This is a genomic window from Bradyrhizobium sp. CCGUVB23, assembly GCF_024199885.1.
Classification (GTDB): Bacteria; Pseudomonadota; Alphaproteobacteria; order Rhizobiales; family Xanthobacteraceae; genus Bradyrhizobium.
Map to the genome: position 1 here is coordinate 7099692 of NZ_JANADQ010000001.1, position 57359 is coordinate 7157050.

Here is a 57359-nt window from a genome sequence, read left to right on the forward strand (position 1 = left end):
ATTGAAGAGTGCAGTTTTGTGCGGGGTAGCGCACAGCAGTCGCCTTCGGTCCGCCAGTGCACCCGCAGCGCGGCCTCGCTGTCCCACCTGTTTACGTGGATGAGCAGACGAGCCGCCGCTTGCTCTTCCGGCGCGTCGAGCCCATTCTGGTCGCATCCTGGGCCCATTCGGTCGGGCCTGCTGATCGCGCCATCGTGGCTTCCGCGAGGTCTTGGGCTACGAAAAGGTCTTGGGCCATGAAGTGCTCGGGTTGCGAGTACGAGGTTCAGAGCGGCTTTGCCTTCTGCCCGAAGTGCGGCACGAAGCAGCCGATCGCGTGCCCTGGCTGCGGCTTTCCATGCGCGCCGGATTTCGCATACTGCCCGAAATGCGGCATTCCCGTCTGTGAGGCTTCCAAAGGCGGCGGGCAGGCATCGGTTCGGACGACCCCGACGACAATCCCGATCAGGTCCTCCTCGCCGCCGCTCGCGCCGATGGTCGAGGCTCAACACGCGTCTCGACCGCAGTCGGACAAAATCGATGGCGAGGCAAACCGTCGTACCATCACCGTGCTGTTTGCCGACCTCAGCGGCTTCACCACGATGACCGAGCGGCTCGACCCCGAGGTCATGCAGACGCTTCAGAACGAACTATTCGAGGAGCTGACGGCCGCCGTGCAGGGCTTTGGCGGCTTCGTGGACAAATTCATCGGCGATGCGCTGCTTGCTCTTTTTGGTGCGCCGGCCGCGCACGAGGACGACCCGGAGCGGGCGATCCGCGCCGCCCTGGACATGATCAGCCGGACGGCGCGCCTCAGCGAACGCGCGAAGGCGTATGCCGGTTCACCGCTGCTGCTCCATGTCGGCATCAACACCGGGCACGTCGTTGCGGGAGGGCTGGGTGTGGGTGTTGCCAAATCTTATTCGGTGACCGGCGACACGGTAAATACCGCACAGCGATTGCAGTCGATGGCTCCTCCGGGCGAGGTCCTGGTCGGGCCGTTGACCCACCGGCTGACGCGGCATGCTTTCTCCTATGACTCGCTTGGCGAGGTCTCGCTCAAGGGCAAGATGGGCAGCGTCCTGGTCCATCGTTTGAAGGGGGCGCTCGAAACGCCCCGTGCGGCGAGAGGCCTCGACACGCTGGGCCTCAGCGCGCCCCTGATCGGGCGCGACGCCGAGCTTGCCCGCGTGATCGGCAGCCTTGATCGTGCGTGCGGCGGCGCGGCTCAACTGGTGCGGCTGGTCGGCGAAGCCGGAATCGGGAAAACGCGCCTGGTGAACGAATTCGTCGCCCGTATCCGCGATGAGGATCGCTTCGCAGATGTGGCGATCCGGCAGGCTGTCTGCTCGCCATTGGGTGAACAATCCTACGGCACGCTCGCGGCGGTGCTGCGCAGCGCCTATGGCATCGCGCAGAAGGCCAGCGCCGCGGAGACCGAGGCCAGGCTGGCTGCCGCGCTGTCGGAGCTTGGCCTTGCGACTGATGAGGCAGAGCGATTGATGCCGCTCTATTTCCACGTTCTCGGCCTCGGCGACCCCGACGCCGTGTTGCAGCACGTCGAGCCCGAACAGCTCCGGCGGCAGATATTCTTTGCGATTCGCACCGTCTTCGAACGGCGTCTGGCCTTGTCGCCGCTTCTGATCATTGTTGAAGATCTGCACTGGGCCGATGCCGTGTCTCTCGAAGCGCTGCGGTTCCTGATGGACCGGCTGGAGCGCACGCGCCTGATGCTGTTGTTCACGCATCGGCCAATGCTGGAGCTGGATCAGTTCGGTTCGGGTCGAATCAGCCACACGACCCTTCGGCTGCCTCCGCTTGGTGACGCCGACGGACAAAAGCTGCTCGCGGCCTATTTCAGTCAGGGTTGGCGCGAACCGCCGGGGCGTCTGTTCAGTCGAATCCTCGAGCGTGCGAGCGGCAATCCACTCTTCTTTGAGGAGATCATCCGCGGTCTCATTGAAGCCGGTGCCCTGGAGCGTGACGGCTCGCAGTGGCGGATCAAGTCGGATGAAGCCGCCGCCGATATTCCGGCAAACATTCAGGCGCTGTTGCTGGCGCGCCTGGACCGGCTGCCGCATGAGGTGCGCCGGCTGGCCCAGGAGGCCGCGGTGATCGGCCCGCGCTTCGATGCGGCTCTCCTCGGTGCGACGGCGACCGATCGGGCAAAGGTAGAGGTGGGGCTCGAGCTTCTGTGCGACGCCGAGATCGTCGAGGAGGTCGCAGGCTCGAACTCCATTTCGCTGCGATCCTACCGCTTCACGCAAACCATGCTTCAGGACGTGATCTATCAGAACCTGCTCTTGCAGCGCCGGATCGAGCTCCACGGGCGGATTGGTGCCGCTCTGGAGCGTCTCTACGGCAACGAGCCAGAGCGGCTCGAAGACCTCGTCCTGCTCGGACACCACTTCAGCCTGAGCGCGAGCAAGCCGAAAGGTGCGCGCTATCTGCGGGCAGCCGGCGATCGCGCTCGCGCGACCTATGCCAATGACGATGCCATCCGTCTCTACCAGCAGGCCCTCGCCGTACTGTTGACCGGCGGCGAAGGCGAACCGGAACGCCTGGCCCTGTACGAGCGGATCGCGGACCTCTGTGGCGCAGCCGGCCGTCGAAACACCGCCGAGGAGCACTACCAGAGCGCGCTGGAAGGTCACCGGGCCGCAGGGGACCGCATCGGCGAAGCGCGCATTCTTCGCAAGCTTGGCCGGATGTTGTGGGACGCCGGCAAGCGGACCAAGGCAGAAACGCACTACGCAGAGGCGGCTGAACTGCTTGGAGGGACCGAGGCGCCAATCGAGTGGGCGCACCTCCTGCAGGAGCGCGGCCGTCTCGCGTTTCGCATGGGTGACCACGTAGCTGCCGCGAGATGGGCCGACGAGGCGCTTGGCTACGCCCGATCCGCGCCGGCGGACGCGGACAAGCAAGCCGAGGCAGCGCGGGCCATTGCCGAGGCTCTCAACACCAAGGGGGTTGCACTGGCGCGGCTTGGACGACACCAGGAGGCGGTGCGCGAGGTGGAGCAAAGTGTCGCAGCCGCCGAGGCCGCCGGCCATCTCAACGTGGCCTGTCGCAGCTACACTAATCTTGGCGTGCTCTACACCACTGTCGACCCGGCGCAAGCCATGGAGGTTTGCCGGCGCGGCCTCGATGTCGCGCGTCGCATCGGCGATCTCGGCTTCCAGGCGCGCCTGTTTGCCAATTATGCCGTCGCCTGTTGCACCTTCACGGACAAATGTTCCGAGGAGGGGGTGCCGGCTGCCGAGAAGGCGATCGAGATCGACCGTGCACTCGATCAGCGCGAGCATCTCCCGGTGCCCTTGATCGTGCTCGGGCAAATCCATCAGTGCCATTTCCGCCCCGACCTGGCTGCCCGCTGCTACAATGAGGCAATCGAGGTGGCGAGCGAGACCGGCGAGCCGCAGCAGCTCTTTCCGTGCTATGATGGTCTTGCGACACTGAACCTTGATCGAGGCGACATGCCCGAGGCCGAGCGGTATTTCGCGCTGGCCCAAGATGTCTGCGCCCGGCACGGGCTCGATCCCGCAGGGCTGATCGTACTGCCATTTCTGGACTAGCCAATGTGAGGGAGTTCAACCATGTCAGACCGCCATGTCGATGGACCACTTCAGCCCGGCGATCGCGCACCGAACGTCGTGTTGGACGCCATCACGCGCGAAGGAAAGGTCGCGCTCGAAGATTTCCGCGGGCATAGTCCGATCTTGGTCGGCCTGTTTCGAGGCCTGCACTGCCCGTTCTGCCGGCGCCATATCGCCGCACAGGCGCAGCTTGACGCAGCCCTGCGCGAGAAGGGCGTCGAAAGCCTCACGGTCGTCAATACGCCGATCGAACGCGCGCGGCTCTACTTCCGCTACCATCCGTTGCCCAACCTTCTTGCCGCGTCGGACCCCGAGCGGGTCTCGCACCGCGCGTTTGGCCTGCCCAATGTCGAGTTCACGCAGAACGAGACCGAGTGGCCGCGCAAGGTGGGCATGGACGTGGTTCTGAGCATGCCAGTCAATATGCCCGGCGAATTGCCCGGCCCGATGAACCGGCCGGCGGCCGCCGAGTACCTCAACAACAAGGACGGCTACGAGATGACCGAAGCCGATCAGCGCATGGCCGCGGCCGGCACGGGCCAGCTGTTCGGCCAGTTCCTGCTCGATCGACAGGGGATCGTGCGTTGGACGTTTACCGAGGTGCCTGACGGCGGCCAGCGCATGTTCGGAGCGCCGAACCCACAGGAGTTGATGTCGGCCGCCTCACAGGTGGCAGGCTAGGCGTCTGACGATTAACCCGTCACTTTCGACCGTTTCTCTGCGAGCGCCGCCGCCATCGCCGAGATCAGCGGGCGCATGAAATAGTGGTCTTCCACCGGCGCGACGTCGGTGCGCAAGCCGTGGGCCGCGAGCTCGCCGGAGACAGCCGGGCCCACCGACGCGATCAGCGTCCGCTCGAACCCTGCGCGCAGGCGCGCCTCGCTGCCATGCGCCTTCGCGGCTTCGATCAAGCGGCGGACCTGGCCAAGATTGGTGAGTGCGATGGCGTCGATCCGCCCTTCCGCCATCTCGTCGATCGCAGTGACGATATTCGCATCCGCCGCCTTTGGATCGTAGACGTAAGGCAACACGGTATCGACTTCAGCACCCTGCGCCTCGAGCGAGCCGATCAGCGCGCTGTGATCCTTGTCAGGATAGAGCTGCAGGCCGAGGCGATGCCGCCCGAGGTCGATCTTCGCCAGCATCTCGATCACGCCCTCGGTGGTCGGCTTCTCCGTGGTCTGCTGCGAATCCAGCCCAATCTCGCGCAGGGCACGTCCAGGCTTCGGTCCGCGAGTGAATTTTCGCGATTTGGCAAGCGCCTCGACAAGCGCCTGGTCGATCCCACGCTCGCGCGCGAGCTTCATCATCCGCCGCAGGCCTTCGCCGGTCATCAGCACGAGGTCGTCGAACGGCCTGTCGATACAGCGTCGGATCCAGGCCTCGACCGGCGCGGGATCCGGCGCATCGTGAATGGCGAACATCGGGCATTGCACGACATCGGCGCCCTGTTCGGCGAGAAGCTTGGAGAATTGGGCCTCCTCGCGCGTTTCCAGGATCAGGATGCGGTAGCCGTTCAGCCGGTCCATGGTCGGGCCTCAGTTTGGAATTGCAATGTTACGTTCATCCTGACTCCGGTCTTGGGATTGGCGCAAGGCCGGCTCCGGTGATAGAGCAGGACGCAAATCGGCCTGTTCCGCTTCATTTGCCCAAACCTTCATCAACGCTCATGCCCGACCAGCAATATGTTCTGACGCTCTCCTGTCCGGATCGCCCCGGCATCGTCTCGGCGGTGTCGACCTTCCTTGCCCATAACGGACAGAACATTCTCGATGCCCAGCAGTTCGACGACATCGAGACCAAGAATTTCTTCATGCGGGTGGTGTTCACGGCGGCCGATCTCGCCGTCGAGCTGTCGGCCTTGCAGACCGGTTTCGCCGCGATCGCGGAGCGCTTCGGCATGGAGTGGCAGATGCGCGACCGCGCCGCGCATCGCCGCGTGATGCTGCTGGTGTCGAAGTCCGACCACTGCCTGGTCGACATCCTCTATCGCTGGCGCACCGGCGAATTGCCGATGACGCTCGCAGCGATCGTCTCCAACCATCCGCGCGAGGTCTATGCCGGGCTCGATTTCGGCGGCATCCCGTTCCACCATCTGCCGATCACCAGGGAGACCAAGCGCGAGCAGGAGGCGCAGATCCTCGAACTCGTCGCCAAGACCGCGACCGATCTCGTGGTGCTCGCCCGCTACATGCAGATCCTGTCGGACGATCTCTCGGCAAAACTCTCCGGCCGCTGCATCAACATCCACCACTCGTTCCTGCCGGGTTTCAAGGGCGCGAAACCCTATCACCAGGCGCATGAGCGCGGCGTCAAGCTGATCGGCGCGACCGCGCATTACGTCACGCGCGACCTCGACGAGGGACCGATCATCGACCAGGACGTCGAGCGCATCAGTCATCGCGACACGCCCGAGGATCTCGTCCGCAAGGGCCGCGACATCGAAAGGCGCGTGCTTGCGCGCGCGATCCGCTACCATCTCGACGACCGCGTCATCCTCAACGGCCGCAAGACCGTTGTGTTCGTGGATTAGTCGGCCGTCGTTCCGGGGCGCGCGAAGCGCGAACCCGGAACCTCGAGATTCCGGGTTCGATGCTGACGCATCGCCCCGGAATGACGATTTGCGGCTCAATGCACCGCGTCGCTGGACGTGGAGCCCGTGGCGCCTTTCTGCGCCTGCTCTTCCTTTTCGCGATCCGCAGCCGGCATCATCCGCTTGCGTTCACGCTCCTTCATCCAGGCGTCGTATTGCGGCGTGCCAGGGCGCGGAGGTGCGTCGGCCGGCAGGCCGCCGGCCCAGTGCGGAACGTAGTCGCCCATCCCAGCGGAAAGCTTCTCGTTGACGGTGCCGCAGCCTGCAAGGCCGGAAGCCAGCAGGGCGGCTGCGGCAGCAATCGAAAGCGAGTGGAAACGCATGGGTATCTTCTAAGGCGATGCCGGATCAGGCGCGGTGACGGGACGCCGGATGGCGCCAGCGGCGGACTCTAGCGCTTCAACAGGTAAAATTGGCTTATTCGAAGACCTGTTTCATCTGTATACAGAAATGGTATTTTGGTACGATAATTCGGCTCTTGAAGCGTCCCTCCCAGCTGGTATGTATACATAGCGTATTCACTGAAGCTGAACGGTAAAGCGTATCGGCGTGTTCAAATTCTGCAAATGAAAGGCGCAATTCTCCATCCACGCCGCGGCGGGGCTTCTTAGAGTGTCGGCCCCAGTTCGCGACAAATTGGCTTCGCAGCGAAGGGGTTTTTCGTTGACAAGACCATTTTATTTGTACAAGCGTACAAATCGTCGAAAGACCAATAACGGGTAACAAATAACGTGGAAATCGGGCCGTGTTGTCCCGGGTCGCATCGTCCGGCTTGCGCCGAACGTTCGATTGACAACAGGGGCGCGAAAGACGCCTTGTGGCCCCCGCCACATGGTCCGGTCTGAGTTATGGTGAGGCAAGAGCCGGGTACTCGGTTCAGGGCGCAAGAGAAGGAAGAAGGGGAGGGACATTTTGATGTTCGGACGTCGCAGATTGTCATGGGTCGCCACGCTCGCGGCCGTCGCAGGCCTCGTGGCCGCCACGGCCGCCAGGGCTGAAGATACCGTGAAGGTCGGCCTGATCCTGCCGATGACCGGCGGCCAGGCCTCGACCGGCAAGCAGATCGAGAACGCGATCAAGCTCTACATGCAGCAGAAGGGCGACACCGTCGCCGGCAAGAAGGTCGAGATCGTCGTCAAGGACGACGCCGCGATTCCCGACAAGACCAAGACGGCCGCGCAGGAGCTGATCGTCAACGACAAGGTCAATTTCATCGCCGGTTTCGGCGTGACGCCGGCGGCGCTTGCCGCTGCGCCGCTCGCCACCCAGGCCAAGATTCCGGAAGTCGTGATGGCGGCCGGCACCTCGATCATCACCGAGCGCTCGCCCTACATCGTGCGCACCAGCTTCACGCTGGCGCAGTCCTCGACGATCATCGGCGACTGGGCGGTGAAGAACGGCATCAAGAAGGTGGCGACGCTGACCTCGGACTACGCGCCGGGCAATGACGCGCTCAACTTCTTCAAGGAGCACTTTGTCGCCGGCGGCGGCGAGGTGGTCGAAGAGGTCAAGGTGCCGCTCGCCAACCCCGACTTCGCGCCATTCCTCCAGCGCATGAAGGACGCAAAACCCGACGCGATCTTCGTGTTCGTGCCGGCCGGCCAGGGCGGCAACTTCATGAAGCAGTATGCCGAACGTGGACTCGACAAGGCCGGAATCAAGGTGATCGGGCCGGGCGACGTCACCGACGACGATCTCCTCAACAACATGGGCGATGCCGTGCTCGGCACCGTGACCGCGCATCTCTACTCTGCGGCGCATCCCTCGCAGATGAACAAGGATTTCGTCGCGGCCTACAAGAAGGCCTTCGGTACCCGCCCGGGCTTCATGGCGGTGAGCGGCTATGACGGCATCCATTTGATCTACGAGGCTCTGAAGAAGACGAATGGCGACACCGACGGCACCAAGCTGATCGAGGCCATGAAGGGTCAGAAGTGGGAGAGCCCGCGCGGTCCGATCTCGATCGATCCCGAGACCCGCGACATCGTGCAGAACATCTACATCCGGAAGGTCGAGAAGGTCGACGGCGAGCTTTACAACGTCGAATTCCAGACCTTCGAGGCCGTCAAGGATCTCGGCAAGACCAAGAAGTGACGCGCGAGGCGCGCGTCACCCCGGGGCGCGCCTTGGCGCGAACCTCAGATGCGCAATTGCGCATCGGGGGATCTCGAAGTTGTTGAAATCAGATTCCGGGTTCAGCGCTCACGCGCTGCCCCGGAATGACGAGCGTCTACCAGGATCAATCAACTTCCGATGACCGCAATCCTCACCAACCTGTTCGATGGCGTTGCCTACGGCATGCTGCTGTTCGTGCTCGCCTGCGGGCTCGCGGTCACGCTCGGCCTGATGAATTTCGTCAATCTCGCCCATGGCGCCTTTGCAATGGCAGGCGGTTACATCTGCGCCGTGCTGGTCAACCAGCAGGGCTGGCCGTTCTTCGCCGCACTGCCGCTCGCCTTCGTCTCCGCCGCGGCAATCGGCATCGTGCTGGAGCGAACGCTCTACCGCCACCTCTATACGCGCAGCCATCTCGACCAGGTGCTGTTCACCATTGGCCTTACGTTCATGTCGGTCGCGGCCGTCGACTACATCCAGGGCTCGTCGCGCGTCTTCATCAACCTGCCGGCCGCGTTGCAGGGCCAGTTCGACCTGTTCGGCGTTGGCATCGGCCGCTACCGCTTGATGATCATCATCATCTGCGGGCTCCTCACCATCGCGCTTCAGCTCGTGCTGGCCAAGACGCGTTTCGGCAGCCGTTTGCGCGCCGCCGTCGACGATCCGCGCGCGGCGAGCGGCCTCGGCATCAACGTGCCGCAGGTGTTCGCCTTCACCTTTGCGTTCGGCTGCGGCCTCGCCGGCCTCGGCGGCGCGCTGAGCGCGGAGATTCTCGGGCTTGATCCGTACTTCCCGCTGAAATTCATGATCTACTTCCTGATCGTGGTCACCGTCGGCGGCTCCTCCTCAATTACCGGTCCATTTCTGGCTTCGCTTCTGCTCGGCATTGGCGACGTCGCCGGCAAGTATTACGTGCCGAAGATGGGCCCCTTCGTGATCTACACCATGATGATCGTGATCCTGATCTGGCGCCCGAACGGCCTGTTCGGCCGCACGGCTGCGCGTTGAGTAATCCGATGAGCGCTGCATCCGACGTCGGTTATCACGCCCAGCGCCATGCGCGCTGGCACTATGGCGAAGTCGCCTTCTGGCTCATCGTGCTGGCCTGCGGCTTCGTGTTTCCCTCGCGCTATCTCATCATGACCGACATCGTGCGGCTTGCGTTGTTTGCGATGTCGCTCGATCTCATCCTTGGTTATGCCGGTATCGTCTCGCTCGGCCATGCCGCCTTCTTCGGCGTCGGCGCCTATGGCGCGGGGCTTCTTGCGCTGCACGGGATTATCAACGAGCCCGTGATTGCGCTCGTTGTCGCCGGTCTTGCGGCGATGGTGCTGGGGTTTGCCACCAGCTTCCTCGTCATCCGCGGCGTCGACCTGACCCGTCTCATGGTGACGCTCGGCATCGCATTGCTGCTTGAAGCGCTCGCCGAACGATTCTCCAACATCACCGGCGGCACCGACGGCTTGCAAGGCATCGAGATGCAGCCGATCTTCGGAACGCTTGCCTTCGACATGTTCGGCAAGACCGGGTTCTTCTATTCGGTCGCCGTCCTGTTCGTCCTGTTTCTGCTCGCGCGCCGCATCGTGCATTCACCGTTCGGCCTGTCGCTGCGCGCCATCAAGAACAATCCGCTGCGGGCCGCCGCCATCGGCATTCCGGTCAACCGCCGCCTGATCGCGATCTATACGCTTGCCGCGTTCTATGCCGGCATTGCCGGCGCGTTGTTCACCCAGACCACCGCGATCGCCTCGCTCGACGTGTTCGCTTTCGAGCGCTCGGCCGATCTCATGCTGGTGCTCGTCATCGGCGGCACCGGCTATCTCTATGGCGGGCTGATCGGCGCGGTCATATTCCGCATCCTCCAGGAATGGTTCTCCACCATCACCCCGCAATATTGGCAGTTCTGGATCGGCCTCGTGCTGGTCGTGATCGTGCTGGTTGGGCGCCAGCGGCTGCACCGCTGGGTGCTGTTCGTGCCGAACCTGATCATCAAGCAGGTCGCCGGTCGCAAGGCGGTCGTCGCCGTGCCGGAGGGCGATGCATGACCATCGCGCTCGAAACCAAAAATCTCGAAAAGACCTTCGGTGGCCTGCGCGTGACGCGCGACCTGTCGCTGAAAATCGAGCAGGGCGCCCGACATGCGCTGATCGGACCAAACGGCGCCGGCAAGACCACGGTGATCAACCAGCTCACCGGCGTGCTCAAGCCGAACTCGGGGCGTATCCTGCTCGAAGGCCAGGACATCACCGATCTGCCTGTGCACAAGCGCGTGCTGCGCGGCCTGTCGCGTACCTTCCAGATCAATCAGCTCTATCCCGACTTGACAGCGCTCGAAACGATCGGCCTCGCCGTCTCCGAACGCCTCGGCCATGGCGGCGACTGGTGGCGGCGCATGGGTACCCGTGACGACGTCAATGGCGAGATCGCCGAGCTCCTCAAACACTTCCATTTGCTCGACGTCATGAACGAGCAGACCGTGACGTTGCCCTACGGCAAGCAGCGCCTGCTCGAGATCGCGGTCGCAATCGCGGCCAAGCCGCGCGTGCTGTTGCTGGACGAGCCCGCCGCGGGCGTGCCCGAGAGCGAGCGCCACGACATCCTTGCCGTGGTCGCAGCGCTGCCCCGCGACGTCACCGTGCTCCTGATCGAGCATGACATGGATCTCGTCTTCTCCTTCGCTGACCGCATCTCGGTGCTGGTCTCGGGCGCGCTGCTCACCGAGGGCCCGCCCGACCAGGTCGCGCGCGATCCGCAGGTCAAGGCCGTCTATCTCGGCGAGGAGGCGGTCAATGTCTGACCTGCTCGCAATCGAATCCCTGCGCGCCGGCTATGGCGAGGCGGTGGTGCTGCCCAACATGTCCCTGCGCCTCGCCGAGGGGCAGGTGCTCGCGCTGTTGGGCCGGAACGGCACCGGCAAGACCACGCTGATCAACTCCATCGTCGGCGTCACCCGACGCTTTTCCGGCTCGGTCGCGCTCGCCGGCACCGACGTCACCTCGCTGCGGCCCGACCAGCGCGCGCGCGCCGGCATCGGCTGGGTGCCGCAGGAGCGCAACATCTTCCGCTCGCTTACGGTGGAAGAGAACATGACCGCCGTGGCGCAGCCCGGCCTCTGGACGGTCGAGAAGGTCTACGAGATGTTCCCGCGGCTGAAGGAGCGGCGGAGCAACTTTGGCAACCAGCTCTCCGGCGGTGAGCAGCAGATGCTGGCGATCGGCCGCGCGCTGACCCTCAATCCCAAGGTGCTGCTTTTGGACGAGCCGACCGAGGGCCTTGCGCCCATCATCGTCGAGGAGCTTCTGAAAGCGATCGGGACCATCACCCGGGCCGGCGGCATTTGCTCGATCATCGTCGAGCAGAACGCCCAAAAGATTCTGGGGCTTGCCGACCGCGTTGTGATATTGGAGCGCGGAACGATCGTCCACGACGCCCCGAGCGCCGCGCTGAAGGCCGACCCGTCGGTCCTCGAGCGCCATCTGGGCGTCGCCGGAGCGGCCGCCCATTAGTCTGTCTGACGCGTTTTCTTCACACGAACCGAAAACGCTCTGGAAAATTCGGGAGTGAACCAATGCAGCGAACCAAAGCCCCCTTCCGCGCCGACGAGGTCGGCAGCCTCCTGCGTCCGGCCAAGATCAAGGAAGCCCGCGCCAAGCTGGAGAAGGGCGAGATCTCGGCCGATGATCTGCGCAAGATCGAGGACATGGAGATCGAGAAGGTCGTGCACAAGCAGGCCTCGATCGGCTTGAAGCTCGCGACCGACGGCGAATTCCGCCGCTCGTGGTGGCACTTCGACTTCTTGGCGAAGCTCACCGGCTGCGAAATGTTCCACCCGGACACAGGCATCCAGTTCGCGGGCGTCGAGACGCGGCATGACGCAGTGCGGGTGATCGGCAAGCTCGACTTTCCCGACCACCACCCGATGCTCGACCACTTCAAGTTCCTGAAGAAGTATGCCGACCAGGCCCACGTTACCGCCAAGATGACGATCCCCTCGCCGGCGGTGCTGCATTTCCGCGGCGGCCGCAAGGCGATCTCCAAGGACGTCTACCCCGATCTCGATGCCTTCTACGAGGATCTCGGCAAGACCTACCGCAAGGCGGTCAAGGCGTTTTACGATGCCGGCTGCCGCTATCTCCAGTTCGACGACACCGTGTGGGCCTATCTCTGCTCGCAGGACGAATTGAAGAAGGCGCGCGAGCGCGGCGACAATCCGGATGGTCTCCAGCAGATCTACGCGCGCATCATCAACTACGCGCTGGCAGAGAAGCCCGCGGACATGGTGGTGACGACCCATGTCTGCCGCGGCAATTTCCGCTCGACCTGGATCTCCTCCGGCGGTTACGAGCCGGTGGCCGAGACCTTGCTCGCCGGCACCAACTACGACGGCTACTTCCTGGAATATGACTCAGACCGCGCCGGCGGCTTCGAGCCGCTGCGCTTCTTGCCCAAGGGCAACAAGGTCGTCGTGGTCGGCGTCATCACCTCGAAGTTCGGCGAGCTCGAGAAGAAGGACGACATCAAGCGCCGTCTGGAAGAAGCCGCCAAGTTCGCGCCGCTGGAGCAGCTCGCGCTCTCCCCGCAATGCGGCTTCGCCTCGACCGAGGAAGGCAACATTCTCTCCGAGGAAGAGCAGTGGGCCAAGCTGAGCCTGGCGGTCGAGATCGCGAAGGAAGTGTGGGGCAATTAAGACCCGCTAGCTCGCTGTCATTCCCCGCGAAAGCGGGGAATCCAGTACGCCGCGGCTTCTCCGTGCCTCTCGCTGTCTCTGGAATACTGGATCGCCCGGTCAAGCCGGGCGATGACAACTGAGCGTGTCGCGGATAGCGCGGCGTTTCTGACCGACGGCGCACTCACACCCTCACTTCTCCGCCAGATAAACCTCGCCCAGCAGCGACGAGTTCGACCACGGCACCTGCTTGTTCTTGGTGGACGAGACGACCTCAGCACGCACGCGCGTCAGCATCTGCTGCACCTCGAGCCCCGGCGTGCCGATATGGCGGGAGAGGGCGGACGAGAAAGGCGAGTTGGCGCCTTCGCCGTCGAGGGCAACCTGGCCCGGCGCCGTGGCGAATGCGATCAGCGTGCCGGCCCCTAAGGTCGCGCCGGCGCCGAGACTCGCCGGCGCTGCGAGACCCGAGGCGCCCTCGATGCCGCGATTGGCACCGGCGGCAGCGACCTGCGGCGCCATCGGGTTGTTGCGGCAGGCATCGAAGATCAGGATGTTGGTGCGGACCTGATCGTCGAGGCCGGCCATGATCGTGTCCATGTCGATCATGGCCTCCGTCATGTTGGCGCCTGCCTTGAGTTCGACGTCGATCGGGATGAGATAGTTGCGGCCGTCGATCTGCACACCGTGGCCGGCGTAGTAGACCATCGCGACCTGCGCCCGCGCCGCATCGCGCAGGAAGTCGCGCGTCATCTTCTGCATCGTCGCGCGGTCGAGGTCGATGCCCTCCGACACCGTGAAGCCGATGTCACGCAGGCTCTTCGCGACTGCGCGCGCATCGTTGGGCGGATTAGGCAGCGCCTTGACGTGGGCATAGGCGCCGTTGCCGATGATCAGCGCCATGCGCTTGCCGCGGCCTGCCGGAGCGGGCAAGGGCGAAGGCGCCGTGCTCGCCTGCTGCTGCCCTGAAGGCGCCGTCGTCTGCTGCGCGGTCGAGGTCGGCGCATCGCGCGGCGTCGGCACGGTTGTGTCTGATAGCAGGGACAGTCGCACCTTGGCGGTCGCCTGGTTGGACTTGCTGCCGGCGTCCGACGCCGTGACGCCGAGCGCGCCCTTGTAGTCCTCCTTGGCGTGCGCGTAATCGCCCTTGGCCTCGTAGGCGAGCCCGCGAAACGTATAGGCCGAGATCAGCACGCTGTTCGGCGGCGTCATGATGTTGACCGGCGGCTTGTCCTTGGCGAGTCGGATCGCCTCCGTGCCGTCGGCGATGGCGCGATCGAACTCGCCCTTGGCGCGCCAGATCGTGGTCCGGTGCACCAAAGGCTGCGACAGGCTGGGGTCGAGCCTGATCGCCTGGTTGATGTCGGCGAGCGCGCCGTCGAGCTCGCCGAGCGCCTTCTTACAGTTGCCGCGGTTTTGGTAGGAGAATGCCGATTTCGGATCGGCCTTGATCGCAGCATCAAAATCCGCGATCGCCTTAGCGTACTCCTTCTTGCCCTGATAGGCGTTGCCGCGGTTGTGGAAGATGATTCCGCTCGGCGGCCCAAGCTTCAGCGCATCGTCGAAATCGGCGATCGCGATGTCGTACTCGCCTTTGTCGAAATAGGCGGAGCCACGCAGGTTGTAGACCGCCTGGCTCGGCTCCAGGCGGATCGCTTCGGTCGCATCCGCGATGGCCTTCGCGTAGTCGCCCTTCTTGTTCCAGCCCACCGCGCGCCAGAAATAGACGGTGGCGAGCTGTCCGCCCTTGAACACCTTCAGCGCGATGATCTTGTTGCAGGCGTCGATCTGCTGGTCGGCCGGCGTGGTGTCGGTGGTGCAGAGCGGACCGAGCTGCGCGCGGCTTTGCGCGAAGGAGGGGGCGGACCAGGCGGAGGCAAAGAGCAGGCAGAACGCGACGAGCAAACGACGCATGAAGGCCTCGGGAATGCGGAAATGAAATGGATCGTCCGTGTGTTTGTCGCCACCGTGGGACGGGCGGTTCAGTCCGGGTGCCGCGCCGCAGGCCTTACCTCTTCGGCTGGCGGGTGCGGACCTCGATGAAGCCGCCGGCCATCTGCACGTCGAACCGAGACAGGAAGCTCATGCCGAGCAGGCCGTCGATGCCGGGGCCATAGCTCTTGTCGTCCACGTTCTGGATCGCGATCGGGACGTTGCTTGCCTCCAGCTTGCCGAGCGCGATCTTGTCGGCCCTGGCGAGCCCGGCTTTGGTTTGCCCATTGGCCGTCACGAGAGTGATCTCGCTGGAGCCGGCATCGGGGATTTTGGCCCGGCCGGCGAAGGCGGATTTCACGGACACATAGCTGGCACCGGTGTCGAGGATGAACATGCCTGACACGCCGTTGATCTGGGCCTTGACGGTGAGAACGTTCTTCTGGCCGTGGAGCGGAAAGGTTTCCTTTCGAAGCGCGGTTGATGCGATACAGTTTCCCTGGCTTTCGTAGTCGGCGATGATCTTTCGGGTCTGGCTCGTATCGCGATTCATCGGATCGAGCGCAATCCACATATTGATCGGCGCAGTCGCTTCGCAGAACTGCTTGAGCGCCGCATAGGTACCGGCCATGCGCAGAAAGACACGGCTCGATATCGTTTTCTTGTCCGCACCATAGAGCTCGATCGCATCCGAGTAATCGGCAAGCGCGCGGTGGTAGTCGCCGACGCCCTCCAGCGCAACGCCTCGCAGATAGTGCGCCTCGCGATTTGATGGCGCGCGCCGCATGAATTCGTCGGCGACCTCGACCGCTTTCGGATAGTCGGTCAGCTTCAGATAGATGTCGATCGACCGGTGCAGAGCGGTCAGCGGTGCACCGCAGTTCTTGACGAACTTATAAAGCCCATCGGCGGCCTGTCGCCGGTAGCCGAGCTTATCCAGCATCAGTGCGAGATCGGCGATGCTCTTCTGGTCGCACGGCTCACGCTTGAGCTCTTCCAGACGCAGCCAGACATAGGGATCGCGCGCGGCCTGGACCGGCAGGGACCCGATGCGTTCATAGACCGTTGCAAACACCTCGTCGGGATTCTCGTCCAGATAGCCTGCGCGCGCGCTGGCCAATAGTGCCGCAAAAAGACACGCGGCCAGCCAAAATGACCTGAACATATCCACCCCGAACATCCCCGTACGTTACGTATACTGGGAAGTGTGCGCGCTGCCAAACGCACGATAGGGATGTTTGGGGGCGACCTCGCGGGGCCGGCCGTATGAAGCTCAGGAGCGGGCGGGAAGCCCCTCATTCGGAAGTGGAGCAATTCCAGAGGGTATTCCCTGAGTGGGCAGAATTTGCTATGTGATCGGACCCAACATCGCTGCCCACCACCGTCCCACCCATGAAGAACGACGAAATCCTCAGCCAGATCACCGAGTTCTGCCGCAAGGCGGACATGGCGGAATCGACCTTTGGCCGGCGCGCGGTGAACGATGGGAAGCTGGTGCAGCGCCTGCGCGAGGGGAAGCGCATCACCATCGACACGCTCGAGCGGATCCAGGCCTATATGGCCGCATCGATGACCGGGGGCCTGCCACCGCCGCGAGGGCTTCAGGTGCCGCCGGAGAAGCGCGATCCGCGCGGTAATTTCCGCTTCTTCGAGAACCGGCAGAAATACCTGCTGTTCGTCCATACCTGCAGCGAGAAGCGCGTGGTCGCCGAGCGCGTGGCGCTCGAGCTCACCAGCATCCATCCGCGCCCGCCGGCCCTGCGCATATTCGACGCGGGCGTCGGCGACGGCACTGTGCTGGCGCGGGTGCTGCGCGCCACGCACCAGCGCTTTCCGCACATGCCGTTCTATGTCGCCGGCAAGGAGCTCAGTCTCGAGGACCTGCGCCTGACGCTGGAGAAGGTGCCGGACCGCATTTTCGAGCATCCGGCGTCGGTTTTCGTCTTTACCAACATGTTCTACTCGGAGGCGCCCTGGCTGACGCCGGCATCGCCCGCCGCGGCGGCCGCCACCGTCTGGCACGAGGTTCCGCTGCGGGGCGCTTCCTCGGGAGAGTTCGAACAGCAGATCGCCGAGCTGAGGCCGTTCCTGGAGCAGAACTGGCGCGCCGCGATCAGCCCGCGCACGGCCATGCCGCTCTACGAGCGGCCCGTCGTCCTCGTGCTGTATCGCGAAGATCACAGATTCCTGCTGGATTCGACCATTCCGCGGCCGGGCCAGACCGAGGCCAATTTCGACCTCGTTATTGCATCCCAGCCATACCGCGCCCTGTCCTCGGTTAATTTTCGGGCAAAGCGGATCATTGCACCTCTGGCGCGGGCATTGCGACCGGGGGGGCGCCTGATCGGAATTCACTCTCATGGTCACGATCCCGGCATGGAAATGATCCAGGCGATCTGGCCTGGAGAAAATCCTTTCGCGGTGAGCCGTCATGAGCTATTGCGCGCAGTTAAGTATGAGCTCGGATCGTTGGGCCGCGACCTTAATTTTAATGCTTATGCTGATAACCGTTCGATCTTCAGGTATGATATGGAAGCGCTGCCCAACGAGGTGACGGGGACCATCGGAACCTCGACAGCCTTTGCAGCGTGGAATGCGGCGGTGTATGTCGCTCAGATTGAGGACGACCGATTGACAGAAATGACTCAAAACGGCCGCACTCTGGATGCCGCCAGGAACGTGCTGCGCAAGCACAATGGGCTCTGGTTTTACGACGAATCCTACGTCATCTCGCGCCGGCGTGACTGACATAATCCAAAAGTAAACATCGCAAACGACCGCCCAACGGGGCGGGACAAGGGGTTACTGATGCGAGCGTCCTATCTCTTCACCAGCGAGTCCGTATCTGAAGGCCATCCGGACAAGGTCTGCGACCGGATCTCCGATGAGATCGTCGATCTATTCTACCGCGAGGGGCCGAAAGCCGGCATTGACCCGTGGCAGATCCGCGCCGCCTGCGAAACGCTTGCGACCACCAACAAGGTCGTGATCGCGGGCGAGACCCGTGGTCCCGCATCGGTCACCAACGAGCAGATCGAGAGCGTCGTGCGCGGCGCGATCAAGGACATCGGCTACGAGCAGGAAGGTTTTCACTGGAAGACCGCGGATATCGAGATCCTGCTGCATCCGCAGTCGGCCGACATCGCGCAGGGCGTCGATGCGCTTCAGCCGGGCGAAGTCAAGGAAGAGGGCGCGGGCGACCAGGGCATCATGTTCGGTTACGCCACCAACGAGACGCCCGACCTGATGCCGGCGCCGATCTTCTACGCCCACAAGATCCTGCGGCTGATCTCCGAAGCGCGCCACTCCGGCCGCGAGAAGGTCTTGGGCCCGGACTCCAAGAGCCAGGTCACCGTGCAGTACGAGAACGGCAAGCCGGTCGGCGTGCGCGAGATCGTGGTTTCGCACCAGCATCTGGTCGAGGACATCTCGTCCAAGCAGATTCGCGACATCGTCGAGCCCTATGTGCGCGAGGCGCTGCCGAAGGACTGGATCAACGGCAAGACCATCTGGCACATCAACCCGACCGGCAAGTTCTACATCGGCGGTCCCGACGGCGACACCGGCCTGACCGGCCGCAAGATCATCGTCGACACCTACGGCGGCGCGGCCCCGCATGGCGGCGGCGCGTTCTCCGGTAAGGACCCGACCAAGGTCGACCGTTCGGCCGCTTACGCAGCGCGCTATCTCGCCAAGAACATCGTGGCCGCAGGGCTCGCTGATCGCTGCACGCTCCAGCTCGCTTACGCCATCGGCGTGGCGCGGCCGCTGTCGATCTACATCGATACGCATGGCACCGGTAAGGTCTCCGAGGACAAGCTCGAGAAGGCCGCAGCCGAAGTGATGGACCTGACTCCGCGCGGCATCCGCAGCCATCTCGACCTCAACCGTCCGATCTACGCGCGCACCTCGTCCTACGGCCATTTCGGCCGGACGCCCGACAATGAAGGCGGCTTCTCGTGGGAGAAGACCGACCTCGTCGAGCCGTTCAAGCGCGCGGTCTGATCAATTCCGTCATTCCGGGGCGCCGCGCCAGCGGCGAACCCGGAATCTCGAACCTCTGGATTCCGGGTTCGCGCGTTTCACGAGCGCCCCGGAACGACTTTTTCAAACAACAGGAAGCTCGACATGAACGCGAAGCCCGGCTTCACCGATTACATCGTCAAGGACATTTCGTTGGCCGATTTCGGCCGCAAGGAGATCTCGCTCGCCGAGACCGAGATGCCCGGCCTGATGGCCACCCGTGAAGAGTTTGGCCCGAAGCAGCCGCTGAAGGGCGCGCGCATCGCCGGCTCGTTGCACATGACGATCCAGACCGCGGTGCTAATCGAGACGCTCGCAGCCCTCGGTGCCGACATCCGCTGGGTCTCCTGCAACATCTACTCGACGCAGGATCACGCGGCCGCCGCGATCGCCGCGGCCGGCATTCCCGTCTTCGCCGTGAAGGGCGAGACGCTGACCGAATACTGGGACTACACCGCAAAGCTGTTCGACTGGCATGGCGGCGGTACGCCGAACATGATCCTCGATGACGGCGGCGACGCGACCATGCTGGTGCATGCCGGCGTCCGCGCCGAGAAGGGCGACACCGCCTTCCTCGATAAGCCTGCTTCCGAGGAAGAGGAAATCTTCTACGCCTTGATCAAGCGCCTCCTGAAGGAGAAGCCCAAGGGTTACTTCGGCGAGATCGCCAAGAACATCAAGGGCGTCTCGGAAGAGACTACCACGGGCGTGCATCGCCTCTACGAGATGGCCAACAAGGGCACGCTGCTGTTCCCCGCCATCAACGTCAACGACAGCGTCACCAAGTCGAAGTTCGACAACCTCTATGGTTGCCGTGAATCGCTGGTCGACGGCATTCGCCGGGGCACCGACGTGATGATGTCGGGCAAGCTCGCGATGGTCGCGGGCTTCGGCGACGTCGGCAAGGGTTCGGCGGCGTCGCTGCGCCAGGCCGGCTGCCGCGTCATGGTGTCGGAGGTCGACCCGATCTGCGCGCTGCAGGCGATGATGGAAGGCTATGAGGTCGTGACGATGGAAGACGCCGCGCCGCGCGCCGATATCTTCGTCACCGCCACCGGCAACAAGGACATCATCACCATCGAGCACATGCGCGCGATGAAGGATCGCGCCATCGTGTGCAACATCGGCCATTTCGACAACGAGATCCAGATCGCGGCTCTGCGCAATCTGAAGTGGACCAACATCAAGCCGCAGGTCGACGAGATCGAATTCCCCGACAAGCATCGCATCATCATGCTGTCGGAAGGCCGCCTCGTGAACCTCGGCAATGCGATGGGCCATCCGTCCTTCGTGATGTCGGCGTCGTTCACCAACCAGACGCTGGCGCAGATCGAGCTCTGGGCCAACAACAAGAACGGCAAGTACGAGAAGAAGGTCTACGTGCTGCCGAAGTCGCTCGACGAGAAGGTCGCCCGCCTGCACCTCGCCAAGCTCGGCGCCAAGCTGACCGAGTTGCGCAAGGACCAGGCCGACTATATCGGCGTCAAGCAGGAAGGTCCGTACAAGTCGGACCACTATCGGTACTGATATCCACTCGTCTCAAACGTGCAAAAGCCCCGGAGCAATCCGGGGCTTTTTGTTTTGCAGGCCGGAAACTACGGGGTTCTCCTCCCGGTTGTATCGGGGGCCGATTAGCGATTGACGCACGGCGGTGATGGTCGGACAATCCTCAGCGGCGGAGGAAACCATGCAACAAGAACATTTCGACGTCCTCATCGTCGGCGCCGGCCTGTCCGGCATTGGCGCGGGCTATCATCTCAAGACGAAATGCCCGGGCAAGAGCTACGTCATCCTCGAGGGGCGCGACTGCATCGGCGGCACCTGGGATCTGTTCCGCTATCCCGGCATCCGCTCCGACAGCGACATGTTCACGCTCGGCTATTCCTTCAAGCCGTGGACCGATCCCAAGGCGATCGCCGACGGGCCGCAAATTCTCAACTACGTGCGCGAGACGGCATCCGAGAACGGCATCGACAAGAAGATCCGCTTCGGCCATCGCGTCAAGCGCGCGTCGTGGTCAACGCCTGATGCGCGCTGGACCGTCGAGGCCGAACGAACGACAGGCGAGGGCGCAGCCGAGATCGTACGCTTCACCTGCAATTTCCTGTTCATGTGCTCCGGCTACTACAAATACGAGGAAGGCTATACGCCGGAGTTCCAGGGTGCCGCGGATTTTCAAGGCCGCATCGTGCATCCGCAGAAGTGGACCGAGGACATCGACTACGCGGGAAGACGCGTCGTGGTGATCGGATCGGGCGCCACTGCCGTGACGCTGGTGCCGGAGCTTGCGAAGAAGGCCTCAGAGGTCGTCATGCTGCAGCGCTCGCCGACCTATGTCGTGTCGCGTCCTGCGCAGGATCCACTCGCCAACAAGCTGCGCCGCAACCTGCCGGCGACGCTCGCCTATCATATGATCCGCTGGCGCAACGTGATGTGGGGCATGTTCTTCTTCCAGCTCAGCCGGCGCCGGCCCGCCAAGGTGAAGGATCTGATCCTGAAGGGCGTGCAGATGGCGCTGGGGCCGGACTACGACGTCGCGACGCATTTCACCCCGCGCTACAATCCATGGGATCAGCGGCTGTGCCTGGTGCCCGACGGCGACCTCTTCACGGCGATCCGCGAGAAGCGTGCCTCCGTCGTCACCAACGAGATCGACACCTTCACGAAAGACGGAATTCGCCTCAAGGACGGCAGCGAGCTTGCCGCCGACATCATCGTCACCGCGACAGGGCTCGTGCTTCAGGTTGTCGGCGGGCTCGAGATCAGTGTCGACGGCCGCGTGGTCGATTTTGCCAAAACGCTGACCTACAAGGGCATGATGTACGCCGACGTGCCGAACATGGCTTCCGCCTTCGGCTACACCAACGCGTCGTGGACGTTGAAATGCGATCTCACCTGCGAATATGTCTGCCGGCTCATCAACTACATGGACCGGCACAATTTCCGCCAGTGCGTGCCGCACAATGACGATGCGACGGTCACCGCTCAGCCCTCGCTCGATTTCACCTCGGGCTATGTGCAGCGCTCGATCGCAAAGATGCCGAAGCAGGGCTCCAAGCGGCCGTGGCGGCTGCATCAGAACTATGCGCTGGACATTGTCTCGCTGCGCTTCGGCAAGATCGACGACGGCGTGATGCAGTATTCGTAACGACCGCCCACGCCGTTCCAGATCAGCCTGGTGGCGTCGCGCGACGGCGCCTGAATTCGAGGACAGGCAGACCGCCCCAGCCCCAATTGGCGGTATCGACCTCGTCGATCACGACAAAGGTCGAATCCAGCGGCTTGCCGAGGACATCGAGCAGCAATTGGCTCGAGCCCTTGATCAGCGCGACTTTCTCCTCCGCGGTGAGCGACGCCGCGCCCGGCGTCGTTCCCTCGCGGGTCACTTGAATGGTGACGATTGGCATGGTGAACCCTCCTGTCGGCTCAATGGCCGGCGCTCTGGCCGCCGTCGACATGCAGGATCTCGCCCGTCACGAAGCCCGCCCGCTCGAGATAGAGCACCGCGTCGACGATGTCGGCCATCTCGCCCATGTGGCCGATGGGGTGCAGCGTGCCGTACTGGGCATGCGTTTCGACCGGATGCATCGGCGACTTGATGATGCCGGGCGAAACCGCGTTCACGCGAATGCCGCGCTTGGCATATTCGATTGCCAGCGACTTCGTCGCGGCCGCTAGCCCGCCCTTGCTTAGCGATGCCAGCACTGATGGCACGTTCGAATTGGCCTGATCGACCAGGCTGGTCGTGATCTGGACGACGTGGCCCGAGCCCTGCTTTTCCATCTCGGCGATAGCGAGCTGCGTGATGCGGAAGAAGCCCGCGACGTTGATCCCCATGACCGTCGCATAGTCCTCGGCCGTGTACTGCGTGAACGGCTTGGCGACGAAGATGCCGGCATTGTTGACCAGCGTGTCGACACGGCCGAACCGGGCGACGGCCTGAGACACTACGCGCTCGGCGGTGCTGGGGTCGGCGATGTCGCCGGCGACAGCAAGGATGCCATCATCGGCGGAAGGTTTGATGGAGCGCGCCGTTGCGACGACCCGATAATTGCGGTCGCGGTAGGCTTGGACGAGGGCGGCGCCGATGCCCTGCGATGCACCGGTGATGATAGCGACTTTCTGCTCGATACCCATGTTGGGCTCCTGTTACTGATTTATGGGAGTGATCCTGTGCCGGTCGCCTGCGACTGGCTTGCCCGCTGAGGTACGCCGCGGCGGCTTGGTTGCGAATACGCGCTGTCCGGCAGACACTCTTTCGCGGCGCGATCGAATGGCGGGCCAGCGGTTGCGGCGGTTGTCGTGTCGCGCGTGAGCGCCTAGCTTGCGGTCGGACTTTGCTGGGGCGACGGAAAGCGCATGGATCGTCTCGACGCGATGAACGTGTTCGTCCTTGCGGTGGACGAGGGCAGCCTTGCGGCTGCTGGCCGCAAACTCGGCCGCTCGCCGGCCGCGGTGAGCCGCGCCATCGCCTTCCTGGAGGAGCGGGTCGGCACTGAGCTCCTGCACCGCACGACGCGGTCGATCAAGCTCAGCGAGGAGGGCGAGCGTTACGTGGCGATCTGCCGCCGCGTGCTGACCGAGCTGGAGGAGGCCGACGATATCGCGGCGGGGCCGCGTGCCGCGCCGCGCGGCACGCTTGCGATCACCGCGCCTGTGGTCTCGGGCGAGATGGTGCTGCGACCGATCCTCGACACGTTCCTGGATGCCTACCCGACGGTGTCGGCGAAACTGTTGCTGTTCGACCGAGCGGTCAATTTGATCGAGGAGGGCATCGACGTGGCGCTCCGGATCGGTCCTCTCTCGGACTCCGCGATGGTCGCGATGAAGCTCGGCGACGTACGCCGTGTCGTGGTGGCTGCTCCGCGATATCTCAACCAGCATCCGCGCATCACCGAGCCCGGCGATCTCGCCAAGCATCAGATCGTCGCCATGGCCCACCTGCCGAATTCGTGGACGTTTGCGCCGCAGCCCGGTTCCGTGGTGCCGCGAACCGTTCAGTTCACGCCGCGGCTCGTGATCAACAGCACCTATGCCGCGGTCGCTTCCGCCGTCGCCGGCCGCGGCCTCGCGCGGATGTATTCCTATCAAGTCGCCGAGCAGGTGCAGCGCGGCGAGCTGGACATCGTGCTATCCGGGGACGAGGATCCCGAAATGCCCGTGCACCTGATTTCGCCGCAGGGCCGGCTCTCGGTCCCGAAGGTGCGGGCCTTCACGGATTTTGCCGTGCCGCGGTTGAAGAAGCAGTTCGCGGTCCTGAAGAAGGCGATCGGTCCTCGCTGAATTGTGACTCGTTCGCCGCGCGAAAGAGTGCTTATCGCAGACCAGCGATTTGCCGCCCGCTTGCGGCCTACATCTGCGGTGAAACAGCGGCGCCGACGGCGGCATTGCGCGCCATGCAAATGCACGAGATGAAGATGTCAAAAGAGATAAACAACGATCGCCGTCGTTTCCTCACCACCGCCGCGATCGGCGTCGCCGCACCATTCGTTCTCGGCAGTGCTGCCGCCGCGCAGTCCGGCAAGGCGAGCCCCTCGACTGCGCCCGCAATCAAGCCGGGTACCAACACGTCCTTCGCGGCGATCAAGCAGATCAATGCCGGCTTCCTCAACGTGGGATATGCCGAGGCCGGTCCGGCGGATGGATCCGTGGTGATCCTGCTGCACGGCTGGCCCTATGACATCCATAGTTTCGTCGATGTCGCGCCTGTGCTGGCGAAGGCGGGTTATCGAGTCATCGTTCCGCATCTGCGCGGCTATGGCACGACGCGCTTCCTGTCGGGCGAGACGATGCGCAACGGCGAACCTGCGGCGCTCGCTGCCGATCTCGTCGCTCTGATGGATGCGCTCAACATCAAGCAGGCGACGCTCGCCGGCTATGATTGGGGCGCGCGAACCGCCAACATCGTCGCGGCGCTTTGGCGAGAGCGCGTCAAGGCGATGGTCTCGGTGAGCGGTTATCTGATTTCCAGCCAGGCGGCAGGGAAAATGCCGCTGCCGCCGAGCGCCGAGCTGCAATGGTGGTATCAGTTCTATTTCGCCACCGAGCGCGGCCGCGAGGGCTACGCCAAGAACACGCACGACTTTGCCAAGCTGATCTGGAAGCTCGCCTCGCCCAAATGGCATTTCGATGATGCCACCTACGACCGCAGCGCGGTCTCGCTCGACAATCCCGATCATGTCGACATCGCGATCCACAACTATCGCTGGCGGCTTGGGTTGGCCGAGGGCGAAGCAAAGTATGCCGAGCTCGAGCAGAAGCTGGCGGGCCTGCCGGTGATCACCGTGCCGACCATCACCATGGAGGGCGATGCCAATGGGGCTCCGCATCCGGACCCTTCCGCCTACGCGAAGATGTTCTCGGGCAAATACGAGCACCGGACGATCACCGGCGGCATCGGGCACAATCTGCCGCAGGAAGCCCCGCAGGCCTTTGCCCAGGCCGTCCTCGATATCGCCGCGAGCTGACGGCGCGGGCTGCGCCATGCGTTGTTTTGCGTATTCGAGGCCGCGGATGAATCGGCCATGCTGCCCAAACGGTTAACGCCGGATTAACCGGCGGGTCCTAGGCTCTCTCGGCCGGGGTGCTCGCTAATTTAAGGGTAGCCCAATGGAAGCCCAGAAGATCGCGGTCGACGCTGTCGTCGCGCTGACCGATTGTGACCGCGACGCCGTCGCCACCTTCATCCGCCAACTCTATCTCGCGGGCGTCAGGGACCCCAAGCGCCTGACCTTCAAGGGGCTGCAGGCGCTCGCGCGGGTCTGATCGGCATCCCCTGCTGTTTCAACTGTCTGGGTCGAGAGCGACGGAACCAGTCTGCGGCGCCTTGCCGCTGGCACCGGGCCGGGCTACACGAGCACGGCTGGGTCGCTTGGGGATCGGGGAAATGTTGAAACAGCTCTTTGCGCCGCAACTTGTCATCCTCTATGTGCTTGCGGCATCAACGATTTACGTCCACTTTCGAGGCAAGCAGCGGCTGCGCTTTGCCCGCCAGCTCGGCGATCATTCGACCTATCTCGCACCCTATAATGTACTGATGTATGCCGGCTCGGCCGTGCCGAACAAGCCGGTGATCTCGGTCGACCAGTTTCCCGAGTTGAAGCCGCTCAGCGAGAACTGGGAGACGATCCGCGACGAGGCGGTGCGCCTGTTCGACGAAGGCTTCATCCGCGCCGCGGCCAAGAACAACGACTGGGGCTTCTATTCGTTCTTCAAGAGCGGCTGGAAGCGCTTTTACCTGAAATGGTACGACGACTTCCTGCCCTCGGCGCGCACGCTGTGCCCGAAGACGGTGGAGCTGCTCAATTCGATTCCATCCGTGCATGGCGCGATGTTCGCGATGCTGCCGCCGGGCGGCAAGCTGGGCGCGCACCGCGATCCCTTTGCCGGATCGCTGCGCTATCACCTCGGGCTGGTCACGCCGAACTCGAACAAGTGCCGGATTCTCGTCGACGGCGTCGAATGCGTCTGGCGTGACGGCGAAGCCTTCATGTTCGACGAGACCTTCATCCACAGCGCCGAGAACGCGACCGACGTCAACCGCATCATCCTGTTCTGCGACGTCGAGCGCCCGATGAAGTTCGGCTTCATGACTGCGATGAATCGCTGGGTCAGCCATCACATCGTCAAGGCGTCGGCGACCCAGAACGTCGACGGCGAGAGCGTCGGCGTGCTCAACAAGGTGTTCGGCAAGCTCTACGAAGTCCATCTTGCGAGCCGCAAGGTCAAGGAATGGAATCGCAACGTCTACTACACGCTGAAATATTCGCTGACGGCGCTGATCCTCGGCCTCATCGTAATGTCGGCGCTGCGGTGATCGTGGCGTCCGTGCTGAATCGGGAATAGGCAATGGCCCCGTTGCCGATCGCCGACGCCGAGACAGAGCAATTCTTCCGCCAGTGGCTGGAAACCTTCGCGGGCTATGTCCGCGAGGTCGACTACGCCTCCGCGAGGCCGCTCTTCCATCCGGACGTGCTTGCCTTCGGCACGCATAACGACGTCATCCCTGGTCTCGATCAATGGGTCGCGACGCAATGGGACAACGTCTGGCCAAAGACGACCGACTTTCGCTTCGTCCTCGAGCAAACCTCGATCCTGGCGTCCTCCGATGGCACGATGGCGACCGTGATCGCGCCGTGGACGAGCACGGGCTATCATCCCGACGGCAGCTCGTTTCCGCGTCCCGGCCGCGCGACGATGGTGTTTTCGGGGAATGCCGATGGTTGGCTGTGCGTGCACTCCCACATGTCACTCAATCGCGGCGTCCCGCAGGTAAGCCATGCCAATCGACCGGTGAAGGCCTGGTAGATCGAATTCTCGGGCGAGTACCTCCTGCCGCTCGAAATCATCGGTTTGGTGCTGCAACTCAAGATCAGTTTGAGGACCAGAGAACCGCTGCAGGGCGTTCAACAATTGCCGCCGATCATTCCGGCGGACTGATCCCGACTTTGCACCTCCCGAATTAACCTCTCCTGTCATCGCATTAACCTTTGCCTGTATGCCGAAGCCCGCAGCGGGGTGCGGAGCCAAGAAGATGTCGTTTGTTTTTCAAAAGCTTATCGCGATCCCGTGGTTCTACGGAGGGTTTCGTTAATGATTAATTTGGAACCCTTAAAGTATGCCGTAGGGCGGCGCGAACGCGGCGCTTTTTGATTGGCCCGTTCGTCGCAGTGACGACGGTGAAACCAATTACGAGGGTCCATGTCCTTCCTTGCCCGATTCCGTGTCCTGACCAAGATTCTTGCCATGATCGCGGTGATGGCCGTCATCGCCTGCACCACGAGCTGGCTGGGCATTCGTGCGCTCAGCTCGCTCAACGAGGGCGCCGACAACATGAACAGGGCCGCCAAGCGCGCACTGGTTGCTGCCCGCGCCGCTCAAAACGTGCTCACCCTCAGCCGTTCCGAATTCCGCGCCGCGCTGGATCCGCGCGCGGAGAACCGGACCGAGGTGCGCAAGATCGTCGATCAGCAAAGCAGCGCGTTTCAGGAGCGGCTCGACGAACTCGGCAAGACCCGCGATGAGCAAGCCAGGGCCTTGCTTCCTGCAGTCAGGGAATCCTGGGCTGCTTATCACAGGAGCATGCAGGATACGCTTCGCCTCGCCGACGAGGCGAAGGATGCGAAGTTGAACGAGCAAACCGAGCGGATGCGCGATGCGGCCATGCGCGGTCGGGCCGACGCGGAAAAGCTGCAAACCAGCATCCGGGCGGTCGCCGATCGCTTGACGGATCGTGTGGAAGCGTTCGCCAAGGCCGCGTCCAATGAATATGAGGCGACCTCACGCCTGCTGATGATCGTCGCCGGAATCGGCATCGCGTTTGGCCTGTCCATCGGCTTCATGGTCGGCCAGTTCGGCATCGCCAAGCCGATGCGCGCTCTGGTCGGCATGCTGCAGCGCCTTGCGAAGGGCGAGGAGATCGAGATCACCGGCACCGAGCGCAAGGACGAGATCGGCGAGACCGCGGAAGCCGTCAATGGAATCAAGGTGATGCTTGCGCAAAAGGCGCGCGTGGAAGCCGAGGCCAAGGTCAAGCAGGACCAGGTAGCTGCGCAGCAGCGCAAGGCCGATATGATCAAGCTGGCGGATTCCTTCGAAAGTGCCGTTGGCGAGATCGTTGAAACTGTGTCCTCTGCCTCGACAGAACTCGAAGCGTCCGCCAACACGTTGACTTCGGCGGCGGGCCGGGCTCAGGAGCTCACCACCGTGGTCGCGGCAGCATCCGAGGAAGCCTCCACCAACGTGCAGTCCGTCGCCTCCGCCACCGAAGAGCTGAGCTCGTCGGTCAACGAGATCAGCCGCCAGGTCCAGGAGTCGGCGCGGATGGCCCGCGAGGCGGTCGGCCAGGCTGGCAAGACCAACGACCGCGTCAGCGAACTATCGAAGGCGGCGGCCCGCATCGGCGACGTCGTGGAGCTCATCAACACCATCGCGGGACAGACCAATCTCCTGGCTCTCAACGCGACCATTGAAGCGGCGCGCGCCGGTGAGGCCGGTCGCGGTTTCGCCGTCGTCGCCTCCGAGGTGAAGGCGCTGGCCGAGCAGACCGCGAAGGCGACCGGCGAGATCGGTCAGCAAATTACCGGCATCCAGGCGGCCACCCACGAATCGGTCGGCGCAATCAAGGACATCAGCGACACCATCGGAAAATTGTCGGAGATATCGGCCACCATCGCCTCGGCGGTGGAAGAGCAGGGGGCGGCAACCCAGGAAATTTCCCGCAACGTGCAACAGGCGGCACAGGGAACCCAGCAGGTCTCCTCCAACATCGTCGACGTTCAGCGCGGCGCCAGTGAAACCGGCTCGGCTTCGTCACAGGTGCTGTCCGCGGCGCAATCGCTGTCGAGCGACAGCAACCGTCTCAAGCTTGAAGTCGCCAGATTCCTCAGCACGGTGCGTGCGGCCTGACGCGGAGGCGGCAGCCCGCAGATCGGCCTGTACGCCGGCGCGCGACGCAAACAAGAAGGCCCCGGACGCGTCCGGGGCCTTCGTTGCTTTTCTGACCGATCGGGCTGCTATTCCGGCTGGCCGATCGACACCTTCAGCGTGCCGACGCCGTCGACGCCGCATTCGAGCTTGTCGCCGGGCTGGAGCTGCGACACGCCAGCGGGTGTACCGGTCAGGATGATATCGCCGGCGGCGAGCTTCACCTGCTGCGAGAGCTGCCAGATGATCTCCGGCACATTCCAGATCAGCTCGGTGAGGTCGCCCTTTTGCGCTTCCTTGCCGTTCACGGTGAGCCAGATCTTGCCCATCGACGGATGGCCGATCTTCGAAGCTGGCTGCACCGCGGAGCAGGGCGCCGAACCGTCGAACGACTTGCCGATCTCCCAGGGCCGCTCCTTCTTGCGCGAGGCGATCTGGAGGTCGCGGCGGGTCAGGTCGATGCCGACCGCATAACCGTAGACATGGTCGAGCGCCTTCTCCGCGGGAATGTTGAGGCCGCCGCTCTTCATCGCGACGATCAGCTCGACCTCGTGATGCAGATCCTTGGTGAGCGGCGGATAGGGGATGGTGGCGCCATCGGGCACCAGCATGTCGGCATGCTTGGCGAAGAAGAACGGCGGGGCGCGCTCGTCATTGCCCATCTCGCGGATGTGCTCGAGATAGTTGCGGCCGACGCACCAGATGCGGCGCACCGGATAACGGCCGGTCTCGCCGACGACGGGAAGCGAAGCCTGAGGCGGAAGCGGGATGACGTAGGAGGCGGCGTTCATGAAGCGGTCTCGCTGCTCTTGGGGTAAGAATGATCCTAGGCGGTTGCACTGACAGGTGCCAGCGGCAGGGGGCCGGCGTCGTGGTGCTGCAGGCGGAAGAACGAGGCGTAGCGGCCGGAACGGCGCAGCAGTTCGTCGTGCCGTCCGCGCTCGACGATCTCGCCGCCCTCGATCACCAGGATGGCGTCCGCGTGCATGATGGTGTGCAGGCGATGCGCGATCACGATGGTGGTGCGGTTCCGGCAGAGATGCTCGATCGCCTCCTGCACTTGCTTCTCGGACTCGGAGTCGAGCGCCGCAGTGGCTTCGTCGAGTAGGATGATTGGAGCGTTCTTGAGCAGCGCACGGGCGACGGCGATGCGCTGGCGCTGGCCACCGGAAAGCTGCGTGCCGTGCTCGCCGACCGGCGTATCGTAGCCGAGCGGGAAGCTCATGATGAAATCGTGGGCGCAGGCCGCCTTGGCGGCATCGATGATCTCGTCTTCCGTCGCGTCTCGCCTGCCGAAGGCGATGTTGTTGCGGATCGTGTCGCGGAACAAATAGACGTCCTGGCCGACATAGGCGGTCTGCGCGCGCAGCGACTTGCGCGACACCGACGTGATCGACTGGCCGTCGATCAGGATGTCGCCCTGCGTCACCTCGTAGAAGCGCAGCAGCAGCGCCAGCACGGTCGACTTGCCGCCGCCGGAGGGGCCTACCAGTGCGGTGACCTTGCCGGGCTCGGCAGTGAAGCTCATGCGGTTGAGCACGGTCTCGCCAGCGCGGTAGGCGAAGCTGACATCGTTGAGCTCGATCCGCGCATCAGACAGTTTCAGCGCCGGCTTGTCGTCATCGTTTTGCTCGCTCGCCGGGCTGTCGATGACCTCGAGCAGCATGCGCGCGCCGACGAGCTGGCTGTTGAGGTCGATGTTGAGCCGCGCCAGCCGCTTGGCCGGCTCGGTCGCCATCAGGAAGGCGGTCATGAAGGAGAAGAACTGGCCGGGCGTGGCGCCGAGCGCGACCACGCTGTAGCCGCCATAGAGCAGACAGCCGGCGACCGCGAAGCCGCCCAGCATCTCCATCAGCGGATTGGAGCGGTTGGCGACGCGCGCCATCTTGTTGGCGTTGCGCTCGACGACACTGATGTTCTCGTCGATGCGGCTTTGCATCGCATCTTCAAGCGTAAACGCCTTGACCGTGCGGATGCCTTGCAGCGATTCCTGCATCGTCTCCAGAATGTCGGCGGTGCCGGTGAACTGGTTGTAGGCGAGGCCCTTGATGCGCTTGACCAGCCTGCGCAGCACCAGCATCGCTGGGGGCACCGCGACGAGGCCGATGAACGACATCAGCGGGTCCTGCCACACCATCACGCCGATCATGGCGAGCAGCATCAACAGGTCGCGCCCGACGGCATTGACCAGCATATTGAGAACGTCGGTGATGGATTTGGCGCCGGCGGTCAGGCGCGCCAGGAATTCCGAGGAGTGCCGCTCGGAGAAGAAGCCGATGCTTTCGCGCATCAGCTTGGCGAAGAGCTGCCGCTGGTTGGTGGCGAGGATGGCGTTGCTGATCTTGGTCAGGATCACCATGTGGCCGTAGGTCGCCACGCCCTTGATGAACAGGAGGACGACCGTGACGCCAGACAGCATCGCGATGCCGGGAACGTTCTTGTCGACATAGGCCTGGTTGATGACTTGGCCGAGAACGTAGGTCGCAGCCGCCGTTGCGCCGGCTGCAACCGCCATCAACGCGAAAGCGACGAGGTAGCGCCGCCAGTAGGTGATCCCCTGTTCCGTGACGAGGCGGCGAATCAGGATCGCTGCCGCATAGGGATCGTCGGTGATTTTCTTTGGAAACTGGGCCATCCGTAGTCCATTGACGGCTGGGGGCGAACCTGCCCGCGCGTCAGGGATCGAATGGCCTCTGTGCCCGCTCAGACCGGGTTTTTCAAGCCCAATTAAGGACTTGCAAACCTAACGATTCTAGGCCGAGACCGCCTGGCGGAGCTCGCCATGGCGCTCGCGGAACAGCTGTTCCTCCCAGGCCAGCGCATGGGCCGCAATCGTCTCGAGGTTCTCGTATTGCGGCTGCCAGTCCAGCACGCTGCGGATGCGGCTGGTGTCGGCCACCATGGTCATGATGTCGCCGGGCCGGCGCGGCGCGTACTGGACCGCAAAGCTGCGCCCCGACACGCGGCGCACGGCATCGATGGTCTCGAGCACGGAGTAACCGCGGCCATAGCCGCAGTTCAGCGTCGTCGAGGCGCCGCCGCGGCGCAAGTAAGCAAGCGCCGAGCGATGCGCCTGCGACAGATCGGTGACGTGGATGAAGTCGCGGATGCAGCTTCCGTCCGGTGTCGGATAGTCGGTGCCGAACACGTCGATCTTGGCGCGCTGGCCGGTTGCGGCCTCGACCGCGATCTTGAGCAGATGGGTGGCGCCGACGGTAGCAAGCCCGATGCGCGCCTGCGGATCGGCGCCGGCCACGTTGAAGTAGCGCAGGGTCACATATTGCATGCCGTAGGCCGAGGCGACGTCGTGCAGCATGATCTCCGTCATCAGCTTCGACGAGCCATAGGGCGAGAGCGGCCGCGTCGGCGCGTGCTCGGGCACCGGCACCTGATCGGGATTGCCGTAGACGGCGGCGGTCGACGAGAAGATGAAGCGGTTGATGCCGCGCTTGACTGCGACGTTCAGCAGGTTGCGCGCGGTCATGAAGTTGTTGCGGTAGTAGCCGAGCGGATCGCGCATCGACTCCGGCACCACGACCGAGCCTGCGAAATGGATGATGCTTTCGATGTTGTGCTGGGCGATCACGCCTTCGACAAGGTTTTCGTCGCCGGCATCGCCGATGAACAGTGGCACGCCTTCCGGCAAATAAGCGGAAAAGCCGGTGGAGAGATCGTCGATCACGACCACGTCCTCGCCGGCCTCCGCCAGCGCCAGAACCGTGTGACTTCCGATATAGCCGGCACCGCCGGTGACAAGCACAGTCATGATCTCACCCGTCTTCCGATCATCCGGTGATGCTAACGTTTGCGTGGTGAAGAGGGGGTATCGGCGCGGCTGAACTGGTCACTATGCTTAATGTTGCGTATAGGAGCCTCACGAAACGGAGCGTGACGTGGCCAATTTCCCGGGCGATCTCGAACTGATCGTGCCAAATCTGCACAGACGCTATTCCGGCGTGACTGCGACCAACCGGATGGTCGCGCCGCGCCTGGCAAAGCTGTTTCGTGCCGCCTGGTTCGGGTCCGATGCGCCGGAGGGAGTTGCGCGGCTCGACGTTGCCGGTTTCCTGAAACTATGGCGCCGGCGGACGCCGTTGATCTTGCACGCGCGCCGCAACAACGAGATGATCGCGGGTGTATTGCTGCGCGCGCTCGGCTGGCCGTTGAAGCTGGTGTTCACGTCGGCTGCGCAGAGGCATCATAGCTGGATCACGCGCTGGCTGATCCGGAAGATGGATGCGATCATCGCAACGTCAGACATCTCGGCATCGTTCCTGAAAGTGAAGGCGACCGTCATTCCGCATGGCGTCGACACCGACGTCTATGCGCCGCCTGCGGATCGTGCCGCAGCGTTTGCCGAAAGCGGCTTGCCGGGCCGCTACGCGATCGGCTGTTTCGGCCGCGTGCGCGCGCAGAAGGGCAGCGATGTCTTCGTCGACGCGATGTGCCGCCTGTTGCCGCGCTATCCGGACTTCACCGCCGTCATCGTCGGCGCGATCACGCCGGAGCAGATGCCGTTCGCGAACGATCTGAAGAAGCGGATCGAGGCCGCCGGCCTGCAAGCGCGCATCGTCATCACCGGTGAACTGCCGATCGAACAGGTGCAGCGCTGGTACCAGCGGCTGACGATCTACGCCTTCACCTCGCGCAATGAGGGCTTTGGCCTGACGCTGATCGAGGCGATGGCGGCAGGCAGCGCGCTCGTCGCCTCACGTGCCGGCGCGGCCGAGCTCGTGGTCGAGGATGGCGTCACCGGCGTCTTGATCCGGCCGGGCGATGCGGACGCGCTGGTCGCCGCGCTCGAGCCCTTGATGCGCGATCCCGCCGCTGCGCTCGCCATGGGCGCGCGCGGGCGGGCACGGGTGCTCGCGAAGTTCAGCCTTGATGCCGAGGCGGCGCGGATCGGGGAGGTCTACCGTCCGCTGCTCTGAACCGGCGCTTTTAGGGCCCCGAACAAAAATGACGAAAACAACCCCATGCAAAGTAGCCGAGGACGGCTGGGGTTCTATTTCGTTTTTTACGAAATCGCTTGGGCGCGTCGGGCAAATCGCCTGTAAACAGGCATCATCCAGAAATGATCGAGCCCGCGCCGTGTCACCGGCCGCCGGCTTTGTTGTTACTTCGACGTCCTTGACAGATTGTTCATGTTTTGTTCTTATCCTGGCATCCGTGAGTGGAGATGGCCATGGACAACCGCATCAACGAAATCCGACGACTTATCAGGGCGCTACGCGTGAGCATGCTTGAGGCTGAGGCCATCATGCGTGACCAGATCAACCGGGAGGAGAGCTGCGCCTTCGTGGCGCAGGAGATCATGAAGATGCGCTCGGTCATGAGCCTGCTGGTCGAGGAGCGAACAATGCTCGGAGATACCGATCCCATCCTCGTCAACAGCTTCTTCCTTCCGCGTCGGCGGTCGGCAGTGAAGTCCGTTGCCTTGCCGGTTAAGCGCAAGCTGGCGCTGGCATCCTCTGAGAAGGCGCGGGTGCCCTCACCGGAACGCTAGATCAGCGCGCACCCGCTTCGAGTCCCCGGTTGCTTGGTCAGCGGCGCTTCGCCGACTTGGCTCGGCGATTGTATGGCGAGCGATTTGTGGGTCTCAATGAGATTCCCTCGCGGTGCGCCTTGCTGCGGATTGCAGTGGCGGGGCGCTGGAGCTTGATGCTCATCACGCCAGTTGGCGTGTTTCCCTTGGCCAACTGCCTGAGTTTCGACAGATCCTTATCGGACCACCGCTGGCGCGAACGGCGCTTGTAAGATGGGTTTGCCTTGCGCGGACCCTTCTTGCCGATCGGCGATCCGGGCCGTTTCCATGTTGCTCTTGCCATGAACTTCCTCCGTTAAGTGCTTTGTTGAACGAAGGAATCAGTAAAATTGTTCCGAGAGGAATGTTGTGCGGCGAGAGGCATTCGTCTCTTGCCTGTGCCGAGCCGGTGAACCGTGCTCCGCCGCATCTGCTTAGCCCTATTCCGTGATAAGACCCTCATGGTGAGGAGCGCGAAGCGCGTCGCCGAACGATGCTGCGCATCGCCAGGCGAACCTTGAAGACCCGCATGTCGCCCGCGGCCATTCTTCGAGACGCCCGCTCTCGCGGGCTCCTCAGGATGAGGGAGAGAGCCTCATGACGCAGCAGGTGGTTAGCTGCTCAAGTCGTGGCGCGCGCGTTTTCGCTGAGCACGCGCTCTGCGATCGCGACGACCTCGGAGGCCGCGATGTCGCGCATGCAACGATGGTCGTTCATCCGGCAGATCGTGCTCTGGCAGGGCTGGCAGGAGAGGATCGACTTGTTCTGCACGACGGTGGCGGCGAGGCCGTTGAGCGGTGCCCAGAGGTAGGGGCTGGTCGGGCCGAAGATGCCCATGGTCGGCGTGCCCAGGGCGGCTGCGATATGCATCAGCCCGGAATCGTTGGAGATGGCAACGCTGGCCGCCGCCATTGCCAGCACGCCGTTGCGCAAATCCGTCCCGGTCAGGTCGCGCACGCGTGGCCCACAGGCCGCGACGATCTCCTGGGCCATGGCCTTCTCGCCGGGGCCGCCGACCACCCAGACCTCGAGACCCTTTTCCACGAACTGGCGGGCAGCTTCCGGATAGTAGGTCCAGCGCTTGGAGGCGCCGACTGATCCCGGGCCCAATGCGACCGCGGTGACCCCGGTCAGGCCGTTCGCCTGGCGCCAGCGAGCGACGTCCTCGGCCGGGATGTGCAACTGCGGCACCGGCCATTCCGGTGGCAGCGGCGCGCCGTCGGGCTGGGCGAGCGAGGCGTTCTTGTCGATGAAGCGGGGCAGCCGCTTCTCGCCCCAGCGCCAGCGGTTGATCAGGCCGAACCGGAACTCCCCGACAAAGCCGACGCGCTCGGGGATGCCGGCCAGCGCCGGCGCGATGGCGGCCTTCCAGGTCCGGGGCAGCACGAGCGCGGTGCCATAGTTCCGCTCGCGCAGCAGCTTTGCGAGGCCGAACTGCCTGGTCACGGCGAGCCGGCTGCGCGGCAGGTCCCACACGATCCCCTGGCGGACGCCCGGCATGTAATCGACCAGCGGAGCGCAAAGCGGGGTGGTCAGGAGGTCGACCGGCCGATTCGGCCAGCGCTCCTTCAGGACCCGCACCACGGTGTGGTTCCGGACAAAATCGCCGATCCACATATAGGGGATGATCAGGATAGGGCGCGTATCCGCCGAATCCGTTAATCCACTAAATTGCGAATCTGTGTTCATTTGTAAATGGGGGCCGAAGCGATATTGACAGGGTCCGTTCGGTAGCCGCTCTGCACAGGCAGGTAAAGGCGGGACAGTTCCGATCCCAAAACCGCTGTCACTTTGGCGGATCATGCGCTACGGCAGGGCTTGCGGCGGGTTCTTGGGCAGTTTCTTGGGCGCTGAATTTGGCAAATCGGGCAGGGACGGTGGAATGTTGCTGGTGACCGGCGGGGCCGGTTTTATCGGGTCGAATGTCGTGGCGGCGCTCAATGATGCGGGCCGCAGCGACGTGGTGGTCTGCGACCTGCTCGGCCACGAGGGCAAATGGCGCAATCTCGCCAAGCGACAGCTTGCCGACATCGTGCCGCCGGCCGAGCTGATCGACTGGCTGAAGGGGCGCAAGCTCGATGCCGTGATTCACCTCGGGGCCATTTCCGAGACCACCGCGACCGACGGCGATCTCGTCGTCGAGACCAATTTCCGCCTCTCGCTGCGCCTGCTGGACTGGTGCACGGCGAACGGCGTGCCGTTCATCTACGCATCGTCGGCCGCCACCTATGGCGGCGGTGAAGAAGGCTTTGGCGACGACGCCTCGCTCGCCGCGCTGAAGACGTTGCGGCCGATGAATCTCTACGGCTGGAGCAAGCATCTGTTCGACCTCGCTGTTGCCGAGCGCGTCGCGCGTGCCGACAAGCTGCCGCCGCAATGGGCGGGGCTCAAATTCTTCAACGTGTTCGGCCCGAACGAGTATCACAAGGGCGCAATGATGAGCGTGCTGGCGAAGCGCTTCGACGACATCAAGGCTGGCCACGTCGTGCAATTGTTCAAGTCGCATCGCGAGGGCATCGCCGACGGCGACCAGCGGCGTGATTTCATCTATGTCGAGGACGTCGTGCGGGTCATCTTGTGGCTGCTGGCGACGCCGTCGGTCTCCGGGCTGTTCAACGTCGGAACCGGCAGGGCGCGCAGCTTCAAGGATCTGATCCTCGCGGCCTACGCCGCGCTCGGCACTAAGCCCAACATCGACTATGTCGACATGCCCGAGGCGATCCGCGGCAGCTACCAGTATTTCACCCAGAGCGAGGTCGATCGCCTGTACCGCGCCGGCTATAACGGCGGCTTCACGGCGCTCGAAGATGCGGTGGCGGCCTATGTCAGGGGCTACCTTGATCGCTCCGACCGTTTCCGCTGAGGCGCTGAGGACCATGCACACGCCCGTCTTCGATTTCGATACGCTCGCGCAGGCCATCGCTGGCCGCACCGTGCTCTGCATCGGCGACCTCATGCTCGACGAGTTCGTCTATGGCGAGGTCTCGCGGATTTCGCCGGAGGCGCCTGCGCCCGTGATCGCCGCGCAGCGCAGCGAGATCCATATCGGCGGTGCCGGCAACGTCGCGCGCAACATAGCGTCCCTCGGCGCGCGCTGCATCTTCGTCGCGCTGGTCGGCGAGGACGATGCGGGGGCGCGGCTCCGGGGTGCGCTGGCGGAGATCGCCGGCATCGAAAGCGTGCTTGTCAGCGACCCCTCGCGCCCTACCACGCGAAAGGTGCGCTTCGTCTCCGAGCACTTTTCCACGCATATGCTGCGCGCCGACTGGGAGCAGGCGGCGCCGGCCTCCACCGAAATCGAGCTGAAGCTGATCGAGACGATCCTGCCGCAGATCCCGCGCGCCGACATCGTGCTGCTCTCCGACTATGCCAAGGGCGTGCTGACCGCGCGCGTGATCCGCAACGTGATCGATGCCGCGCGAAAGCTCGGCAAGCGCGTGATCGTCGACCCCAAGAGCCCCAACTGGGCGATCTATCGCGGCGCCAGCCTGCTCACGCCCAACCGCAAGGAATTTGCCGAGGCGACCCGCAGCCGCGCCGATACCGTCGATGGTATCGCCGAGGCGGCGCAGGACGTGATGCGGCTTGCCGATTGCGAGGCGATCCTGGTGACGCAAAGCGAGCACGGCATGACGCTGTTGCCGCGCGAGGGCGACGTCGTCCACGTTCCGGCCTATCCGGTGAAGGTGCGCGACGTCTCGGGCGCCGGCGACACGGTCTCTGCGGCGCTTGCCGCGACGCTCGCGACTGGCGCCGATTGGGACACTTCGCTGCGCATGGCCAGCGCCGCCGCTGCGGTCGCGGTTGGCAAGCAGGGCACTGCGAGTGTGAGCGCGGCCGAGCTGCGGCGAAAAATCCTGCCGCATGCCTATCTCGCCGCCGAGGAGAAGATCGTGCTCGCGCCCGGCGCGCTTGCCGCGCAGCTTGCGGACTGGCGCAAGCAGGGCCTGCGCGTCGGCTTCACCAATGGCTGCTTCGACATCCTGCATCCCGGTCACGTCAAGGTGCTGACCGCGGCGCGCGCCGCCTGTGATCGCCTTGTCGTCGGCCTGAATAGCGACGCCTCGGTGCGCCGGCTGAAGGGCGAGGACCGGCCGGTGCAGGACGAGCGCGCACGGGCCGAGGTGCTGGCGGCGCTCGAAGCCGTCGACCTCGTCGTCATCTTCGAGGAGGACACGCCGATCAATCTGATTTCCGACATCAAACCAAGCGTGCTGGTGAAGGGCGGCGACTACACCCGCGAGCAGGTGGTCGGTTATGACGTCGTCGAAGCCGCTGGCGGAACGGTAGTGCTGGTCGACATCCTCAGGGGATTTAGCACGACCGCACTCGTCAACCGTGCGCGGGGAGGGATGACGTGACGGCGCTGGCGCGGGAAACTACCGGCGCGATGATGCTCCGCCGCTTGCGCAGCCCCGCCGCATGGGCCGAGAGCGTGGACCTATTCGCGGTCCTGACCGCGGCCTCGCTGCCATGGTCGACGTCGCTGGCCGCGATCTTCAATGCCCTCATGCTCGTCTGCATGGTCCCGTTTCTCGACGTCAGGGATTTCCTGCAATCCTTGAAGCGGCCGATCTGTGCGGCGCCGATCGCGCTGTTCCTGCTCGCGCTCGTGGGAACGCTGTGGTCGGATGCGGCGTGGGGCGCGCGGCTCTATGCCGTGAACCCGACCGTCAAGCTGCTCGTGCTCCCGGTCCTGCTCTATCATTTCGAACGCTCCTCGCGCGGACGGTGGGTGTTCGTTGCCTTCCTGGTCTCCTGCGCGCTGTTGTCGGTGATGTCCTGGCTGGTCGCCTTCAATCCCGCACTCTCGATCAAGCCCGGAGACGTCGAGCGCGGCATCTTCGTCAAGAACTACATCGACCAGAGCCAAGAATTCACGCTGTGCGCGGTCGCGCTCGCCTATCCGGTCGTGATGCTGCTGCGTGAGAAGCGATACGCGCTCGCCGCCGTGCTCACGGCGCTCGCGCTGAGCTTCTTCGCGAACATGGCCTTCGTGATCGTCTCGCGCACCGCGCTCGTCACGGTGCCGATCATGCTCGCGGTGTTCGCGCTGCTTCACTTGCGGTGGCGCAGCATCCTGATCATCTCTGCCGGTCTGCTCGCCTGCGCGCTGCTTGCCTGGCAAATCTCGCCGCAATTGCGCAAGACGACCGACACCTTTTCCCGCGACTATCGGCTCTACACGCAGGAGAAGGTTCCAACCTCTATTGGCGAGCGCCTCGAGTATTGGCAGAAGTCAATTCAGTTCTTTGTACAGGCTCCATTCGTCGGGCACGGTACGGGCTCCACTAAAGGGCTGTTTGACAAGGTCGCCAAGAGCGCCGAATGGGTTCAAGGCGTCAGGGTCTTTCCGAATCCGCATAACCAGACACTGAACGTCGCCGTGCAGTGGGGCGTCATCGGCATCGTCGTTCTCTACGCGATCTGGCTCCAGCATCTCCTCTTGTTTCGCGGCGACGGACTTGCCAACTGGGTCGGCCTCCTCGTCGTGGTGCAGAACATCTTCACGTCGCTCTTCAACTCCCATCTGTTCGACTTCCACGAGGGCTGGATGTACGTCATCGGCGTCGGCGTTGCCGGCGGCATGGTGATCCGCGCGCGACAAGCCGAGCCGAAGGTGGGGGAAGCCGGTTCCTGAGCCGCCGCGCGGCTGGCAAGTCTTGTGCTGGCAAGTCTTGTGCTGGCATGTCTTGCGGAGATGGGCTATCAGCGCGGTCAGGTTGCATCTAACTGGATATTCATCGGTCGGCGGATGACGCGTCTTTCGCATCTTAACTCGCGCAATTTCCTGATCGCGCTCCACGACCTGCTCGCGACCGCGGCGGCGCTGTTTGTCGCGTTCTACCTGCGCTTCGAGGGCGGCGAGCTGTTTTTCGTCCGCCTGCCGCTGCTGCTGAAGATCCTGCCCTGGTTCCTCGCCTTCAGCGTGGTCGTGTTCTTCGTCTTCAACCTGACCACGACGAAATGGCGCTTCATCTCGCTGCCCGATGCGCTGAACATCATCCGCGTCGCGACCGTGCTCACCGTCGCACTGCTCGTGCTCGACTACGTCTTCCTCGCGCCCAACGTCCACGGCACCTTCTTTCTCGGCAAGGTGACCATCATCCTCTACTGGTTCCTGGAGATCTCCTTCCTCAGCGCGCTGCGGTTTGCCTATCGCTATTTCCGCTACACCCGCGTGCGGCGCCACGCCCGGATCGAGGATGCCTCGCCGACGCTGCTGATCGGGCGCGCGGCGGATGCCGAGGTGCTGTTGCGCGGCATCGAGAGCGGGGCGATCACGCGGGTCTGGCCGGTCGGCGTGCTGTCGCCGTCGCGCGCCGATCTCGGACAGCTCATCCGCAACGTGCCGGTGCTCGGCGGCATCGACGACTTCGAGGACGTGATCGGCGATTTCGCCAAGCGCAACAAGCCGATTGCGCGGGTGGTGATGACGCCGTCCGCCTTCGAGCCGGAGTCGCATCCCGAATCGGTGCTGATGCGGGCGCGCCGTCAGGGCCTGATCGTCAGCCGTCTGCCGTCGCTCGAGAGTGGCGATACGCCGCGGCTTACCGCGGTTGCGGTCGAGGATCTCCTGCTGCGGCCGAGCGAGAAGATCGACTATGCGCGCCTGGAAACCCTGATCAGGGGCAAGTCCGTCATCGTCACCGGTGGCGGCGGCTCGATCGGTTCCGAAATCTGCGAGCGTGTCGTCGCATTCGGGGCCGCGCGCCTCCTGATCCTCGAACATTCCGAGCCCGCGCTCTACGCCGTCACCGAAGCGCTCGCCGCGCAAGGCGCCGTTGCGACGATCGAAGGCCGGATCGCCGACATCCGCGACCGCGAACGCGTCATTCGCCTGATGGCCGAGTTCAAGCCGGACATCGTGTTCCATGCCGCCGCGCTCAAGCACGTGCCGATCCTGGAACGCGACTGGAGCGAAGGGGTCAAGACCAACATCTTCGGCTCGATCAACGTGGCGGACGCAGCACTTGCCTCCGGCGCCGAGGCCATGGTGATGATCTCGACCGACAAGGCGATCGAGCCGGTCTCGATGCTCGGCCTGACCAAGCGCTTTGCGGAAATGTACTGCCAGGCGCTCGATCACGATCTGGGCCTGCAGGGCGCAGACAAGTCGCCGATGCGGCTGATCTCGGTCCGCTTCGGCAACGTGCTCGCCTCGAACGGCTCGGTGGTGCCGAAATTCAAGGCCCAGATCGATGCCGGCGGACCGGTCACGGTCACTCATCCCGACATGGTCCGCTACTTCATGACCATCCGCGAGGCCTGCGACCTCGTGATCACGGCTGCGACCCACGCGCTCGGGGCCGAGCGCTCGAACGTCTCGGTCTACGTGCTCAACATGGGCCAGCCGGTCAAGATCGTCGATCTCGCCGAGCGCATGATTCGCCTGTCCGGCCTGCAGCCCGGCTACGACATCGAGATCGTGTTCAGCGGCATGCGGCCCGGCGAACGGTTGAACGAGATCCTGTTCGCGACCGAGGAGCCGAAGGTCGAGATCGGCATTGCCGGCATCATGGCGGCGCGGCCCAACGAGCCGCCGATGCTGACCTTGCGCAAATGGATCTCCGCGCTGGAGCAGGCGATCGCGCGCGACGATCGCGCCACCATCAGGACCATCCTGAAGGACGCGGTTCCGGAATTCGGGTCGACTGCGGCCTGACCATGCAGCCTCAAGGCAAGATCGTCGTCGCGAGCCAGCATTATCCGCCGGATCCCAGCACCACGGCGGCGATCATGGCGGAGATTGCGTGCCGCCTTGCCCTGGGCCATGAGGTCGTCGTGCTGTCCGGCACGCCCGGCGAGTTGCCGGCCTCTCAGATCGGACCGGGCAAGCCGCGCGTCATTGCCGTCAAGAACCGGATGACCGGAAAGGCGGCGCTGGTGCGGCGCGCTCTTGCCGAGATCCTGTTTGCGCTGCGCACCTTCTTCGCGTTGACGAAAGTGTTGAAGCGCGGCGACGTGGTGCTCACCGTGACCGCGCCGTTCATGCTGCCCTATGCGGTTGCGGCGGCCGCAAGGTTGAAGGGCGCGCGCTCGGCGCTGATCATGCACGATCTGTTTCCCGACGTGCTGGTGATGGCGGGCCTGCTCAAGCCCCGCTCGATCGTGACCCGCGTGATCCGTGCCGCGAACGCGTTCATGTTCCGCGCGCTCAATGCCGTCATCACCATCGGCCGCGACGCCGAGGGGTCGCTGCTGCGCTACCGCGGCATGACCGCGAACAAGATCCGCTTCATCCCGAACTGGGCGACGCTCGTTCCCGCGCTGCGTCCGGTGACCGTGGACAATGCTTTCCGCCGCGCGGTGCCGGCCCGCTTCATCGTCGGCCTGTCGGGCAATCTCGGTTTCACCCACGATCCGGAGATCGTGTTCGAGGCCGCGCGCCTGTTGCGGCAGGAGACGGACATCCACTTCCTGCTCTCCGGCTGGGGGATCGGCTTCGAGCGGCTGATGCAGTTGCAGGCGGAATCGAACCTGCCGAACGTCTCCTTCGTGCCGCGTGTCGAGGACGCCGAGCTCGAGGCGTTTCTCGCCGCCGCCGACGTCTGGATCATTCCCTATCGGAAGAACGTCGCAGGTGTATCTGTGCCGAGCCGGTTCTATAATCTCCTCGCCGTCGGTCGTCCGGTGCTGCTGGTCTCGGAGCCGGAGGCGGAGGCCGCATTGACCGTGGTCGAAAACGGGCTGGGCTGGGTGGTGGCGCCGGGCCGGCCCGAGGAGCTGGCGGATGCGATCCGCGCGGCGGCCGGCGCAGATGCCAAGGCCATGGTGGACCGGGCGGTGAAGGCCGCCGCAAAATTTGATCGCGCTACGGCCATGGATGCCTATGCTGGCGTGATCGACGAATTGTTGCGCAATCCGGAACTGGCGGGGCAACGATGAGCGAGCGAAAGCCTGTTGTGCTGGTGACGGGCGCCAGCGGCTTTGTTGGCCGTCACGTCGCCCCCGCCCTTGTGGAGCAGGGATGGTCGGTGCGTCGCGCGGTGCGCAGCCCCGCGCGGCTGGGTGACGAGGTCGTCATCGAATCGATCGGTCCCGAAACCAACTGGCAGGCCGCGCTCGACGGCGTCGATGCCGTCGTCCACCTTGCCGCCCGCGTCCACCACAAGCACGAGGAGCACGCGGTCCAGCTCTATCGCAACGTCAACATCGCCGGCACCCTGCATCTGGCGCGATCAGCGGCCGCGGCCGGCGTGCGCCAGTTCATCTTCATCAGCACCGTGCTCGTGCACGGCCGCAGCAACGAGGGCCGCGCGCCGTTCAGCGAGGACGATGTCCTGACGCCGCGCGGGCTCTATGGCATGTCCAAGGCGGCCGCCGAAGCAGGGCTCAAGACGCTGGCGCGCGACAGCGAGATGAAGATTTCGGTGATCAGGCCGCCGCTGGTCTATGGCGCCGGCGCCAGGGGAAATTTTGCGCTGCTGAGCCGGGCGGTCAATCTCGGATTGCCGCTGCCGTTCGCCGCGATCCGCAATCAGCGCGCTTTCCTTGCCGTGCAAAACCTCTCGTCGTTCATCCGGCGCCGGCTCGCCCATCCCGATCCCGCGAGCAATTTCGAGATCTTCCTGATCGCCGACAGGGAACAGGTCTCGACGCCCGAATTCATCGAGAGGCTGGCCAAGGCCGCGGGCAAGCGGCCCCGGCTGTTCGCGGTCCCGCAGGATCTCCTGGGCTCGGTTCTCGGGGTCGTCGGCCGCCAGGACACCCATGACAGCCTGATCGGCTCGCTCGAGCTGAATGTATCGAAGGCGATCGCGACCGGCTGGCGGCCGGAGGTGTCGCTCGACGAGGGGCTGCGACTGGCATTGTCGGCTCAGGACGCCTGACCAGCCGCCGCCGGCGCGTCAGCCCGTCCGCACCTGAGAAAACCTGCGCAGCACTAAGCCGACCGCGATGGCGCCCGCAAGCAGCGCCAGCGTCGTGACTGTCATCGAAGTCGCCTTGATCGTGATGAGGGCGAGCAGCGCAAGCAGGAGATTGAGTGCGAACACCTCGCTGACCACGCGGGACACGGTGAAGCCGTTGTCGGTGGCGCGCTGATAGAAATGCGAGCGATGCGCCGACCAGAACGGCTCGCGCCGGGCAATGCGCCGGAACAGCGTGACGGTGGAATCCGCGAGATAGTAGGCCGGCAGCAGCAGCGCCGCTGCGATTTGCTGGTGCCAGGCAAGCCCCAGCAGGCACCAGCCGAGCAGGAGCCCTATCGGCAGGCTGCCGACGTCGCCCAAAAATACCTTTGCGACGGGCCGGTTGAACGGAGCAAATCCGACCATGGCGCCGCACAGTCCCGCCGCGACGAGCGAGGCCGGCAACGGCAGCTCGCCGAGCCATCCAAGCAGGGCGAGCGCGGCGGCGACGGGGACCACCTCCGACACCGTCATCAGATCGAGCCCGTCCATGAAATTGACGAGGTTCACGAACCACACGCCTGCGAGCAGGATGAGACCGCGCTCGAGCGCCAGCGGCAGCGCCGGGACGATCCGGAGCGCATCTGATGTCGTGAAAACGACGGCTCCAACGGATGCAGCTTGGAGCACGAGCCGAAGCAGGACGGGGAGGGGTTTGATATCATCGGCAAGGCCGACCAGCGCAATCACCACCGTGGCCGCGATCAAAACCAGCGGAATGGATGCATTCAACCAGGCGGCCCAGAGCGAGGCGACCAGCAGGGTGGCCGCGACGATTGCGATGCCGGCACCCTGCGGCGTCGGAATCCGGTGCGAGGAGCGCGCGTTTGGCCGAGCCAGTGCATAACGTTGCAACAGGGGCATGCTCCGCCAGGTGATGCAGGCCGAGAGCAGCGCGGCCAGGGCGGCAGGTAGGAGGGCGAGCAGAAACATCCCCAGCGCCGTCGCAGGTCCGGAAACGAAGGTGCTCACTCCGGCACCCCTATCGGGGCCGATCCCTGCTGAGCCTTCTCCGCGCTGAAGATCCAGACCAGTCCGCCGAATGCGCCGACGATGAACGACACGGCACCATACAGCAGCGAGACGTTGACGCCCTCATTGGCGGCAAGGCCCGCAAAGCCGAAGGCGAGGCCCATGGTCGCTTCGCGCACGCCCCAGCCGGCAATCGAAATCGGCACCATCGTGATCAGCATCACCGGCGGAATGAGCAGGAAGGTCTCGCCGAAACTAACGGGCGCTGCGATCGATTGCACGACGCACCAGGCGATCACGACCGCCAGCACGTGAACGAGAAGCGACAGGACCGCGACGATCGGCCCGCGCGAACGGTTGAAGATGGCGCGGTTGGCGATCACCGCGCAGGCATGAATGTGGTGGGTGGCCCACCAGCGCTTCAGCCATGGCCAGTTCAGGGCCCCGAGCAGCAGGAAGCCGAGGCCGGCCGCGAGCGCCGCAAAGTCCAGCAGTAACAGCGCCGAGCGTCCCTGCGCATCGTTGATGAGGCGATAGCTCCAGGGCAGGCTGGCGACGATGACGATCGCGAGCGCGATCAGTCCGATTGCGCGATCGACAAAGATCGAATAGGTCGCCGCGCGCCAGCCGGCGCCGGCGCGCGCGACGAGCCAGAGACGGACGGCATCGCCGCCGATCGCCGAGGGCAGGGTCTGGTTGAAGAAGGTTCCGATCACATTGTAGCGCATGGCGCGCTCGAGCTCGAGCGGCGCGCCGCACTCCGCGCTGATCTCGCGCCAGCGCAGCACGCCGACGAAGATCTGGAGGAACGTCACCGCGATCGCGAGGGCGATCCAGTACAGGCTGCTCACGGTGAAACGCGAGAACAGATCGGACGGATTCACCTTGCGCAGCGCCAGATAGAGCAGCGCCCCGGAAACGATGATCTTGGCCGCAGAAAGCAGGATTCGGCGCATCTCGCCCGCGTTTGAACAGGGGGTTTCTTCAGACTTGGCGTAACCCGACGCCCTGCGCCGAATTTGGCCGCTGTGGTATGGTCTTGGCGCCGATCTTGCAATAGCTGTCGTGAGGGGGGCGGTAGCTATTGCCGCCCCCTCGACGCGGCGGCTAAAGAGGGGGCAGCGGACGATTTGGGAACATGATGGCAGATCAGTCAATTTTGGTCACGGGCGCGGCCGGCTTCATCGGCTTTCACGTCGCCCGGCAGCTTCTGGCCGAAGGCCGGCCGGTCGTCGGGCTCGATAATCTCGGCAACTATTACGATCCGGCCTTGAAGCGGGCGCGGCTGGACGTGTTGCGGGACGCCGGCTTTTCCTTCGTCCAAGCCGATCTCGCCGATCGCGACACGATCGCGAAACTGTTTGCGCAGCACCGGTTCGCGACCGTCGTGCATCTCGCAGCCCAGGCCGGCGTGCGCTACTCAATCGAGCATCCGCAGACTTACGTCGATTCCAACCTTCAGGGCTTCCTCAACGTGCTCGAGGGTTGCCGGCACAATGGCTGTCGTCATCTCGTCTATGCATCGTCATCCTCCGTTTACGGCGCCAACACAAAACTGCCATTTGCCATCGAGGACAGAACGGACCATCCCGTCAGCTTCTACGCCGCGACCAAGAAGGCCAATGAGGTGATGGCGCAGTCCTACAGCCATTTGTACCGCCTGCCGGTCACGGGCTTGCGCTTCTTCACCATTTACGGCCCGTGGGGACGGCCCGACATGGCCATATTTCTGTTCGCAAACGCCATCATGGAGGGCAGGCCGATTCGGCTCTTTAACCATGGCAAGATGCGGCGCGACTTCACCTATGTTGACGACGTCACCCGTGTAGTATCCACGCTGATTGATCGGGTGCCTGTGGATAATCCGGCCGCCGCAAATGCGCCGTCTCGGCTCTACAATGTCGGTAACCACCATCCCGAAGAGCTGATGCACGTTGTCGGACTTCTGGAACGTGAGCTGGGCCGGACGGCGGTCAAGGAGCTGTTGCCGATGCAGCCGGGAGACGTGCCGGCGACTTTCGCCGATGTCGGGGATCTGACGCGCGACACCGGGTTCGCACCATCAACTCCGATCGAGATCGGTGTCCGTAACTTCGTGGGCTGGTATCGCGACTACTACAAGGTTTGAGATGACGATGAACAGACGCATTATCCCCCTGATCATGTGCGGCGGCGCTGGCACGCGGTTGTGGCCTGCTTCGCGCGAGGTACGTCCCAAGCAGTTCTTGCCGCTGTTCGGCAAGCGCTCGACGTTCCAGGACACGCTCTTGCGCGTCTCCGACGGCGCGCTGTTCGATCGTCCGATCGTCATCACCAATGCGGCCTATCGCTTCATGGTACTGGAGCAGCTCGTCGAGATCGGCGTCGAGGCCGATGTGTTGCTGGAGCCGATGCGGCGTGACTCAGGCCCGGCGATTGCGGCCGGCGCTGCGTTCGCGCAAAGCCGCGACAACGAGGCGATCGTGCTGGCGCTCGCCGCCGATCACGTGGTGCGCGACAATGCGGCCTTCGTCGCGGCGTGCCGGCAGGGCCTGGTTGCCGCGGGCGAAGGGTGCATCGTCACCTTCGGCGTCAAGCCGGAACGGCCGGCGACCGAATATGGCTACATCAACCCCGGCGACGTGGTTGCGGGCGAGGTGCGCGCGGTCACGAAATTCGTCGAGAAGCCGGACGCAGTGAAGGCGGCCGACTACGTCAATTCGGGCTATCTCTGGAACAGCGGCAACTTCATGTTCCCGGCTACCGTGCTGCTCGACGAATATCGCAAGGTCGATGCGACGAGCGTGCAGGCGGTTTCCGAGGCCGTCAGTAACGCCGGCCGCGATCTGGGCTTCGTCACGCTCGAGCCGAAGGCGTTCGCTTCAGCCAAGGCGATCTCGATCGACTATGCGGTGATGGAAAAGACCGCGCGCGCCGCGGTCGTTCCCGTGTCGTGCGGCTGGTCCGATGTCGGCTCCTGGCTTGCGGTGTGGGAGCTCTCGGAGAAGGACGCGCAGGGCAATGCCGCGCACGGCACTGCCGTGTTCGAGGACTCGCGCAATTGCAACGTCACGACCGATTCTGCGCTGGTTGCGCTCGAAGGCGTCGACGATCTCGTCGTGGTGGCGACCGCCGATGCCGTGCTGGTCTCGCGCCAGAAGGATGCCAATGGCCTCAAGCGCCTCGTGACGAGGCTGAAGACGGTGGCGCCGAAGGTCACTGAGGAGCACCTCAAGGTGCATCGCCCCTGGGGCAGCTATCAGTCGGTCGACAACGGCGAACGCCACCAGGTCAAGCGCATCGTGGTGAAGCCGGGCGGACGGTTGTCGCTCCAGAAACATCATCATCGCGCCGAGCACTGGATCGTGGTCCGCGGCGCGGCCCGCGTCACCGTGAACGAGACCGTCAAGACGGTGCACGAGAACGAGTCGATCTACATCCCGATGGGCGCTGTGCACCGGATGGAGAACCCCGGTAAAATCATGCTGGAACTGATCGAGGTCCAGACCGGCAGCTATCTCGGGGAAGACGATATCATCCGGATTGAAGACGACTATCAAAGGTCGTAACCAGCCCTCCGAATCACGTCACCCGGGCTCGAGGGCCGGCCTCCAACTGAGCTAAGGCCCGGGGAACGTGTAATTTTTTGAATCAAATCGTGTCCGGTCTACTGTCTCGGCATTCGCCACAAATGTGGCGCCCGTGCTAGGAGTGGCGCCGGGGATTTGGGTTGAATCGGGGTTCGATCAGATGAGTTCCAAAGGATCTGCACCGGCAAAGGCCGGCTTGCGCGTCGGCGTCATCGGCGCGGGCGTGATGGGCAGCAACCACGCGCGCGTGCTCGCAGGGCTTCCCGGCGTCAGCCTGGTCGGTGTGGTCGATCCCTCGCCGGCGCACCGCGCGCGTGCGACCGAGCTTGCCAATTGCCAGTGCTTCGAGACGCTCGATCAGCTCGTCGCCGAAGGCGTCGATGCGGTGACCGTCGCGGCGCCGACCCATCTGCATCACGAGATCTCGCTCGCCTGCATCGCCAGGAAAATTCACGTGCTGGTCGAGAAGCCGATCGCATCTTCAGTGGAGGAGGGGCGCGAGATCGTCACTGCTGCGCGCGAGGCCGGCGTGACGCTGATGGTCGGCCATGTCGAGCGCTTCAATCCGGCGGTCGCTGCGGTCAAACAGGCGATCGCGGGCGAGGACATCCTGTCGATCGCGATCACGCGCGTCGGTCCGTTCCCGCCGCGCATGTCGAATGTCGGCGTGGTCATCGACCTCGCGGTGCATGACATCGACCTGATCCGCTGGTTCACCGAGTCCGATATCGTCGAGGTGCAGCCGCAATTGTCGAGCGCGGTCGCCGAGCGCGAGGACATCGCGCTGTTGCAGTTCCGCACTGCCTCCGGCGTGCTCGCCCACATCAACACCAACTGGCTGACGCCGTTCAAGGCGCGCAGCGTCACGGTCGCGACCCGTGGCAAGTACGTCATGGGCGATCTCTTGACGCGCCAGGTCACCGAATGCTTCGGCTTCAAGCCGGACGGCAGCTATTCGATGCGGCATCTGCCGGTCGGTCATGACGAGCCGCTGCGCGCCGAGTTGATCTCGTTCCTCAACGCGGTGCGCCACGGCGAGACGCCGGCGGTGACCGGCGATGAGGGCGTTGCGAGCCTCGAGATCGCCACGCGCTGCCTGGAGGCGCCGAGCCATCCTGCTGCGGCATCCGCGGCCCGCAAGGGGCCGCGCCGCGTCGCCGGCTGATCCTCATTCCATGCCGACCGCCAAGAACCTGCAAGACATTCAGCAAGGCGCCATGAACCAGCATCTGCGTTCCGATCCCATCCCCTTCATCGATGTCGGCGCGCAGCGCCGCAGGCTCGGCGCTTCGCTCGATGCCGCGGTCACGCGCGTGCTCGACCACTGCCAGTTCGTCAACGGCCCCGAGGTGACCGAGCTCGAGAAGCAGCTCGCGACCTATTGCGGCGCCAAGCATGTGGTGGGCTGCGCCAGCGGCACCGATGCGCTGCTGATGGTGCTGATGGCGAAGAACATCGGGCCCGGCGATGCGGTGCTGTGTCCGTCGTTCACCTTCATTGCCACCGCTTCGCCGGCGGCGCGCACCGGCGCTACGCCGGTCTACGTCGATGTGGATGAGGCGACCTTCAACATGAGCGCCGAATCCCTGAAGCGCGGCATTGCGACCGCCCGGAAGGCCGGCTTGAGGCCTGTGGCGGTCATTCCGGTCGACCTGTTCGGACAGGCTGCCGATCACGACGCCATCGCCGCGATCGCGAAGGACGAAGGCCTGTTCGTGCTCGACGACGCAGCGCAAGGTTTCGGCGCGAGCTACAAGGGACGCAAGCTCGGCACGCTGGCGCTGGCGACCACGACCAGCTTCTTCCCGGCAAAGCCGCTCGGCTGCTTCGGCGACGGCGGCGCGATCTTCACTGACGATGACGAGCTCGCGCATACGCTGCGCAGCATTCGCGTCCACGGCCAGGGCGCGGACAAATACGACAACGTGCGTCTCGGCCTGACCGGACGGCTCGACACCATGCAGGCCGCCATCCTGATCGAGAAGCTGAAGATTTTCGACGACGAGATCGCGGCGCGCAACAAGGTGGCCGAGCGTTACGCACGCGGGCTCAGCAATGTGGTCACCGTGCCGCGACTTGCGCCCGGCTGCACCTCGGTCTGGGCGCAGTACACCATCCGCCTGCCCAAGGGAACGGACCGTGACGGCTTTGCCGCCGCACTGAAGGCCCAGGGCGTGCCGACCGCGATCTACTATGCGAAGTCGATGCACCAGCAGACCGCCTACAGGCACTATCCGGTCGCCGACGGCGGCCTGCCGGTCTGCGAAAGCCTGTCGGAGGACGTCATCAGCCTGCCGATGCACGCTTATCTCGACGAGGCGGCCCAGGAGCGAATCATCGCGGCCGTGCGCGGCGCGATTTCAACCTGATTTCGCCGTTTTTACCTCTCCCGCTTGCGGGAGAGGTCGCGCCGAAGGCGCGGGTGAGGGCTGTGTCCTCTTGGGGGTTCTCGATTGCGGAGACACCCTCCCCGCAAGCGGGGGAGGGGGCGAACCTTCGTTGCGGTTTCACCTAGACCTAATCCCGCCATGCTGTAGAGCCCTTATCGATTGACCGATTAGTCTCTAGAACAGGCGCATGCTTGGACGCATCTTCACAGTTGGCGGCTATACGCTGCTCTCGCGGCTGACGGGGTTTGCCCGCGACATCATGCTCGCGGCGATCCTGGGTGCCGGCCCCGTTGCCGACGCCTTCTTCGTGGCGCTACGGCTGCCCAATCACTTCCGCGCGATCTTTGCCGAAGGCGCGTTCAACGCCGCCTGGGTGCCGGCCTATGCCCACGTCCATGGCGAGAAAGGCGAGGCGGCGGCAAAGCTGTTCGCCGACCGCATCTTCACGCTGCTGCTTGCCTCCCAGGTCGTGTTGCTGATCGTCGCCCTGCTGTTCATGCCGCAGGCCATGAGCATTCTGGCGCCGGGATTCGCCGAGGATGCCGAGCAGAGGCACCTCGCGATTGCGCTGACCCGGATTACTTTCCCCTATCTGCTTTTGATCACGCTGGTGACGCTCTACGGCGGCATGCTCAACGTGATGCAGCGCTTTGCAAGCGCCGCGGCCGCGTCGATCTTCCTCAACGTCTCGATGATGATGACGCTGGCGCTCGCCGCCTGGTTTCCCAGCGCGGGGTACGCTGCCGCCTGGGGCGTCCTGATCTCGGGCTTCCTCCAGTATTTCCTGCTCGCCGGTGATCTCGCGCGTCATGGCGGCTTGCCGCGCTTTGCGCCGCTGAGGCTCGACGAAGATGTCCGCGGCTTCTTCAGGGCGCTCGGGCCGGCGACGCTGGGCTCGATGGGCACGCAGGTCGCGCTGTTTGCAGACACCATCATCGCGACCTTCCTGCCCGCAGGCGCGCTGTCGGCGCTCTACTATGCCGACCGTCTCAACCAGCTCCCGATCGGCGTTATCGGCATTGCCATCGGCACGGTGCTGCTGCCGGAGATGTCACGGCGGATCACGGCCCATGACCACGACGGCGCGATGAAGGCGCAGCGCCGCGCGTTCGACTTCACGCTGCTGTTCTCGGTGCCCTTCGTCGCGGCATTCGTCACCGTGCCCGAGGCGATCATGCGTGCGCTGTTCGCACGCGGCGCGTTTTCGAAGGCCGATGCCGCAGCCGCCGGCGCCACGCTCGCGGCCTATGCCATCGGCCTGATCCCCTTCGTGCTGATCCGCAGCGCGGTCGCGACCTTCTACGCGCGCAAGGATACGGCGACGCCGGTTCGGGCATCGCTGACCGGCATCGCGGTCAACGTCGCCCTGAAGGTTGCCTTGATGGGATCGCTCGCCCAGATCGGCCTGGCGCTGGCAACCGCCGTTGGTGTCTGGACCAATCTGCTGCTTGTGCTCTTCTTCGCAGTGCGGCGGGGCTTTCTCGTGCTCGATCGCGCCTGGCTGTTGTCGCTGGTCAAATTCCTCGTGACCGGCATCATCCTGGCCGCCGTCTTCTGGCTGATCGCGCGCTTCAGCGGTTCTTATCTGACCTCGATGCACTTCCACGATGAATTGACGCTAGTCCTGTTGGCCGTCGGGGGCACAATCGTCTACGCGCTCGCGATCCTCGCGCTGTTCGGCCGCAACTGGCTGGTCTCGCTGGTGCGCGGCTAGGCGAATTTCAATAGATCGTCATATCCGTTTTACGGGGGACGAATGCGCCGGTGCGAGGTGCTCGCCTCCAGGGTGCAACGGACTTCCGCACATCTCTTGATTTTGTACCATTGCCGTGGTATTGGCGCCTCATGAACACATCAGTGCGCAACGTCAACTTCCAGGACATGACCCGCTTCGGCTGGGCCGTGGAAGGAGTCGCGCGCTAGGAATTCGACGACGACATCTTTTCACCAGGCCCCGCCGGCATCGGACGGGGCCTTTTGTTTGGCCACGCTCCCTGCCGGCACAACAGCAGGAGCATCCGATGCCACCTCAACAGACGAACATCACATCCGGGACCGAGCGCGATGCCGCAGCGCCCGGCCTCAATGCGTCCATTGCAGTGCCGGACGACACTTTGTCGGAAAAGGATGCTGCTGGACGAGCGGCCGCAGCGACAGGGAGCGTCTTAAGCCTGCTCAAGCGATATTGGCGTGAGTTTCAGGAGCGGCGCCAGCGCCAGAGCTTGCGAGCCACCTTGCAGGACCTGAGTGACAGGGAACTGATGGATATCGGCTTGACCCGCAGTGAGATTGACTTCCTCACACCTGAACGGGCTATCGATACGCTTAGAGATAGCACGAGGTATCTATGGGGCCGTGGTGTGATGTAAGAGATCAACCAACATGTGCGGACATGCGCTTTGCGAACAAGCGGCGGTCAGCACCGCTGCTTGTTTTTAGGAGTGAAAAATTCGGTTGCGTTAAGTCCGCTCGCACGCTCGTCAGATCATTGTGCGGGTAGTCGCGCCGCTTCCGGAGTGTCGGGCAAAGTTGTTCAGTCGAACTACTTGTGGGAAGGCAATAGGCTTCAAATATGGTTCCGTTTCTCGAACGACTAGACGGTGCGAGCAACATGCTCGTCGCGGGCTGCGGCGGAGGATTCGACGTTTTTGCCGGCATGCCGCTCGCACAGCATCTTATGGTCCGGGGCAAGCGCGTCGTCTTCGCAAGCCTGTCATTCACGAACTTGTGGCTGTGCGGCGGCGAGCGGGTCGGGGAGACGACGTGGCGGGTCGATCAGCAAGCGGCCGACATCCCGTACTTTCCGGAAAACTGGCTCGCCGAGTGGCTCTCCCGCCGTGATCAACTCCTGCGGATCTACGCCTTTGCGAAAAGCGGCGTCCGGCCGCTTGCGGCGGCCTACCGAGCGATCATGGATCACCATGACATCGATACGGTGGTCCTGGTCGATGGCGGAACGGACAGCATTCTGTTCGGCGACGAGCCCGGCCTCGGCACCGTCGTCGAAGACGCTGTCTCCATCGTTGCCGCCGATCAGGCTGCGGGCGAACGGGTCCTGCTGGCCGCGATCGGCTTCGGTGTGGACCACTATCACGGCGTTTCGCACCACGCTTTTCTCGAGAACGTCTCGCAGCTGATTCGCGACGGTGGGTTTCTCGGCATGTTCTCGTTGTCGCGGGGCAACGCGGAGGCCGACGCTTTCCTCGATCTCGTGGACTATGCCAACCAGCGCCAGCCGCAGCACCAGAGCATCGTGTGCAATTCGATCGCGAGTGCATTGCGGGGCGAGTTCGGCAACTATCATGCCACCAACCGCACCAGTGGCAACGAGCTCTTCATCAATCCGCTGATGGCGCAATACTGGACCTTCCAGTCCGCAGCCGTGGTCCGGCACATGGCCTATGCCAGCGAGTTGGCGGAGACCGCGCGCGTCGAGGAGGTCCGCAGGATCATCGATCTCCACAGGGAAACGAGTGAACTGCGACCCTTTCGCCCAATTCCGCTATGACGGGCGAGGGGCACTTTTCCCGGCCTGCGGCCATCATGCATGGCTAAAGCCGTTTGCGCTGCCCGCCGATCCGCTGCAATATGCGGCAAAACAACCATGAGGGCATGGAGAGAACATGGCTGCTCCTATCAAATTCGGCGTTGGCCAAAGCGTGCTGCGCAAGGAGGATGACGTACTGATCCGCGGCAAGGGCCGCTACACCGATGACTATGCGCCGAACGCGGCCTTGCGCTGCCTGATGCTGCGCTCGCCGCACGCGCATGCCAAGTATACGATCGATGTGAGCCGCGCCCGCGCGCTGCCGGGCGTCGCGCTGATCCTGACCGCCGACGACGTCGGGGATCTCGGCAATCTGCCATGCCTGTTCAACCTCGAGACCGATCCGTTCACCGGCCCGCCTTACCCGATCCTCGCCAAGGACGAGGTGCGCCATGTCGGCGATTCCATCGCCTTCGTGGTCGCCGAGACCATCGACCAGGCCCGCGATGCGATCGAGGCGATCGAGGTGAAATGGAGCCCGCTGCCGGCGGTGACCGGCGTCGTCAACGCCGTGAAGCAGGGCGCGCCGCAGGTCTGGCCGGACAAGCCTGGCAACGTGCTGTTCGACGTCTCGATCGGTGACAAGGCCGCAACCGAAGCCGTCTTTGCGAAAGCGCATGCGGTTGCCGAGATCTCCATCGTCAATCCGCGCGTGGTCGCGAGCTTCATGGAGACGCGTGCAGCCGTCTGCGAATACGACGCCAAGCGCGACCACCTGACGCTGACGGTCGGCAGCCAGGGCAGCCACCGCCTGCGCGACATCCTCTGCCAGAACGTGCTCAATATCCCGACCGACAAGATGCGGGTGATCTGCCCCGATGTCGGCGGCGGTTTCGGCACGAAGCTGTTTCCCTATCGCGAATACGCACTGATGGCGGTCGCGGCGCGAAAGCTGAAGAAGGCTGTGAAATGGGCGGCCGACCGCTCCGAGCATTTCATGGGCGATGCGCAGGGCCGCGACAACGTCACCACTGCGAAGATGGCGCTTGCCGAGGACGGCAAGTTTCTCGCGATGGATTGCGACCTGATGGGCGACATGGGCGCGTATCTGTCGACCTTCGGGCCCTACATCCCCCATGGCGGTGCCGGCATGCTGCCGGGCCTCTACGACATCCAGGCCTTCCATTGCCGGGTGCGCACCATCTTCACCCACAGTGTGCCGGTCGATGCCTATCGCGGCGCGGGCCGGCCTGAGGCGGCCTATGTCATCGAGCGTCTCGTCGATGCCTGTGCGCGCAAGCTCGACATGACGCCCGACGCCATCCGTCGCAAGAACTTCATCCAGCCGAAGGCGCTGCCCTACAAGACGGCCACGGGCAAGATCTACGATTCCGGCGACTTCGCCGCGCATCTCAAGCGCGCGATGGAAATCGCGGAGTGGAAGGAGTTTCCAAAGCGCGCCAAGGCGGCCAAGAAGCAGGGCCTGGTCCGCGGCATTGGCCTCGCGAGCTATGTCGAGATCTGCGGCGTGATGGGCGAAGAGACCGCCAATGTCAGGCTCGACCCCAATGGCGACGTCACCGTCCTGATCGGTACGCAATCGAGTGGGCAGGGGCACCAGACGGCGTACGCCCAGATCGTTGCCGAGCAGTTCGGCCTGCCGCCGGAGCGCGTGCATATCCGCCAGGGCGACACCGACGAGATCGCGACCGGGCTCGGCACCGGCGGCTCCGCCTCGATTCCCACGGGCGGTGTCTGCGTGGAGCGCGCCTCGGGCGAGCTCGGCAAGAAGCTGAAGGAGATCGCGGCGCAGGCGCTGGAGGCAAGCGCCGGCGACCTCGAGATTTCGGCCGGCGCAATCCGCATCGCCGGCACCGACCGCTCGATCTCCTTTGCCGATCTCGCCAAGCGCCCCGGCGCCGACCCATCGAAGATGAACGGCAGCGCGACCTTTGCCAGCGCCGACGGCACCTACCCGAATGGTACGCATCTGGCGGAGGTCGAGATCGACCCGGCCACCGGCGTGATCAAGATCGTCAACTACGTGATCGTCGACGATTTCGGCAAGACGCTCAATCCGCTGCTGCTCGCCGGCCAGGTGCATGGCGGCGCCATGCAGGGCATCGGCCAGGCGCTGATGGAGCAGGTGGTCTATGGCGCGGGTGACGGCCAGC

47 protein-coding genes (1 of these 47 only partly in view) are annotated in these 57359 nt (G+C 64.1%); 35 read left to right on the top strand and 12 right to left on the bottom strand.

Annotation, left to right across the window (positions count from 1 at the left end):
- The first annotated feature begins 236 nt into the window (after nucleotides 1-236).
- Both NLN62_RS32865 and NLN62_RS32870 read left to right on the top strand, forming a co-directional pair.
- Complete coding sequence (locus NLN62_RS32865; RefSeq protein ID WP_254111560.1) at nucleotides 237-3554, top strand: adenylate/guanylate cyclase domain-containing protein; 3318 nt, start codon at nucleotides 237-239, stop codon at nucleotides 3552-3554.
- Between the two features lie 21 nt (nucleotides 3555-3575).
- Nucleotides 3576-4256 carry a redoxin family protein gene (locus tag NLN62_RS32870; RefSeq protein WP_027528558.1) on the top strand — a complete coding sequence of 227 codons (681 nt, stop codon included), beginning with the start codon at nucleotides 3576-3578 and terminating at the stop codon, nucleotides 4254-4256.
- A gap of 11 nt (nucleotides 4257-4267) precedes the next feature.
- Here the strand turns inward: NLN62_RS32870 and NLN62_RS32875 are convergent, their stop codons facing one another.
- Nucleotides 4268-5104, bottom strand: coding sequence for a uroporphyrinogen-III synthase (locus NLN62_RS32875; RefSeq protein WP_254111561.1), 837 nt, complete (start codon nucleotides 5102-5104; stop codon nucleotides 4268-4270).
- A gap of 140 nt (nucleotides 5105-5244) precedes the next feature.
- On the opposite strand from NLN62_RS32875, the gene purU reads away from it, so the two are divergent.
- Entirely contained in the window at nucleotides 5245-6108 is an 864-nt protein-coding gene (gene purU, locus NLN62_RS32880) for a formyltetrahydrofolate deformylase (RefSeq protein WP_027528560.1), read from the top strand.
- A gap of 95 nt (nucleotides 6109-6203) precedes the next feature.
- Here purU and NLN62_RS32885 read toward each other — a convergent pair whose 3' ends face one another.
- A complete protein-coding gene (locus NLN62_RS32885; protein ID WP_035665413.1) occupies nucleotides 6204-6491 on the bottom strand; it encodes a hypothetical protein in 288 nt (95 codons plus the stop codon).
- Nucleotides 6492-7083: 592 nt separating this feature from the next.
- Here NLN62_RS32885 and NLN62_RS32890 point away from each other — a divergent pair.
- The 6 genes from NLN62_RS32890 to NLN62_RS32915 all read left to right on the top strand — a co-directional run bounded on the left by NLN62_RS32890 (nucleotide 7084) and on the right by NLN62_RS32915 (nucleotide 12970).
- Nucleotides 7084-8262, top strand: coding sequence for an ABC transporter substrate-binding protein (locus NLN62_RS32890; protein ID WP_027528562.1), 1179 nt, complete (start codon nucleotides 7084-7086; stop codon nucleotides 8260-8262).
- A 159-nt stretch (nucleotides 8263-8421) separates the two neighbouring features.
- A complete protein-coding gene (locus tag NLN62_RS32895; RefSeq protein WP_027528563.1) occupies nucleotides 8422-9291 on the top strand; it encodes a branched-chain amino acid ABC transporter permease in 870 nt (289 codons plus the stop codon).
- An 8-nt stretch (nucleotides 9292-9299) separates the two neighbouring features.
- Entirely contained in the window at nucleotides 9300-10328 is a 1029-nt protein-coding gene (locus NLN62_RS32900) for a branched-chain amino acid ABC transporter permease (RefSeq protein WP_027528564.1), read from the top strand.
- Complete coding sequence (locus tag NLN62_RS32905) at nucleotides 10325-11080, top strand: ABC transporter ATP-binding protein (RefSeq protein ID WP_254111563.1); 756 nt, start codon at nucleotides 10325-10327, stop codon at nucleotides 11078-11080. The genes NLN62_RS32900 and NLN62_RS32905 overlap by 4 nt, the downstream gene beginning before the upstream one ends.
- Entirely contained in the window at nucleotides 11073-11789 is a 717-nt protein-coding gene (locus NLN62_RS32910) for an ABC transporter ATP-binding protein (RefSeq protein ID WP_254111564.1), read from the top strand. The genes NLN62_RS32905 and NLN62_RS32910 overlap by 8 nt, the downstream gene beginning before the upstream one ends.
- 62 nt (nucleotides 11790-11851) lie before the next feature.
- A complete protein-coding gene (locus NLN62_RS32915) occupies nucleotides 11852-12970 on the top strand; it encodes a cobalamin-independent methionine synthase II family protein (RefSeq protein WP_027528567.1) in 1119 nt (372 codons plus the stop codon).
- Nucleotides 12971-13141: 171 nt separating this feature from the next.
- Here the strand turns inward: NLN62_RS32915 and NLN62_RS32920 are convergent, their stop codons facing one another.
- The gene (locus NLN62_RS32920; RefSeq protein WP_254111566.1) at nucleotides 13142-14863 is read right to left on the bottom strand and encodes a caspase family protein; all 1722 of its coding nucleotides are present in this window, start codon (nucleotides 14861-14863) and stop codon (nucleotides 13142-13144) included.
- 94 nt (nucleotides 14864-14957) lie between these two features.
- Nucleotides 14958-16046 (bottom strand): aspartyl protease family protein, encoded by a 1089-nt coding sequence (locus NLN62_RS32925; protein WP_254113780.1) that lies wholly within the window; start codon nucleotides 16044-16046, stop codon nucleotides 14958-14960.
- Between the two features lie 227 nt (nucleotides 16047-16273).
- Between NLN62_RS32925 and NLN62_RS32930 the strand changes: the two genes are divergently transcribed.
- From NLN62_RS32930 to NLN62_RS32945, 4 genes are all read left to right on the top strand, one after another.
- Complete coding sequence (locus tag NLN62_RS32930) at nucleotides 16274-17629, top strand: hypothetical protein (RefSeq protein ID WP_254111568.1); 1356 nt, start codon at nucleotides 16274-16276, stop codon at nucleotides 17627-17629.
- Between the two features lie 60 nt (nucleotides 17630-17689).
- On the top strand, nucleotides 17690-18886 hold the full coding sequence (metK, locus tag NLN62_RS32935; protein WP_027528571.1) for a methionine adenosyltransferase: 1197 nt from the start codon (nucleotides 17690-17692) through the stop codon (nucleotides 18884-18886).
- A 123-nt stretch (nucleotides 18887-19009) separates the two neighbouring features.
- Nucleotides 19010-20431 carry an adenosylhomocysteinase gene (gene ahcY, locus NLN62_RS32940; protein ID WP_027528572.1) on the top strand — a complete coding sequence of 474 codons (1422 nt, stop codon included), beginning with the start codon at nucleotides 19010-19012 and terminating at the stop codon, nucleotides 20429-20431.
- Between the two features lie 160 nt (nucleotides 20432-20591).
- Nucleotides 20592-22052: an NAD(P)/FAD-dependent oxidoreductase gene (locus NLN62_RS32945; RefSeq protein ID WP_254111570.1), complete on the top strand. Its 1461-nt coding sequence runs from the start codon at nucleotides 20592-20594 to the stop codon at nucleotides 22050-22052.
- Between the two features lie 22 nt (nucleotides 22053-22074).
- Here NLN62_RS32945 and NLN62_RS32950 read toward each other — a convergent pair whose 3' ends face one another.
- Entirely contained in the window at nucleotides 22075-22311 is a 237-nt protein-coding gene (locus NLN62_RS32950; protein ID WP_254111572.1) for a 4-oxalocrotonate tautomerase family protein, read from the bottom strand.
- 19 nt (nucleotides 22312-22330) lie between these two features.
- The gene (locus NLN62_RS32955) at nucleotides 22331-23041 is read right to left on the bottom strand and encodes an SDR family NAD(P)-dependent oxidoreductase (RefSeq protein ID WP_027528575.1); all 711 of its coding nucleotides are present in this window, start codon (nucleotides 23039-23041) and stop codon (nucleotides 22331-22333) included.
- 222 nt (nucleotides 23042-23263) lie between these two features.
- On the opposite strand from NLN62_RS32955, the gene NLN62_RS32960 reads away from it, so the two are divergent.
- From NLN62_RS32960 to NLN62_RS32985, 6 genes are all read left to right on the top strand, one after another.
- Nucleotides 23264-24187 (top strand): LysR family transcriptional regulator, encoded by a 924-nt coding sequence (locus NLN62_RS32960; RefSeq protein ID WP_254111574.1) that lies wholly within the window; start codon nucleotides 23264-23266, stop codon nucleotides 24185-24187.
- A gap of 134 nt (nucleotides 24188-24321) precedes the next feature.
- Complete coding sequence (locus NLN62_RS32965) at nucleotides 24322-25371, top strand: alpha/beta fold hydrolase (RefSeq protein WP_254111576.1); 1050 nt, start codon at nucleotides 24322-24324, stop codon at nucleotides 25369-25371.
- A gap of 142 nt (nucleotides 25372-25513) precedes the next feature.
- Nucleotides 25514-25669, top strand: a complete 156-nt coding sequence (locus tag NLN62_RS32970; protein ID WP_254111577.1) for a hypothetical protein — start codon at nucleotides 25514-25516, stop codon at nucleotides 25667-25669.
- A gap of 121 nt (nucleotides 25670-25790) precedes the next feature.
- Nucleotides 25791-26720 (top strand): aspartyl/asparaginyl beta-hydroxylase domain-containing protein, encoded by a 930-nt coding sequence (locus tag NLN62_RS32975; protein ID WP_027528578.1) that lies wholly within the window; start codon nucleotides 25791-25793, stop codon nucleotides 26718-26720.
- 32 nt (nucleotides 26721-26752) lie between these two features.
- The gene (locus NLN62_RS32980) at nucleotides 26753-27211 is read left to right on the top strand and encodes a nuclear transport factor 2 family protein (RefSeq protein ID WP_027528579.1); all 459 of its coding nucleotides are present in this window, start codon (nucleotides 26753-26755) and stop codon (nucleotides 27209-27211) included.
- 393 nt (nucleotides 27212-27604) lie between these two features.
- Nucleotides 27605-29311, top strand: coding sequence for a methyl-accepting chemotaxis protein (locus NLN62_RS32985; protein ID WP_254111578.1), 1707 nt, complete (start codon nucleotides 27605-27607; stop codon nucleotides 29309-29311).
- Between the two features lie 107 nt (nucleotides 29312-29418).
- Here the strand turns inward: NLN62_RS32985 and NLN62_RS32990 are convergent, their stop codons facing one another.
- The 3 genes from NLN62_RS32990 to galE all read right to left on the bottom strand — a co-directional run bounded on the left by NLN62_RS32990 (nucleotide 29419) and on the right by galE (nucleotide 33095).
- A complete protein-coding gene (locus NLN62_RS32990) occupies nucleotides 29419-30120 on the bottom strand; it encodes a fumarylacetoacetate hydrolase family protein (RefSeq protein WP_027528582.1) in 702 nt (233 codons plus the stop codon).
- Between the two features lie 35 nt (nucleotides 30121-30155).
- Nucleotides 30156-31964, bottom strand: coding sequence for an ABC transporter ATP-binding protein (locus NLN62_RS32995; RefSeq protein ID WP_027528583.1), 1809 nt, complete (start codon nucleotides 31962-31964; stop codon nucleotides 30156-30158).
- 117 nt (nucleotides 31965-32081) lie between these two features.
- Nucleotides 32082-33095: a UDP-glucose 4-epimerase GalE gene (galE, locus tag NLN62_RS33000; protein WP_027528584.1), complete on the bottom strand. Its 1014-nt coding sequence runs from the start codon at nucleotides 33093-33095 to the stop codon at nucleotides 32082-32084.
- Nucleotides 33096-33222: 127 nt separating this feature from the next.
- Between galE and NLN62_RS33005 the strand changes: the two genes are divergently transcribed.
- Together NLN62_RS33005 and NLN62_RS33010 are read left to right on the top strand one after the other, a co-directional pair.
- A complete protein-coding gene (locus NLN62_RS33005) occupies nucleotides 33223-34260 on the top strand; it encodes a glycosyltransferase family 4 protein (protein ID WP_254111579.1) in 1038 nt (345 codons plus the stop codon).
- Nucleotides 34261-34514: 254 nt separating this feature from the next.
- Nucleotides 34515-34835, top strand: coding sequence for a hypothetical protein (locus tag NLN62_RS33010; protein WP_027528586.1), 321 nt, complete (start codon nucleotides 34515-34517; stop codon nucleotides 34833-34835).
- 639 nt (nucleotides 34836-35474) lie between these two features.
- On the opposite strand, the gene waaF is transcribed toward NLN62_RS33010, so the two are convergent.
- Entirely contained in the window at nucleotides 35475-36542 is a 1068-nt protein-coding gene (waaF, locus tag NLN62_RS33015) for a lipopolysaccharide heptosyltransferase II (RefSeq protein WP_254111580.1), read from the bottom strand.
- Nucleotides 36543-36735: 193 nt separating this feature from the next.
- Here waaF and rfaD point away from each other — a divergent pair, with 193 nt between their 5' ends.
- The 6 genes from rfaD to NLN62_RS33045 all read left to right on the top strand — a co-directional run bounded on the left by rfaD (nucleotide 36736) and on the right by NLN62_RS33045 (nucleotide 44686).
- Nucleotides 36736-37716: an ADP-glyceromanno-heptose 6-epimerase gene (gene rfaD / locus NLN62_RS33020; protein ID WP_254111581.1), complete on the top strand. Its 981-nt coding sequence runs from the start codon at nucleotides 36736-36738 to the stop codon at nucleotides 37714-37716.
- Nucleotides 37717-37729: 13 nt separating this feature from the next.
- A complete protein-coding gene (gene rfaE1 / locus NLN62_RS33025) occupies nucleotides 37730-39214 on the top strand; it encodes a D-glycero-beta-D-manno-heptose-7-phosphate kinase (protein ID WP_254111582.1) in 1485 nt (494 codons plus the stop codon).
- Nucleotides 39211-40494, top strand: coding sequence for an O-antigen ligase (locus NLN62_RS33030; RefSeq protein WP_254111583.1), 1284 nt, complete (start codon nucleotides 39211-39213; stop codon nucleotides 40492-40494). Before rfaE1 ends, NLN62_RS33030 begins: the two co-directional genes overlap by 4 nt.
- Nucleotides 40495-40608: 114 nt before the next feature.
- On the top strand, nucleotides 40609-42519 hold the full coding sequence (locus NLN62_RS33035) for a nucleoside-diphosphate sugar epimerase/dehydratase (RefSeq protein WP_027528592.1): 1911 nt from the start codon (nucleotides 40609-40611) through the stop codon (nucleotides 42517-42519).
- Between the two features lie 2 nt (nucleotides 42520-42521).
- Complete coding sequence (locus NLN62_RS33040) at nucleotides 42522-43742, top strand: glycosyltransferase family 4 protein (protein WP_027528593.1); 1221 nt, start codon at nucleotides 42522-42524, stop codon at nucleotides 43740-43742.
- Nucleotides 43739-44686: an NAD-dependent epimerase/dehydratase family protein gene (locus NLN62_RS33045; protein WP_027528594.1), complete on the top strand. Its 948-nt coding sequence runs from the start codon at nucleotides 43739-43741 to the stop codon at nucleotides 44684-44686. Before NLN62_RS33040 ends, NLN62_RS33045 begins: the two co-directional genes overlap by 4 nt.
- A gap of 18 nt (nucleotides 44687-44704) precedes the next feature.
- Here NLN62_RS33045 and NLN62_RS33050 read toward each other — a convergent pair whose 3' ends face one another.
- Both NLN62_RS33050 and NLN62_RS33055 read right to left on the bottom strand, forming a co-directional pair.
- Nucleotides 44705-45700, bottom strand: coding sequence for a glycosyl transferase (locus NLN62_RS33050; protein ID WP_035665468.1), 996 nt, complete (start codon nucleotides 45698-45700; stop codon nucleotides 44705-44707).
- 35 nt (nucleotides 45701-45735) lie between these two features.
- The gene (locus NLN62_RS33055; protein WP_027528596.1) at nucleotides 45736-46695 is read right to left on the bottom strand and encodes a lysylphosphatidylglycerol synthase transmembrane domain-containing protein; all 960 of its coding nucleotides are present in this window, start codon (nucleotides 46693-46695) and stop codon (nucleotides 45736-45738) included.
- 185 nt (nucleotides 46696-46880) lie between these two features.
- On the opposite strand from NLN62_RS33055, the gene NLN62_RS33060 reads away from it, so the two are divergent.
- The 8 genes from NLN62_RS33060 to NLN62_RS33095 form a co-directional block, all read left to right on the top strand.
- Complete coding sequence (locus NLN62_RS33060; protein ID WP_254113782.1) at nucleotides 46881-47867, top strand: NAD-dependent epimerase; 987 nt, start codon at nucleotides 46881-46883, stop codon at nucleotides 47865-47867.
- 7 nt (nucleotides 47868-47874) lie between these two features.
- On the top strand, nucleotides 47875-49287 hold the full coding sequence (locus tag NLN62_RS33065) for a mannose-1-phosphate guanylyltransferase/mannose-6-phosphate isomerase (RefSeq protein ID WP_254111584.1): 1413 nt from the start codon (nucleotides 47875-47877) through the stop codon (nucleotides 49285-49287).
- A 181-nt stretch (nucleotides 49288-49468) separates the two neighbouring features.
- Complete coding sequence (locus NLN62_RS33070; protein WP_254111586.1) at nucleotides 49469-50473, top strand: Gfo/Idh/MocA family protein; 1005 nt, start codon at nucleotides 49469-49471, stop codon at nucleotides 50471-50473.
- Nucleotides 50474-50525: 52 nt separating this feature from the next.
- Nucleotides 50526-51677, top strand: coding sequence for a DegT/DnrJ/EryC1/StrS aminotransferase family protein (locus NLN62_RS33075; protein ID WP_254113784.1), 1152 nt, complete (start codon nucleotides 50526-50528; stop codon nucleotides 51675-51677).
- 208 nt (nucleotides 51678-51885) lie between these two features.
- Nucleotides 51886-53412 carry a murein biosynthesis integral membrane protein MurJ gene (murJ, locus tag NLN62_RS33080; protein ID WP_254111587.1) on the top strand — a complete coding sequence of 509 codons (1527 nt, stop codon included), beginning with the start codon at nucleotides 51886-51888 and terminating at the stop codon, nucleotides 53410-53412.
- A 307-nt stretch (nucleotides 53413-53719) separates the two neighbouring features.
- Complete coding sequence (locus NLN62_RS33085) at nucleotides 53720-54067, top strand: DUF1127 domain-containing protein (protein WP_254111589.1); 348 nt, start codon at nucleotides 53720-53722, stop codon at nucleotides 54065-54067.
- Nucleotides 54068-54270: 203 nt separating this feature from the next.
- A complete protein-coding gene (locus tag NLN62_RS33090; RefSeq protein ID WP_254111591.1) occupies nucleotides 54271-55206 on the top strand; it encodes a DUF1152 domain-containing protein in 936 nt (311 codons plus the stop codon).
- A 115-nt stretch (nucleotides 55207-55321) separates the two neighbouring features.
- Nucleotides 55322-57359, top strand: partial view of a xanthine dehydrogenase family protein molybdopterin-binding subunit gene (locus NLN62_RS33095; protein WP_254111592.1) — the 5' portion only. It continues 272 nt past the right edge of the window; 2038 of the gene's 2310 nt are visible here — the first part of the coding sequence; its start codon is at nucleotides 55322-55324; its stop codon lies beyond the right edge, outside the window.

What these genes read in the sequence shown, in the direction of transcription:
- NLN62_RS32965 (WP_254111576.1), top strand. Translation starts at nt 24,322, where the DNA reads ATGTCAAAAGAGATAAACAACGATCGCCGTCGTTTCCTCACCACCGCC.
- NLN62_RS32890 (WP_027528562.1), top strand. Translation starts at nt 7,084, where the DNA reads ATGTTCGGACGTCGCAGATTGTCATGGGTCGCCACGCTCGCGGCCGTC.
- waaF (WP_254111580.1), bottom strand. Translation starts at nt 36,542, where the DNA reads ATGAACACAGATTCGCAATTTAGTGGATTAACGGATTCGGCGGATACG.
- NLN62_RS32885 (WP_035665413.1), bottom strand. Translation starts at nt 6,491, where the DNA reads ATGCGTTTCCACTCGCTTTCGATTGCTGCCGCAGCCGCCCTGCTGGCT.
- NLN62_RS32970 (WP_254111577.1), top strand. Translation starts at nt 25,514, where the DNA reads ATGGAAGCCCAGAAGATCGCGGTCGACGCTGTCGTCGCGCTGACCGAT.
- NLN62_RS33050 (WP_035665468.1), bottom strand. Translation starts at nt 45,700, where the DNA reads ATGTTTCTGCTCGCCCTCCTACCTGCCGCCCTGGCCGCGCTGCTCTCG.
- NLN62_RS32915 (WP_027528567.1), top strand. Translation starts at nt 11,852, where the DNA reads ATGCAGCGAACCAAAGCCCCCTTCCGCGCCGACGAGGTCGGCAGCCTC.
- NLN62_RS33060 (WP_254113782.1), top strand. Translation starts at nt 46,881, where the DNA reads ATGGCAGATCAGTCAATTTTGGTCACGGGCGCGGCCGGCTTCATCGGC.
- NLN62_RS32910 (WP_254111564.1), top strand. Translation starts at nt 11,073, where the DNA reads ATGTCTGACCTGCTCGCAATCGAATCCCTGCGCGCCGGCTATGGCGAG.
- NLN62_RS33085 (WP_254111589.1), top strand. Translation starts at nt 53,720, where the DNA reads ATGCCACCTCAACAGACGAACATCACATCCGGGACCGAGCGCGATGCC.
- ahcY (WP_027528572.1), top strand. Translation starts at nt 19,010, where the DNA reads ATGAACGCGAAGCCCGGCTTCACCGATTACATCGTCAAGGACATTTCG.
- NLN62_RS32945 (WP_254111570.1), top strand. Translation starts at nt 20,592, where the DNA reads ATGCAACAAGAACATTTCGACGTCCTCATCGTCGGCGCCGGCCTGTCC.
- rfaE1 (WP_254111582.1), top strand. Translation starts at nt 37,730, where the DNA reads ATGCACACGCCCGTCTTCGATTTCGATACGCTCGCGCAGGCCATCGCT.
- NLN62_RS32960 (WP_254111574.1), top strand. Translation starts at nt 23,264, where the DNA reads ATGGATCGTCTCGACGCGATGAACGTGTTCGTCCTTGCGGTGGACGAG.
- NLN62_RS33065 (WP_254111584.1), top strand. Translation starts at nt 47,875, where the DNA reads ATGAACAGACGCATTATCCCCCTGATCATGTGCGGCGGCGCTGGCACG.
- NLN62_RS33045 (WP_027528594.1), top strand. Translation starts at nt 43,739, where the DNA reads ATGAGCGAGCGAAAGCCTGTTGTGCTGGTGACGGGCGCCAGCGGCTTT.
- NLN62_RS32865 (WP_254111560.1), top strand. Translation starts at nt 237, where the DNA reads ATGAAGTGCTCGGGTTGCGAGTACGAGGTTCAGAGCGGCTTTGCCTTC.
- NLN62_RS32975 (WP_027528578.1), top strand. Translation starts at nt 25,791, where the DNA reads ATGTTGAAACAGCTCTTTGCGCCGCAACTTGTCATCCTCTATGTGCTT.
- NLN62_RS32925 (WP_254113780.1), bottom strand. Translation starts at nt 16,046, where the DNA reads ATGTTCAGGTCATTTTGGCTGGCCGCGTGTCTTTTTGCGGCACTATTG.
- NLN62_RS32950 (WP_254111572.1), bottom strand. Translation starts at nt 22,311, where the DNA reads ATGCCAATCGTCACCATTCAAGTGACCCGCGAGGGAACGACGCCGGGC.
- NLN62_RS32990 (WP_027528582.1), bottom strand. Translation starts at nt 30,120, where the DNA reads ATGAACGCCGCCTCCTACGTCATCCCGCTTCCGCCTCAGGCTTCGCTT.
- murJ (WP_254111587.1), top strand. Translation starts at nt 51,886, where the DNA reads ATGCTTGGACGCATCTTCACAGTTGGCGGCTATACGCTGCTCTCGCGG.
- NLN62_RS32995 (WP_027528583.1), bottom strand. Translation starts at nt 31,964, where the DNA reads ATGGCCCAGTTTCCAAAGAAAATCACCGACGATCCCTATGCGGCAGCG.
- NLN62_RS32985 (WP_254111578.1), top strand. Translation starts at nt 27,605, where the DNA reads ATGTCCTTCCTTGCCCGATTCCGTGTCCTGACCAAGATTCTTGCCATG.
- NLN62_RS32920 (WP_254111566.1), bottom strand. Translation starts at nt 14,863, where the DNA reads ATGCGTCGTTTGCTCGTCGCGTTCTGCCTGCTCTTTGCCTCCGCCTGG.
- NLN62_RS33075 (WP_254113784.1), top strand. Translation starts at nt 50,526, where the DNA reads ATGAACCAGCATCTGCGTTCCGATCCCATCCCCTTCATCGATGTCGGC.
- NLN62_RS33035 (WP_027528592.1), top strand. Translation starts at nt 40,609, where the DNA reads ATGACGCGTCTTTCGCATCTTAACTCGCGCAATTTCCTGATCGCGCTC.
- rfaD (WP_254111581.1), top strand. Translation starts at nt 36,736, where the DNA reads ATGTTGCTGGTGACCGGCGGGGCCGGTTTTATCGGGTCGAATGTCGTG.
- NLN62_RS32895 (WP_027528563.1), top strand. Translation starts at nt 8,422, where the DNA reads ATGACCGCAATCCTCACCAACCTGTTCGATGGCGTTGCCTACGGCATG.
- NLN62_RS33055 (WP_027528596.1), bottom strand. Translation starts at nt 46,695, where the DNA reads ATGCGCCGAATCCTGCTTTCTGCGGCCAAGATCATCGTTTCCGGGGCG.
- NLN62_RS32930 (WP_254111568.1), top strand. Translation starts at nt 16,274, where the DNA reads ATGAAGAACGACGAAATCCTCAGCCAGATCACCGAGTTCTGCCGCAAG.
- purU (WP_027528560.1), top strand. Translation starts at nt 5,245, where the DNA reads ATGCCCGACCAGCAATATGTTCTGACGCTCTCCTGTCCGGATCGCCCC.
- metK (WP_027528571.1), top strand. Translation starts at nt 17,690, where the DNA reads ATGCGAGCGTCCTATCTCTTCACCAGCGAGTCCGTATCTGAAGGCCAT.
- NLN62_RS32980 (WP_027528579.1), top strand. Translation starts at nt 26,753, where the DNA reads ATGGCCCCGTTGCCGATCGCCGACGCCGAGACAGAGCAATTCTTCCGC.
- NLN62_RS33040 (WP_027528593.1), top strand. Translation starts at nt 42,522, where the DNA reads ATGCAGCCTCAAGGCAAGATCGTCGTCGCGAGCCAGCATTATCCGCCG.
- NLN62_RS32955 (WP_027528575.1), bottom strand. Translation starts at nt 23,041, where the DNA reads ATGGGTATCGAGCAGAAAGTCGCTATCATCACCGGTGCATCGCAGGGC.
- galE (WP_027528584.1), bottom strand. Translation starts at nt 33,095, where the DNA reads ATGACTGTGCTTGTCACCGGCGGTGCCGGCTATATCGGAAGTCACACG.
- NLN62_RS33090 (WP_254111591.1), top strand. Translation starts at nt 54,271, where the DNA reads ATGGTTCCGTTTCTCGAACGACTAGACGGTGCGAGCAACATGCTCGTC.
- NLN62_RS32870 (WP_027528558.1), top strand. Translation starts at nt 3,576, where the DNA reads ATGTCAGACCGCCATGTCGATGGACCACTTCAGCCCGGCGATCGCGCA.
- NLN62_RS33070 (WP_254111586.1), top strand. Translation starts at nt 49,469, where the DNA reads ATGAGTTCCAAAGGATCTGCACCGGCAAAGGCCGGCTTGCGCGTCGGC.
- NLN62_RS32875 (WP_254111561.1), bottom strand. Translation starts at nt 5,104, where the DNA reads ATGGACCGGCTGAACGGCTACCGCATCCTGATCCTGGAAACGCGCGAG.
- NLN62_RS33010 (WP_027528586.1), top strand. Translation starts at nt 34,515, where the DNA reads ATGGACAACCGCATCAACGAAATCCGACGACTTATCAGGGCGCTACGC.
- NLN62_RS32905 (WP_254111563.1), top strand. Translation starts at nt 10,325, where the DNA reads ATGACCATCGCGCTCGAAACCAAAAATCTCGAAAAGACCTTCGGTGGC.
- NLN62_RS32900 (WP_027528564.1), top strand. Translation starts at nt 9,300, where the DNA reads ATGAGCGCTGCATCCGACGTCGGTTATCACGCCCAGCGCCATGCGCGC.